Source organism: Microlunatus soli, from assembly GCF_900105385.1.
GTDB classification, from domain to species: domain Bacteria; phylum Actinomycetota; class Actinomycetes; order Propionibacteriales; family Propionibacteriaceae; genus Microlunatus; species Microlunatus soli.
Genome location: NZ_LT629772.1, coordinates 3,150,695 through 3,208,365, shown reverse-complemented (window position 1 = coordinate 3,208,365; position 57,671 = coordinate 3,150,695). Strand labels below are relative to the sequence as shown.

The 57,671-nt window shown below is 68.8% G+C and carries 43 protein-coding genes and 1 pseudogene (1 of these 44 cut by a window edge); 21 read left to right on the top strand and 23 right to left on the bottom strand.

Annotated elements, in window-relative coordinates; genetic code table 11:
- The 11 genes from BLU38_RS14705 to BLU38_RS14655 form a co-directional block, all read right to left on the bottom strand.
- Nucleotides 1-1,137 carry the 5' portion of an MFS transporter gene (locus BLU38_RS14705; RefSeq protein ID WP_091525941.1) on the bottom strand. 219 nt of this gene lie to the left of the window's left edge, so the window shows 1,137 of its 1,356 coding nt (coding positions 1-1,137); it begins with the start codon at nt 1,135-1,137; its stop codon lies beyond the left edge, outside the window.
- A complete protein-coding gene (locus tag BLU38_RS14700; RefSeq protein WP_157683474.1) occupies nt 1,121-2,335 on the bottom strand; it encodes a MerR family transcriptional regulator in 1,215 nt (404 codons plus the stop codon). The genes BLU38_RS14705 and BLU38_RS14700 overlap by 17 nt, the downstream gene beginning before the upstream one ends.
- A gap of 136 nt (nt 2,336-2,471) precedes the next feature.
- A complete protein-coding gene (locus tag BLU38_RS14695) occupies nt 2,472-4,505 on the bottom strand; it encodes a S53 family peptidase (protein ID WP_091525936.1) in 2,034 nt (677 codons plus the stop codon).
- Between the two features lie 394 nt (nt 4,506-4,899).
- On the bottom strand, nt 4,900-6,063 hold the full coding sequence (locus tag BLU38_RS14690) for a hypothetical protein (RefSeq protein WP_091525934.1): 1,164 nt from the start codon (nt 6,061-6,063) through the stop codon (nt 4,900-4,902).
- Nucleotides 6,060-7,103: a hypothetical protein gene (locus BLU38_RS14685; protein WP_157683473.1), complete on the bottom strand. Its 1,044-nt coding sequence runs from the start codon at nt 7,101-7,103 to the stop codon at nt 6,060-6,062. The genes BLU38_RS14690 and BLU38_RS14685 overlap by 4 nt, the downstream gene beginning before the upstream one ends.
- 82 nt (nt 7,104-7,185) lie before the next feature.
- A complete protein-coding gene (locus BLU38_RS14680) occupies nt 7,186-10,128 on the bottom strand; it encodes a GAP1-N2 domain-containing protein (protein WP_091525929.1) in 2,943 nt (980 codons plus the stop codon).
- Nucleotides 10,129-10,134: 6 nt separating this feature from the next.
- Nucleotides 10,135-12,378, bottom strand: coding sequence for a hypothetical protein (locus BLU38_RS14675; RefSeq protein WP_091525927.1), 2,244 nt, complete (start codon nt 12,376-12,378; stop codon nt 10,135-10,137).
- An 18-nt stretch (nt 12,379-12,396) separates the two neighbouring features.
- Nucleotides 12,397-15,084, bottom strand: coding sequence for a hypothetical protein (locus BLU38_RS14670; protein ID WP_091525925.1), 2,688 nt, complete (start codon nt 15,082-15,084; stop codon nt 12,397-12,399).
- 1 nt (nt 15,085) lies between these two features.
- A complete protein-coding gene (locus BLU38_RS14665; RefSeq protein ID WP_157683472.1) occupies nt 15,086-18,709 on the bottom strand; it encodes a tubulin-like doman-containing protein in 3,624 nt (1,207 codons plus the stop codon).
- 55 nt (nt 18,710-18,764) lie between these two features.
- Nucleotides 18,765-21,605 carry a VWA domain-containing protein gene (locus BLU38_RS14660; RefSeq protein ID WP_091525922.1) on the bottom strand — a complete coding sequence of 947 codons (2,841 nt, stop codon included), beginning with the start codon at nt 21,603-21,605 and terminating at the stop codon, nt 18,765-18,767.
- Nucleotides 21,599-22,099 (bottom strand): hypothetical protein, encoded by a 501-nt coding sequence (locus BLU38_RS14655; RefSeq protein ID WP_157683471.1) that lies wholly within the window; start codon nt 22,097-22,099, stop codon nt 21,599-21,601. The genes BLU38_RS14660 and BLU38_RS14655 overlap by 7 nt, the downstream gene beginning before the upstream one ends.
- Nucleotides 22,100-22,273: 174 nt before the next feature.
- On the opposite strand from BLU38_RS14655, the gene BLU38_RS14650 reads away from it, so the two are divergent.
- The 7 genes from BLU38_RS14650 to BLU38_RS14620 all read left to right on the top strand — a co-directional run bounded on the left by BLU38_RS14650 (nt 22,274) and on the right by BLU38_RS14620 (nt 28,095).
- The gene (locus tag BLU38_RS14650; RefSeq protein WP_091525918.1) at nt 22,274-22,891 is read left to right on the top strand and encodes a hypothetical protein; all 618 of its coding nucleotides are present in this window, start codon (nt 22,274-22,276) and stop codon (nt 22,889-22,891) included.
- On the top strand, nt 22,888-23,418 hold the full coding sequence (locus BLU38_RS14645) for a GNAT family N-acetyltransferase (RefSeq protein ID WP_091525916.1): 531 nt from the start codon (nt 22,888-22,890) through the stop codon (nt 23,416-23,418). Before BLU38_RS14650 ends, BLU38_RS14645 begins: the two co-directional genes overlap by 4 nt.
- Nucleotides 23,419-23,486: 68 nt before the next feature.
- Complete coding sequence (locus BLU38_RS14640; protein WP_091525914.1) at nt 23,487-24,233, top strand: SDR family oxidoreductase; 747 nt, start codon at nt 23,487-23,489, stop codon at nt 24,231-24,233.
- A 122-nt stretch (nt 24,234-24,355) separates the two neighbouring features.
- On the top strand, nt 24,356-25,456 hold the full coding sequence (locus tag BLU38_RS14635; RefSeq protein WP_091525912.1) for a DNA glycosylase AlkZ-like family protein: 1,101 nt from the start codon (nt 24,356-24,358) through the stop codon (nt 25,454-25,456).
- A 26-nt stretch (nt 25,457-25,482) separates the two neighbouring features.
- Nucleotides 25,483-26,268: an AraC family transcriptional regulator gene (locus BLU38_RS14630; RefSeq protein WP_091525910.1), complete on the top strand. Its 786-nt coding sequence runs from the start codon at nt 25,483-25,485 to the stop codon at nt 26,266-26,268.
- A 110-nt stretch (nt 26,269-26,378) separates the two neighbouring features.
- Entirely contained in the window at nt 26,379-26,957 is a 579-nt protein-coding gene (locus tag BLU38_RS14625; protein WP_157683470.1) for a peptidase inhibitor family I36 protein, read from the top strand.
- Nucleotides 26,958-27,234: 277 nt separating this feature from the next.
- Nucleotides 27,235-28,095 carry an LLM class flavin-dependent oxidoreductase gene (locus BLU38_RS14620; protein ID WP_091525907.1) on the top strand — a complete coding sequence of 287 codons (861 nt, stop codon included), beginning with the start codon at nt 27,235-27,237 and terminating at the stop codon, nt 28,093-28,095.
- A 56-nt stretch (nt 28,096-28,151) separates the two neighbouring features.
- Here the strand turns inward: BLU38_RS14620 and BLU38_RS14615 are convergent, their stop codons facing one another.
- Nucleotides 28,152-29,348 carry an MFS transporter gene (locus BLU38_RS14615; RefSeq protein ID WP_091525906.1) on the bottom strand — a complete coding sequence of 399 codons (1,197 nt, stop codon included), beginning with the start codon at nt 29,346-29,348 and terminating at the stop codon, nt 28,152-28,154.
- Between the two features lie 80 nt (nt 29,349-29,428).
- Here BLU38_RS14615 and BLU38_RS14610 point away from each other — a divergent pair, with 80 nt between their 5' ends.
- Complete coding sequence (locus BLU38_RS14610) at nt 29,429-29,881, top strand: winged helix-turn-helix transcriptional regulator (RefSeq protein WP_091525904.1); 453 nt, start codon at nt 29,429-29,431, stop codon at nt 29,879-29,881.
- 16 nt (nt 29,882-29,897) lie between these two features.
- Here BLU38_RS14610 and BLU38_RS14605 read toward each other — a convergent pair whose 3' ends face one another.
- On the bottom strand, nt 29,898-30,923 hold the full coding sequence (locus BLU38_RS14605; RefSeq protein WP_231920351.1) for an RNA polymerase subunit sigma-70: 1,026 nt from the start codon (nt 30,921-30,923) through the stop codon (nt 29,898-29,900).
- 91 nt (nt 30,924-31,014) lie between these two features.
- On the opposite strand from BLU38_RS14605, the gene BLU38_RS14600 reads away from it, so the two are divergent.
- A complete protein-coding gene (locus tag BLU38_RS14600; RefSeq protein WP_091525900.1) occupies nt 31,015-31,395 on the top strand; it encodes a nuclear transport factor 2 family protein in 381 nt (126 codons plus the stop codon).
- Here the strand turns inward: BLU38_RS14600 and BLU38_RS14595 are convergent.
- The 3 genes from BLU38_RS14595 to BLU38_RS14585 form a co-directional block, all read right to left on the bottom strand.
- On the bottom strand, nt 31,384-32,232 hold the full coding sequence (locus BLU38_RS14595; protein ID WP_091525898.1) for an SDR family oxidoreductase: 849 nt from the start codon (nt 32,230-32,232) through the stop codon (nt 31,384-31,386). The genes BLU38_RS14600 and BLU38_RS14595 overlap by 12 nt on opposite strands.
- Complete coding sequence (locus tag BLU38_RS14590; protein ID WP_172836149.1) at nt 32,229-33,074, bottom strand: ABC transporter ATP-binding protein; 846 nt, start codon at nt 33,072-33,074, stop codon at nt 32,229-32,231. The genes BLU38_RS14595 and BLU38_RS14590 overlap by 4 nt, the downstream gene beginning before the upstream one ends.
- Before the next feature lie 97 nt (nt 33,075-33,171).
- The gene (locus tag BLU38_RS14585) at nt 33,172-34,041 is read right to left on the bottom strand and encodes an endo alpha-1,4 polygalactosaminidase (protein ID WP_157683469.1); all 870 of its coding nucleotides are present in this window, start codon (nt 34,039-34,041) and stop codon (nt 33,172-33,174) included.
- Between the two features lie 94 nt (nt 34,042-34,135).
- On the opposite strand from BLU38_RS14585, the gene BLU38_RS14580 reads away from it, so the two are divergent.
- On the top strand, nt 34,136-34,828 hold the full coding sequence (locus tag BLU38_RS14580) for a DUF402 domain-containing protein (protein WP_157683468.1): 693 nt from the start codon (nt 34,136-34,138) through the stop codon (nt 34,826-34,828).
- 26 nt (nt 34,829-34,854) lie between these two features.
- Here the strand turns inward: BLU38_RS14580 and BLU38_RS14575 are convergent, their stop codons facing one another.
- On the bottom strand, nt 34,855-36,204 hold the full coding sequence (locus BLU38_RS14575) for an FAD-binding oxidoreductase (RefSeq protein ID WP_157683467.1): 1,350 nt from the start codon (nt 36,202-36,204) through the stop codon (nt 34,855-34,857).
- Nucleotides 36,205-36,287: 83 nt separating this feature from the next.
- Here BLU38_RS14575 and BLU38_RS14570 point away from each other — a divergent pair, with 83 nt between their 5' ends.
- The 3 genes from BLU38_RS14570 to BLU38_RS14560 all read left to right on the top strand — a co-directional run bounded on the left by BLU38_RS14570 (nt 36,288) and on the right by BLU38_RS14560 (nt 39,685).
- Entirely contained in the window at nt 36,288-37,280 is a 993-nt protein-coding gene (locus tag BLU38_RS14570) for a helix-turn-helix transcriptional regulator (protein WP_197680122.1), read from the top strand.
- 65 nt (nt 37,281-37,345) lie between these two features.
- Nucleotides 37,346-38,002, top strand: coding sequence for a hypothetical protein (locus tag BLU38_RS14565; RefSeq protein WP_157683466.1), 657 nt, complete (start codon nt 37,346-37,348; stop codon nt 38,000-38,002).
- A gap of 69 nt (nt 38,003-38,071) precedes the next feature.
- On the top strand, nt 38,072-39,685 hold the full coding sequence (locus tag BLU38_RS14560) for an ATP-binding cassette domain-containing protein (protein ID WP_091525885.1): 1,614 nt from the start codon (nt 38,072-38,074) through the stop codon (nt 39,683-39,685).
- On the opposite strand, the gene BLU38_RS14555 is transcribed toward BLU38_RS14560, so the two are convergent.
- Nucleotides 39,666-42,143, bottom strand: a complete 2,478-nt coding sequence (locus BLU38_RS14555) for a DUF4091 domain-containing protein (RefSeq protein WP_091525883.1) — start codon at nt 42,141-42,143, stop codon at nt 39,666-39,668. The two genes, BLU38_RS14560 and BLU38_RS14555, sit on opposite strands and share 20 nt — an antisense overlap.
- Nucleotides 42,144-42,403: 260 nt before the next feature.
- On the opposite strand from BLU38_RS14555, the gene BLU38_RS14550 reads away from it, so the two are divergent.
- Entirely contained in the window at nt 42,404-43,654 is a 1,251-nt protein-coding gene (locus BLU38_RS14550; RefSeq protein ID WP_091524954.1) for an IS110 family RNA-guided transposase, read from the top strand.
- A gap of 245 nt (nt 43,655-43,899) precedes the next feature.
- Nucleotides 43,900-45,735 carry a hypothetical protein gene (locus BLU38_RS14545; protein ID WP_091525881.1) on the top strand — a complete coding sequence of 612 codons (1,836 nt, stop codon included), beginning with the start codon at nt 43,900-43,902 and terminating at the stop codon, nt 45,733-45,735.
- 533 nt (nt 45,736-46,268) lie between these two features.
- Here BLU38_RS14545 and BLU38_RS14540 read toward each other — a convergent pair.
- Nucleotides 46,269-47,510: a DegT/DnrJ/EryC1/StrS family aminotransferase gene (locus BLU38_RS14540; RefSeq protein ID WP_091525879.1), complete on the bottom strand. Its 1,242-nt coding sequence runs from the start codon at nt 47,508-47,510 to the stop codon at nt 46,269-46,271.
- 150 nt (nt 47,511-47,660) lie between these two features.
- Here BLU38_RS14540 and BLU38_RS14535 point away from each other — a divergent pair, with 150 nt between their 5' ends.
- From BLU38_RS14535 to BLU38_RS14515, 5 genes are all read left to right on the top strand, one after another.
- Nucleotides 47,661-48,998, top strand: coding sequence for a hypothetical protein (locus BLU38_RS14535; protein ID WP_091525877.1), 1,338 nt, complete (start codon nt 47,661-47,663; stop codon nt 48,996-48,998).
- Nucleotides 48,999-49,092: 94 nt separating this feature from the next.
- Nucleotides 49,093-50,322 (top strand): DegT/DnrJ/EryC1/StrS family aminotransferase, encoded by a 1,230-nt coding sequence (locus BLU38_RS14530; protein ID WP_091525875.1) that lies wholly within the window; start codon nt 49,093-49,095, stop codon nt 50,320-50,322.
- A gap of 91 nt (nt 50,323-50,413) precedes the next feature.
- Complete coding sequence (locus BLU38_RS14525; RefSeq protein WP_091525873.1) at nt 50,414-51,430, top strand: NAD-dependent epimerase/dehydratase family protein; 1,017 nt, start codon at nt 50,414-50,416, stop codon at nt 51,428-51,430.
- Complete coding sequence (locus BLU38_RS14520; protein WP_157683465.1) at nt 51,430-52,566, top strand: dihydrodipicolinate synthase family protein; 1,137 nt, start codon at nt 51,430-51,432, stop codon at nt 52,564-52,566. The genes BLU38_RS14525 and BLU38_RS14520 overlap by 1 nt, the downstream gene beginning before the upstream one ends.
- Nucleotides 52,567-52,653: 87 nt before the next feature.
- Nucleotides 52,654-53,103, top strand: a complete 450-nt coding sequence (locus BLU38_RS14515; RefSeq protein WP_197680121.1) for a DinB family protein — start codon at nt 52,654-52,656, stop codon at nt 53,101-53,103.
- Between the two features lie 42 nt (nt 53,104-53,145).
- On the opposite strand, the gene BLU38_RS14510 is transcribed toward BLU38_RS14515, so the two are convergent.
- The 3 genes from BLU38_RS14510 to BLU38_RS14500 all read right to left on the bottom strand — a co-directional run bounded on the left by BLU38_RS14510 (nt 53,146) and on the right by BLU38_RS14500 (nt 55,990).
- Nucleotides 53,146-54,126 (bottom strand): carbohydrate kinase family protein, encoded by a 981-nt coding sequence (locus BLU38_RS14510; RefSeq protein ID WP_091525869.1) that lies wholly within the window; start codon nt 54,124-54,126, stop codon nt 53,146-53,148.
- A 146-nt stretch (nt 54,127-54,272) separates the two neighbouring features.
- The gene (locus tag BLU38_RS14505) at nt 54,273-54,908 is read right to left on the bottom strand and encodes an NAD(P)-dependent oxidoreductase (protein WP_091525867.1); all 636 of its coding nucleotides are present in this window, start codon (nt 54,906-54,908) and stop codon (nt 54,273-54,275) included.
- A gap of 62 nt (nt 54,909-54,970) precedes the next feature.
- The gene (locus BLU38_RS14500) at nt 54,971-55,990 is read right to left on the bottom strand and encodes an LLM class flavin-dependent oxidoreductase (protein WP_091525866.1); all 1,020 of its coding nucleotides are present in this window, start codon (nt 55,988-55,990) and stop codon (nt 54,971-54,973) included.
- Nucleotides 55,991-56,174: 184 nt separating this feature from the next.
- On the opposite strand from BLU38_RS14500, the pseudogene BLU38_RS14495 reads away from it, so the two are divergent.
- Nucleotides 56,175-56,591: pseudogene (locus BLU38_RS14495) on the top strand (GtrA family protein); the annotation flags it as partial.
- Nucleotides 56,592-56,733: 142 nt separating this feature from the next.
- On the opposite strand, the gene BLU38_RS14490 reads toward BLU38_RS14495, so the two are convergent.
- The gene (locus BLU38_RS14490; RefSeq protein ID WP_231920349.1) at nt 56,734-57,519 is read right to left on the bottom strand and encodes a class I SAM-dependent methyltransferase; all 786 of its coding nucleotides are present in this window, start codon (nt 57,517-57,519) and stop codon (nt 56,734-56,736) included.
- Nucleotides 57,520-57,671: the final 152 nt, after the last annotated feature.

The following is a 57,671-nucleotide window of genomic DNA, read 5'->3' as shown; positions in this document are numbered from 1 at the left end:
GACCAGGAACAGCGGCGACAGGTGGCCGGTGTAGACCGCCGTGCCGACGCCCATCAGCACCGCTCCGACGCCGGCGATCGGCACCGTCGGCGCCACCGCGATCAGCGTCACGCCGACAGCGGCGACCAGCGGCCCGAGGACGATCATCAGCCCGGTCCGGTGGTGCACCCCGACCTTGGCTACCACCAAGGTCACGGCGAGGGTGCCGACGATCCAGCAACTCTCGATCGTGCCGGCCGCGGTGACGCCCCATTGTCGCTCGCGGACCGCCAACGGCAGGCACAGATACAGCATCGGCAGCACACCGCCGGCCACCAGAGCCAACGACCCGAGCGCTGCCCGCATCCCGGGGGTTCGTGCGGCCTGACCGACTCCGGTCGCGAGGTCGGCGACCACCGATCGAATGCCCCGCGGCGGCCCGCCGGTGCCGTCGGCACCCTGACCGGCCGCGCCCGGATCTGTTGCTCTGAGGGAGATCGGAGGTCTGACCAGGCTCAGGACCATCATGATCGCGGCGAAGCTCACGAGATTGATCATCGAGACTCCGCGCAGTCCGACCATGATCACCAGCACGGCGCCGAGCGACGGCCCGATCAGCCGCGCGACCTGCTGCAGGCCGCTCACCCTGGCCATCACGCGGGGCAGCTGATCGGTCGGGACGAAGAGCCGGAGGAAGCCACCGGCGGCCGGCAGGTAGAAGGCGGAGATCGCACCGGCCAGCATGCTGATCGCGATGATCACCGCAAGGCTCACCGGTACTGCCGACAGGTAACCGACCGCGCAGCCGAGAACGATGATCATGCAGCCGTCGCAGATGATCATCACTCGACGGATGCCGTACCGGTCCGCAGCCACGCCGCCGAGCAACATCAACAGCACTCGCGGCAGGATCCCCAGTGTCGCGACGGTGGCCGCAGCAGCCGGCCCGAAGCCGGACGCCTCCCAGCTGAGGGCAAAGGCCTGGACGCTGTCGCCGAGCCCGGAGACGGTAGCGGTGCCGGCCCACAACACCAGGCCGGGGCTACCCGATCGCCAGCCGGTCGGGCGGCTGGCGATCGGAGGGCTGGCGGTCGGGGGGCTGGCGGTCGGTTCACGCTGCGCGGAGTCGACCGCCGGCGTGTCAGGCCGGTCCGACATCGTCAGCAGGCCGTTCGTCAGGATCGGGCTGATCGTCCAGCCGACGTGGCATCACCAGGGTGGAGAAGCTCCCGTCGTCGGCCGATCGGACGACCGCGGCACTGCCGGGTGCCAGCTCGATCAGCACATCGGGACCGACGCTGCTCTGCAGCGCCGACGCCAGCAGCGTCGGCGAGAAGCCGACCCGTTCAGCGGGGCCGTTGCAGACTGCCGGCAGGCGGCGGACCTCGGGATCGTTGACCCGGCTGATCAGGACCTGTTCGGCTACCGGCTGCAGCACGACAGTGCTAGTCTGATCGGCCGAGATCAGTTCCAGCAAACGGATCCGATCGATGATCATCCGATGCCGACCCGCTGATTGAGCAGTCGAATCGAGCACCCGCCGATAGTCGGGGAAGTGGTCGTCGGCCACCGGCAACCGCTGCTCGGCCTGATCCGTCGAGCCGTCCGCGGCGTCCGGTTGATCATGGTCCGGGGTGATCAACAGGGCCGCATCGGTGTAGTGCACCCGGATCCGGCGCTGCCGCCGCAACCAGTCGCTGACGGCAACCAGACGCGTGGCCGAGACGGGGAGCCGACGATCCGGGCCGTCGAACTCGGTCACCCGGAGACTCCGGGCGCCCAGCCGGTAGCGATCCGTGCCGACCACGGTCAGCTCGCCGGCCGTGACATCCAGCAGCAAACAGTCCAGCCGATCGCCGGCGCCCGGTTCGCCGGTTGTCGGCGGCGCCGCGGCGAACGGCGCCACCTGACGGATGGCGCCGGCCAGTTCCGGTCCACCGATCGCGAAGGTCGTCGGTCCGATCATCGACGGGCTGAGCCCGTCGTCCGTACCGCGCAACGCGCGCAGCAGGTCGGCCAGCTCGACCCGGGCCCGGTCCGCCCGACCGGTGAGCAGATCGACATGCTCGGTCAGCAGGCGTTCGGCATCCGCCGGTGAGCCGTCCAGGACGGCCCGCATGGTGGTCAGTGGAACGTCCAGTTCACGCATCTGCCGGACCAGGACTGCTCGACGACGTTGATCATCGTCGTAATAGCGGTAGCCGTTGCGTTCGTCGACGGCGGCCGGCGCCAGCAGCCCTGCGTCGTCGTAGAACCGCAACGCGCTCGGGGTCAGTCCGACCGTGCGCGCAAAAGCGCTGATGGTGAGGCGGCTGCTCATCCCGCCCGGTGAAGCCGTGCTGCCTGGTGAGGTCACGCGTTCATCGTGGTCCTTCGACCAGGTCGAAGGTCAAGCCGATCGCCGAGCGGGGCCGGGCACTCCCCCAAGATGTAACTGCCCTTCGACAAGCTCGGACCGCGAACATGTCGAAGGGCAGTTGCCGTCATCCGGCTCAGGCGCCGGCGGCGCTCTTCTTCAGCAGCTTCGCCAGCCCCGGGACCTTCAGGCTGCCGATTCCGGTGAAGTCGTCGTACCCGGTCGCTCCGGTCAGGGTGAAGCCCTGATCGAAGGTGTTCAGGTACTGGGTGCCGGAGCCCGCGCTGGTGTAGCTGATCGCCACCGGGTCGGTCGACGCGGTCACGTCGTGGTAGGCCTTGGCGTTGCCGCTCTGCTGGTAGAGCGCCGGGTTGGCGAAGCCGATCCGGTGCTTGCTCAGCTGCTGGACCAGCGCCATTTTGCCGGCGACCAGTGGGCTGGCCAGGCTGGTGCCGCCGTAGGTCTCGTACTCCAACGGTCCGGTCTCCAACGTCGAGTCGTCCAGGATCGGCCGGATCGCGATCTGGTAGCCGGTGTAGGGGTCGGCGAGGTCGCTGACGTCGGGGATCACCCGGGACGCCTTCGTCCCGCGACCGGAGAGTTCCTTGGGCACGACGCCCTTCTGGTAGGCAGGTTCGGCGATCACCGAGCTGATCCCGCCGCCACCGCCACCGCCGTACAGATCACCGGGCAGCGCAGCGGTGTACTTGCCGCCAGCGACCTGGTCCAGGATGTCGCCCCACCCGACCTCGGACCGGTAGTTGCCCTTGGAGCTGATCGACTCGCTGGTGCCACCGACGGCGGTCACGAACGGCGAGGTGGCCGGCCAGTTGGCAGCAGCCTTGCCGAGGGTGGCGCTGTTGTCGCCGTCGTCACCGGTGGAGTAGTAGAGCCCGATGCCGGTGCCGGCTGCCTGGATGTGCAGGTTCTGCTGGCCGCGGATGACATCGCTGCCGACCGCTTCGGTGGTGTAGCCGTAACTGTTGCTGACCAGATCGGCCTTGCCCTGGTCCAAGATCAACGACAGCGCCACGTCGATGCCGCCGCCGCAGTTCGCGGCCCCGGAGTAGAGGATGCTCGCGCCCGGCGCGACCGCGTGCGCGGACTGGACGTCCAGGTTCTCCTCGCCCTGCCAGCCCGACGGACCGCCACAGAGCGCCTCGTCGGTGAAGTCGCTGGGCTGGGCGCCGATCTGGCTGAACTTGGACAGCAGCGGCTCACCGGCGGCCCGCATGTAGTCGTTGGTGTCCTTGACGATCGTCGGCGAGGCGTAGGCATCGACAATGCCGAGGGTGACGCCGCTGCCGTCGTTACCGGCGTTGATCGACTGGTCCAGGTCGCCGGCCGATCGCAGCTGGCTGGGCAGGTAGCCGCAGATGTAGGTCGGGAACTTCGTCGACCCGTACGCCTCCGGCATCGTGGCCTTGTTCTCACCGTAGTAGGTGGAGCAGGCGTCGCTGGCAGCCTGACTCTTGGGCTGCGGTTTGGCGGCGCCGTCGGCGGTCGCGCCGGAGCCCTTGAGCTTGGCGGTCTTTGCCTTGGCGACCGCACCGGGTACGCCCTGACCCTGCACGACGCTGTCCGGTCGGGTGAGCTTGGTCCGAGCGTTGCCGAGGCTGATGCCGGCGACCCGGCCGGCGACCGAGACCGGCAGCTTCGGCGCGGTGGCCGGGGCCGAGACCGTACTCGAACCGACCCGATAGTTGTGCAGGCTGGTGTCGAAGGCGGCGGAGACCGCGTCGGCCTTGCCGCGGAAGACGACGTACTCCCGGCTCTCCGGTACGGCGGTGATGGTCACCCCGCTGTCCTTCAGATACTTCTTCACCGCGGCCAGATCCGCCTTGGTCGGGGCATACTTCTTGATCCACGCGTGCGGAGTCAGGTATTTGCCGTACCGGGCGTTGCCCGGGGTCGAGACGGCGGTGGCCAGTTGCTGGGCGCCGGCCTCGTCCTGCAGGTCGAGGTAGACCTCACCTTCGACCGTGTCGTCGGCGGCTGTGCCGGCGTCGGCGGCTGTCGTGACGAACGACGGAACCGACCCGGGGAACGCCTGCTGGGCGTTCGGGTCGGCCGATGAGGTGGCAGCGCCGGCCACGACGAGAGCGGCGCTGAGTGCCGCCGCCCCCGTCACGGTCAGTCCGCGTTGCCACCGAATGGATCGGTTGCGCATGAGTTGTCCCCTTCGCGCCGGCGGGTGAATTCCGCGGCGATTCAGACGAGTTGCCTGCAACGTGGTGTTCGGTCGGGTTGGTCCGGTGTGAATAGTCGGTGGTTGATGTGGTGAGCTGCAAGGCGGAGGAGGTGCGCATGTAAGCCGACGACAACGCAGCAAATCGCCGCTTCAAGCGCCGAATATTCGCATCGGACCAACCTGACAGGACACTAGGGACTCAATTCGCGAAAGGGCAGTGTTTCCTGCCGTCAATCGGCGCGGCGCGGATCGCCGCTGAGAATTCGCTCAGACAACGCCCGATTCGGCACCTCGGGGCCAGAATTCACGCACCGGTTCGGCTTGACACACGCGCAGCGAGTCCGATACGGCCCGTTGCCCGAAGCCGAAATGATCACTGCAGGATGCTGCGTTCCGCCGTCGCCCAGCGCAGGGGGTCCAGGCAGCGGAACGACGCGATGCCTCGCTTGTGCAGCCGGTCGCCCTCGGCCGGCTCGCCGAGCGCCGACACCGCAAAGAAGCGATGCCGGTAGGGGCGACCATGCGACGGCGCCGACATCGCGGTCACGAACCGCCGGGCACCGAGCATCTCCAGCAGACTGCGGACCTCCTCGTGCAGCAGCGCGGCGTCGTCGGCCTGGTAGCCCACATGGGTCCCGGGATCGCGCGCGAAGGCGGCGCCCGGATTGGACATCACCCGGCTCCAGTTGGTGCTCTGGACGTGACGCAAGGCCTGCATGGTGTCGAATTTGGACATGATCATCGCGACCCGGGCGTCGCTGTCCCTGGTCAGCTGGATGACCGAGTCCAGTGCTCGGATCGGGTCCCCGACCTGGTGCACCTGGGGCGGCAGCAGGTCCCGCAACAGATCACGGACCTCGGGCACAGCGGTCGGGTCGAAGAGATAGAACACCGCGTCGGCGCGGTTGAAATAACTGAGGTGTTCGGGCAGCCCGGTCAGCCCTTCCAGGTCTTCGCCGGCGGCGTCGCGGAAGACCAGGTAGCGCTGGACGTCGCCGACCACCCCGAGGCTGCAGATCAGCGGATCGCGTTGGTAGGCGTCGGCGACGTTGGTCGGCACCGTGGTGTTCATGATCCCGCGGGCCTCGAACAGCGGTTTCTCGTAGTGGGTCTGGTAGATCTCCCGGCTCGGCCCCGGCGGGAAGCTGAGCGAACCGCCTCGTACGGCGAGGGTTTCGGACAATTGCTTGATCAGCACGCCGAGATAGACGCTCTTGCCGGTCGCGCGGGCACCGGCCAGCGCCACACAGAAGGCGTCGGCCCGGCGCCAGCTCGGCGGCAGGAAGTAGTGGCAGGTCGGGCAGATCTCGAGCCCGCGGCCGCCACACTGATAACAGGTCATCTCCTCCGCCGTCGGAGGGGTCCAGCGCTTGGCGTCCTCGGGGGCCTCGGCTTCCATCAGCGGGGCGTGCTCCATCGGGACGCCGGCGAACGCACTGCCCCGCGGATCGAACTCGCGGCGACACTGACCGGACGCGCACTGCCAGACGACCCGGCGGGTCGGGAGCGCACTGAAGCACCGCGGACATTTCGTCATCGCGTCACCTCCGGATCCGGGTGCAGAGCCGTCAGCAAGGATTTCACGGCCGCGGTGATCAACTCTCGATCCGGTGGGTCGGCGATCAGCGCGCCGCGGTCGATGACGGTGCCGCCGGCCGCTGTCGGCCAGTCGGTCGAGCGGCCCGGTGAGCCGAGGATCAGCAACTGCCCGGCTCTGTTGCCCGTGTTGCCGGCGCCGGCTGCGTCGGGCGCGGACGGCCAGTCTGCCGGTACGCCGCTGGTCACCACCACCGTACGATCCAGGGTTGCTGCCTGATCGGTGGCGCTGCCTGATCGGAATCCGGTGCCGGTCCCGGCCGTCGAGCCGTCCGCAGCCAGCGCCGAGCCGACCTCGGCGGCAAACCGGTCCGGTGCCGCCGTGGCGAGCCGGCGTCCGGTCAGGGTGCCGGCGGCGGCGGTCAACTGCCGACCGGGTGCGATGACCGTACCGATCCCGGCGAGCACATCGCAGGCCGCCGCGACCGATCCGTCGCGCAAGGCCGGCCGCATCGATGCCGACAGGTCGATCATAGCCGCCAACTGCACCGCGCGATCCGGCTCGACCTGGGCGACACCGAGAATCTCGCGGGCGGCATCACGAGCGATCTCGGCCACCGGCGGCAACGGTGTGTCGGCCACGGTCCGCAATCCGATCACCCGGATCTGCCGACCGTCCGGGACGAGCTGGACCAGATCCCGATGGGTCAACCCGGACAGGTCCACCTCGTCCAGGATCACCTGATCGGCATCGGCCGCCGCCCGGTCGTGCCGGATCACCACCGTCACCAGACTCTGCGACGCGAACCGGACCGGTGCGCCGGGCCGGCTCGGATCGTCGACCGGCAGGATCCGCAACGTGACCGGTTCGGTGATCGACGGCAGCACAATCCGATCCGGCCGCTCGATGAACGGCGGCTGCGTCGTCGTTCCGCGCACCGACCACCGATGGCCGAATCCCCGCCCGCCCTGCACCTGAGCGACCAGCGGCGCCGCCGGCACCGCCACCTGACTCCCGGTCCGAAGTATGTAGCTGGTCACGCTCTCCCCCTGCTCGGTCGGCGGCGCTGCGCGCCGGCACGATATATCACGCTTGGGTTGGTGCTGGTGTGGCGGGTGGGGTTCATGGTGTGGTCCGGAGTTTGCGGATCTTGTTCATCACGGCTCGGTCGAGGTCTCGGGTGTTGTCGGCGGCGGACAGGGTTCGGGTCAGCACCTGGACGGTGTCGTCGCGGAGTTGGCGGATCCGGTCCTTGTCGGTGATCTTGGCCAGCCAGTTGCCCAACAGGGCTTCGAGCACGGGTACGCCGCGGACCGTGAAAGCGGACAGCCAGCGGCCGCCGTCGGTCGCCAGGCGTCCGGACAGCGGCGCCGGGTCGGAACGCAGGACGGCCGCCATCGCCTGCGGCATCGCGACCAGTGCCGGCGGGCGTTGGCTGCGCGGGTCGCGGCGCTGCTTCTCCCCGGAGTTGATCACCGCGGCCAGCTGGTCGACCAGTTCCTGGTCCACCGGCACCTGATCGGGACCGAACTGCCCCAGCAGGGTGGCCAGCTTGTCGGCCTCCCGACCGAAGATCAACTCCACCATCAGCACTGCCGCGACGCCGCGGCGGACGTCGGCGGCGTAGTCCGCGACGGCCGGAAAACCGGGCCGGGTCGACCAGGACCGGATCGCGTTCACCACGGTCGCCGTGCTGGTCGACCACCAGGCCGTCGCCCAGGTCCGCTCGGCCAACCATTCCCGGACCTGTGGCAGCAGGTCGGCGTCGGCGGCCGGATGCAGGTCCCGGCGATCCCCCTGCTGGAGCCGACGGCACAGCCGGCGGACGTCGTCGCTCCACCGGTGATCGCTCCACGGGACCGTCAGCAACGTCGCTGCGGTGATCTCGGTCGCGGTGCTCCGGCCGGGTTCGAAGCGATGGACCAATCCGGACAGGTCGTCGGGATCGACCGGTCGACGCAGCAGCGGCAGGCACGGAGTCCAGTCGACCACCGGTTGCCGCCAGGCATTCAACGGAGCCGTCCGCTCGGCGGCCTCCAGCATCGTCCAGACCGCGTACCCGATCTCCTGTTCCCCGAGGGCCTCGACCCCGCCCCGGGCATAGCTGCTCCAGTCCCGCTCGGCACGCAACCAGTAGTCGCCGGGCAGGGCGCCGGTCCGCTCCGCGTCATAGACCGTACGCAGCCTGACCGCGGCCGGGGCCCGCGGATACAGCCAGTCCAGCACGATCGGCGACAGCGTCCGACCGAGCGCTGACGCTGCCGGCGGCTCGATCACCAGACCAGGCCGGATCACCCGCTCCAGCGTCTGTTCGGCCAGCGGACCGATGCGGCCCACCAGCTCGGCGGCGCCGGCACCGGTCAGCCTCGGGGTGAGTGCAACGTCGGCGAGGTGACTGAGCCGTGCGGTGGTCGGGTCGTCGGCCAGGCCGGTGCGGACCAGGAGATCGGCCAGCCGCGCCACCAGCAGCGGGTCCGGAGACGGCAGGTCCAACAGCTCCCGCAGGCGTTGATCAACAAGTCCGGCCAGCCGATCGCGGTCCACCGACGGCGGCGGCTCCGGCAGCGGCACGCCGTCGGCCCTGATCAACCAGTCGTCGTCGACGATCGCCCGCCGCAGATAGCTGTCGAAGATCAACACACTGCCGATCGGGTAGCCGTTGTCCTGATCACGATCAGCTCCCGAACCGTGATCATGAACGGCTCCATGATCATGGACGGGATCATGATCAGCACTGCTCCGGACGGCGGACCCCACGACGGTGGACCGCCACTGCCGCCAGGCGTCGCGGGTCGTCGTACCGCACTGGGTGGCGATCACGGCTGCGGCCGGCCGATACAGATCAGGGAGTTGCTCAAGGTCGGCCGGGCTGTTCCGGCCGATCACCCGAGCCGCCTCGGGCTGCGCCTCGACGAACAGCTCACCGGCCTCGGCCACCGCCATCGCCAGTGGCCAGTCCGCGGAATAGCCCGGCGACCTGCCGGTGCCGGTGACGGCGGCCACCTGCTCGACGATCGGATCGATCCGAGCCAGCACGGTCCGTGCCTGGTCGGGCGATTCGGCCTCCAGCACGACCCGGGCCAGTACCGACCACGCGGTGACAGCGATCCGATCGCCGTGTCCGGTCCGGTGCGGGTGTGCCGATTCGTCCGGGCCGCCGAGATCGCCCAGTTCGGGGAACTCGTCCTCCACCAGCAACACGGTCGGCGTGCCGAGGCTGCGCCGGGCATGATCAACTTCGGCGACGTCGGCGGACGGGATGCAGATCAGCCGCAGCCCGCGCTGCAGTGCCTCGGCGAGACCGGGGGCTCGTTCCAGGGTTGAGAAGTAGATCGTCCGGGAGATCAGCGGAGCAGTCAATCGGGAGACCGCGGCGATCCACTGTGCCGAGCGTTCCGGGTTCAGGACCCCGAGGATCACCGGCGGGCCACCGACGACGGCCGCGGCGCAGGCGTCCAGCAGCGGCCCGAGAACGGCGATCTTGTCGAAGTCGGCGAAGCAGAAGTCGATCAAGGCATCAAGATCGACACCGGTTCCCGGGCCGGGTAGACCGGGCGCCAGCTCCGCCGCCGCGACCTGCTCCGGACCGTACGGGGTCAGCCAGGACGGCGAACGCCACAGATCGATCGGGCGGAACACCGGCGGCGTCGACGGCCTCCGGTCCAACACCACCTGGGAGAACACATTTCCCGGCCGACCGGACGCATCCACCCCAGCCGGCGCGGTGTGCCACCACGCACAGGCCCCGGCAGCAGGTCTGCCGACAGCGGATCCATCAGCGGCAGGTCCTCCCGCCGCGAATCCACTCGCCGGGGCGTACACCAGGCGTCGGGGGAAGCCCGCAATCTGTTCCGGGGTGGGGAATCGCGGCAACTCGACTCCGGTGTCGAGGTAGGTCGACAGCTGAGCGCGCAGCGCGTCGCGTTCGGGATCGGACAGCCGACCGCGGACCTGTTTGACCTGCCAGCCGCCGCCGCTGACGCCATCGTCGAAGGAGGAGTAGGTCAGCTCGGCGTAGCGATCCGACGGCGTCGTCGACCCGACACCCGGCTGCACGGCGGTCATGATCAGCTACCGGACCCGCAGCTCGTCGACCGCCGGGTCCAGCAACGCGACCCGGGTCAGCACCGTCGCCGGCACGTCGACGAACAGCCGGATGAAGCCGCCGCCGAGTCCCTTCACCGACGCCTTCCAGGCGCAGTCGGCGAACTGCGGGGACAACCGCCGCGGTTGGAAACGTCGGGTCGGCGGGGTGACCTCGTCGATGTCCTGGGTGACCTCGAGGACATCACCGTCATCGGGGTGCAACGGCAGCCGATCGGTGCGATGCACCAGCACGAAGGGTGGCACCCGATTGTCCAACAGCTCCTGCTGAGCAGCGATCTGGATCCCGATCTCCTTGCGCAACAATCCACGCTTGGGACGGACCTGATACCGCAGTCGGAGCAGCCCGCGATAGGTCACGCTGATCGGTGTACCGACCACCGGGACCCCGATCTGCTGGCCGTGCTGGTCGGGTTTGCCCGCCGTGTAGGAGCGGCCGGCCAGGTGGACCGTACAACCTGCGGCGGGCAGCGGCTTGGGGAACGGGAAGCCACCGAGCAACTCGTAGCGCTGTCGGGCGATCTCCATCGGCCACTCATCGGGCACCGGTGGCTGGTCGACACCGGTCACCTGCAGCACCACCGAAGCGGCATCGGACGGCCACCCGAACTTGACGATCTGTTCGTCGCAGCGCTCCACCAGCACCGGGTCGGTGACCTGGTGCACCCGGACCGCGGGGACGCTGCGGCCGACCTTGCCGCGCCGGTCCAGCACGGTGACCGGAGTCAGATAGGCCCGGTCCCAGTCCCGCGGCCACGGCACGTCGGTCATCGCGTCCCGGCCGTCGGCGAGTCGGCTCAGCGGATGGGTCAACAGCGCCTCGTCCTTCAACTCCATCGAGGGCAGCGCCGACAGGTCGACCACCATCCCCTCCGCGCCGGCGCGCGGACCGTTCGGCGTTCGGTAGATCACCACCCGACCGGCCGACGGCGGCCGCCAGGCCAGCGCGAAGACCGGCTCGTTGTCGTCGCCGCCCTGCTCGACGGAGAGATCGTCGATCGCGTCCAGCACCGCCGACACCGTCAGCTCACGGCGGACCGGTGCCGACAACATCGACTTGTCGCCGATCGCGGCCTCGGCCTGGAAGAGGTAGACGAACCGTCGACCGCGCTCGGCCTGCCGGTCGACGAAGCCGCCCAGGCAGGGTTGGTCGGAGAGGATCCGGTAGTGCGGATCCGCCCCGCGAGCGGCTCGTTCGGCCGGGATCCGGAAGACGTGTACCCGATCCACGCCGGGCAGCGTGGTCCAGCGGGCGATCACCTGGCCCTGGTCCTCGCTGATGTCGACCTGCTGCACCGGCGCCACCGCCGCGCCCTCGGCATGCAGCTTCGGCTGTCGCAGATACAGCTCGCCGATGCTGTCGCCGGTGTTCCGCCAGACCTGCAGATGCCGGATCGCCGAGCCGAACCCGCGGCCGTCGGTCGCGGTCAGGTCGGTGGTCAGGGCGATCAGATCGGCCTGCTCGGGAGCGTACGGCGGATAGCTGTCGTCGGCGCCGACCAGCCGGTACGCCGTCACCCGGCCACCCGCCGACTCCGGCGGCGGCCAGCGGACCGCCAGCCCCTGCTCGGTCGCGGTCACCGAGAGGTTGACCACCTCACCGGCCGGCTCGCTGTAGTCGTACGGCACGAACCGATTGACATCCAGCCCGTCCCCGGTCATCGGGCGCGTCGAAGAACCCTCACCGGAGAAGGGGCCTGAGCCGGTCGAAGGATGGCTCGGGGTTGTCGTCGGGTGCGGTCGGCGGTCGGCGGCCCGCTCTTCGACAGGCTCAGGGATCGATGACTGCGGCGCCGATCCGGATTCCGTGCGCGGCAGGTCCTCGGCTGTCCAACCGGTGTCGGAGGTTCCTGAGCCTGTCGAAGGATCGGTATCGGTCATCGACGGAGAGCCCTGTTGATCATGAAGTGGCCCTTCGACAGGCTCAGGGCTCTGCGGCTCAGGGCTCTGCGGCTGAGGCTGGGCGAGTTGCGGGGCGACAGGTGTGGACAGCCGGTCCATCTGGTCGGCGACCTCGGCGGCGAACGGACGCAGGCTGGTGGGCAGCATCCGTTCGATCTCCCGGGCAGCCCGTCGACCGCTGCGGGCGATCGAACGCAGGTAGCTGTCCTTGAATGCACCGAGCGGGATCCGGGACTCCCGGACCGCGCGGTCACGCCAGGCCTTCAGGTCCTCGAAGATCGGATCGTCCTGTCTTCCCGGAGCTCTCATCGCCTCCCAGCTTCCTGATCAGAACACACTGTCAGCACTCGGTGGCTGCCATTGTTGCTGTTGCCCGGCGGCATCCTCGACCAGTCCGAGCTCGAAGACCGGCAGACCGTCGGTGAGTTGGATCAGGACGGCGATCCGGCTCAGGCCGCGATTGGTCTCGGTGAACCAGTGCTGGGCGATCCGATGCCGGCCCGCGACCCGGGCCTCGGCGCCGAAGATCTCCGGGCTGAGGGTCTGCTGGCCGTCCCGCAGCGCAGCGACGGTGGCGGCGTCGGTGTTGGCGGCGAAGTCGACCCAGTCCTGGACCGTGCCGTCCACCCGCACCCGGGCGACCAGCTGCCGGCTGAGTTCGGAGTTGTTCAGTCCGTCGGCGATCCGTGACCAGTACCAGTCGCCGCCGGTGGCGCCGATGCCGGAACGTTCCAGATCGTCGGCCCAGGCCAGCAGCAGTGACTCCTGGTCGCTGCCTTCGGCGAACATCCGCTGCGGGTCGTCGCGCAGATCCATCGCCCGCGGACCCAGCCGGCTCGGCGCATCGGCCAGCACCCGCAGCCACGGCGCCTGTCGGCCCGAGGTCAGCCAACCGGCTCCGAACAGCTGCCGTCGGGCCCGTTCGACGGCTTCCGCGACGACCGCCGGGTCGGTTTCGGCGTTGCCGATCCGGACCGACAGCGGCAGTCCGTCGGTCTGCGAGGCGGCGTCGTCGCGGGCATCCGCGTCGTGTCCGAACGGTTCGGCCAGCAGCACCCCGAGCACCCGCGACCAGGCCAGGAACTGGTCGTAGGCCTCGGTCAGCCGACGCAGATCGCGGGTCGCGTAGGCGAGGTTCTGCCGATTGGCCTCGGCCTGGGAGCCGATCTCGCGGCGCCGGTTGAGCTCGGAGAACAACGCCTGCTGGTTGCGGACGAACAGGATGAACGATCCGATCAGCCAGGCGATCAGCACGCCGACGCCGGCGAAGGCGACCACCGACCAGTCGATCACGTCGAGGCCGCGCAGCACGAACAAGATCACTTCCAAGACGACGAAGACGACCAGGAAGATCCGCATCAGCTTGGCCAGTTTGCGTTGCCGGCGGCGGGTCTCGTCCTCGATCTCGGACAGGTCCGCGGCCTGGGCGAGCGCTTCGACCAGGGTCCGTACCTCGGTCTGGGTGTCGAGGACGGCCTTGCCGAGCCGGGCTCCGACCCGTCCGACGAAGCTGTGCTGCCAGCGCGCCTTCCAGTCCCGTAGCCGGGACAGGGTCCGATCACCGCTCAGATCGCGGGCGCCGGACAGCCGTTGCTCGACGGTGTAGCTGCCCAGCACGTCGGCCGGATGCAGCGCCGGCACGAGTCCGTCAGGGTCGAGCCGGGTGTCGGGACCGGGTGCGATGTCGGCGGGGCGACGGATGACGCCGAGATCGGTGCCGACGGTGATCGGCGGCAGCCCGGCCTGGGTGCCGCGGTCGCCGGCGTCGGCCAACGTCAGCGCGGCTCCGACGTAGTCCTGCCAGAGCGGTCCGAGATCGGCCCGCGCCGGTTGGCTGAGCTGGCCGGACTCGACGAAGGCGTCCTCCAGCTGCCCCGACGCGGCGGCCAGCTCCCGCCAGTCGGCCGGGCTGCCGTCCGGGCGCACGCCGCGGACCACCACCTCGTAGGCGGAGGGTTCCCTGCCGAAGACACCGCTCTGCACCGCCGAGGCGGTCTTGGAGGCGACCTTGTTGAGCATCGTCCGATACCAGTTCATCGGCGCGTTGCGGACCGTGGCCCAGATGAAACCGAACAACATCCGGACCGCATGCAGCGGACCGACCTTGGCCGCGCTGCTCGGCGGCGGTTCGACCCGCGGACCGCGCAGCACCGACCGATGCTTGGTCCACAGCTGTTGGGCCATCGCGGTGGTCGCGGCCGGGACGTCCTCGACCGTTGCCGCCTGCCCGGTGCCGGTCCGCGGCCGGGGAAGCCCGGCCCGCATCGAGAAGACATCGCCGCGGACGGCCTGTTGCACCGTGTCGGCGTCCAGTCGGCGGTAGTAGCCGCGGGCCACCCGGACGGTGTTGCCGGGCAGGATCGCCTGGTCGTCCAGGGGTGCGGCCCCGATCCCGGCCCACAGCCCGGTCAGGCCGGCAAGGACGGCCGCCGCGGGCGGACCGATCTCGATCGCGTCGTCGGTCGACGACAGCATCCGCATCCCCAGTCCGGGACCGGCCGCGTCCTCCGGTGAGATGACGACGTTGTGCCAGCCCTCCCGCGCGACCTGGGCCGAACCGGCGGCGGCGTCGGTCCTGGTGACGATGCAGCGCAGCCGGTCGACCGTCGCCGGTCCGCGGGCCAGGGTGACCCGCTCGGCGAACCGGTCCTCGACATCGGGAGCGATGACGTCCGGGGCGATCGGTTGCGTCGACGCCGCCTCGGCCGCCGTCACGACCGGGACCAGGATGCAGAGCCGGATCCGGTCCAGCCGCCGGGTGGCCAGGACGTCCTCGACCGTCGTCGGGCTGACCTCGCCGTCGGTGACCAGCAGGCCGCGATCGGCCGGTCCGGCGCCGGGCTCGACCCACAGGTATTCACCGACCAGGCCGATCGCCGACCAATCCTGGAGTGCTTCCCGGATGCCGGCCAACGGCCCACCCGCCGGTGCCGCGAGCACCACCAGCGACCGTCCGGTCGGCGGTGCGGTCGGCGACGCCGGGGCCGGGGCGCTGTTCTGCGCCGGTTGACTCACCTCAGAACACCTCGCCCTCCGGCATGTCGATCCGTGGTCCGGTCGACGTCGCGGACCGGCCGTCGGAGGACTGCTGGTCCTCATAGGCCTGATCCAGCAGGCTCGCCAGCTGCCGGGTCGCCCACCAGATGTCCGGCGCCAGGTCGCGGAAGATCGGTGCCTGGGCGGACTGCCCGCGGGAGTCGACCTCGGAGAAGGTGCCACCGCCCGGCGCCCCGTCGGTGCCGGCCGACAGGAAGTGCACACCGGCCAGGGCGCCCGGCCCCTTGTCGCCGATCAGCCAGTCCTTGGCCAGCTGATGGCGTTCCTCGGGGGTGGTCGCGGCGGCCAGGCTCGGGATCCGGGACTCGCGACCAGGACTGCTCCCCGAACGCAGCCATTCGGCGAGCAGTTCCCGGCCGGACAGCGGGGTGATGCCGGCGGCCGGGCCGCCGGCGTTGCCGTCGTAGAGCGCCCGCAGGCAGGCGTACGGCCGGAGCGACGACAACTCCGGTGCGTCGGTCACCCGGGCGATCGCGATCAGCACCGATTCCAACACCGCGGGCAGCCAGTCGTATTGGGCCAGGAACTGCTGCGGGGTGGTGAGCAGCGGATTCGGGAAGCCGATCCAGCGGCCGGCTTCGCGGTCGTACACCTCGACCGGCTGTTGGTACGGCGGCGCCGGGATCTTCAGCTCACCGATGATCTGGCCGACGTACCAGCCGGCCACCATGGCGCGGCGTTCGGCGACCGACATCGGTAGCGCAGCGGCCAGCGGACGGGCCCGGCGGTAGGACCAGAACGCCTGCCGGGCCTGGGGTGCGCTGCCGCTCCACTGTTCGGCGACCGGCCGCAGCACGGCGTCGAAAGCCAATGGTGAATACAGCGGGTAGGAGCCGAAGATGTCGATCCGTCGCGGGTCGCCCTGATCGGCCAGCGCATCGGTGAAGTTGTCCCGGGTGGACTGGTCGATCGCGGAGTTGCCGGTGATCTCGACAGCCAGGTCGTCGGCAAGGTTCAACTCGGCGAACGGGATGTCGGAGAACTTGTACCGATACTGGACGCCGTCGCCGCCGTGCAGCAGCCGGACGATCTGTTCGTTGACGCTGATCAACGGCATCGCCAGCCGCAGTGCCTCACCGAACTTGTCGACCATCTCGGCGCTGCGCTTGCGTTGCTCGCGTTCGCGTTCGTTGTCGTTCACGTCGGTGCCGGTGATGTGGTCCCGCAGTGACACCGAGGCGAAGCGGTTGAACGATTCCTCCGGTCGGGCGACGAAGCTGCGGGCCCGGTCCAGTAGTTCGGCCGGGCGGACATGCAGGTCGTAGCGGGCCTGGCTCGGCACGATCGCCTCGCCGGTGCCCGGGTCGGTGGCGAACGCCCGGGACCGCCATTCACTCGTCCGCACCAACAATCCGGACGGCGGGCGATGGCCGCCGGTGGTCTGCCAGACGCCGGCGATCACCTGCGCGGCGATGGTCCGGGCCGGGTCGCCGGCGATCACGATGCCGGTCTCGTGCTGGCGTCCGCCCCGGTCCTCCGACGGCACCGCCGCCCGACGATCGGAGACGAACTGGGCGGGGAAATGGGAGGACGGGGTGAGCAGCACCTCGTTGTTGGCCTCGTCGAAGCGGCGCGGCACCTGGCCCGCCTGATCACCGGAGCCGGACGGCGCATCGGACGGCCAGGCGGCGTACTGGTTGGTCTTCAGCAGGGCGAGGCCGTCCAGTTTGACCGGTGCCTGGCGGGCCGCCTCGAGCTCGGCCTGCCGGGCCCGGATCGCCTCGCTCAGGCCGGGCAGCACGTCGGCGCGGAAGGACCGCAGGGTGGCCGCGACCAGCTCGGACACCTTTCGGTAGTAGGTGTTGATCACCTTGCGGCGCAGTCCGTCGGTGCCGTCGTTGACGATGCTGTCGATCACCGACGCGCCGCCGGAGATGGCGCCCTTGACCTGGGCCAATCTGGTGCGGACCGCCGGCGGCAGCTCGGACAGGTCGCCGCCGGAGGTACGGGCCAGTCCGTCGGCGCCCTCGATCACGACGTTGCCGAGGTAGCTGCCGAGCCGGTCGACCAGCCCGCCGGCATAGGCCAAGCCGAGACGGGCGACAGCACCGGAGACGGTCTGTTCGACGGCGTTGATCAAGGTCCGCTGCCAGCCGAACACCCAGCGGGCGGCTTCGGCGTTGATCGATTCGGTGATCACCGGTGCCTGGGCGGCCAGCCGTCTCGTCGCCAACTCCAACCACTGCCGGGCCTGTTGACCCTCCGGCGAGCTGAGCCGGCTGACGAAATCGGAGTCGATGATCCGGCGGGCGACCGGTTCGGCGTCCGCGCGGGGCAGCACGGTGGAGGTCATCCAGGATCCGACCGCCTGCTGCAGGTCGGCGCCGCCCGCGTCGGGCAGCCCGGTGGCCGCGCAGATCGACGTCCATTGGCTGTCCAGCAGGGCGTTCACCTGTTCGGTGCCCGAGGCCTGGTTGCCGGGTTGCAGGTGTCCGTCGAGAAGTTGATCAACGCTGCGCCGGGCGATCCGCTGGGCGGCGTATTCCTGGTAGCGGTCCCGGCCCATCGACAGACTGGCGAAGCCGAACGAACCCCACGGCACCGAGTCCGCAGGATCGGCGCCCCAGCCGAGCGGGTCGAGACTCGGCGGGATCGAGCCGGTGTTGCCCAGGTCGTAGGAGACGAACTGGTTGGTGGCGGTGTCGCTGACCATCACACCGGCCAGCCCGCGGGCCAGCCCGCGATAGACGCTGAGCTGGGTGCCGTCGCCGAAGACGGTACGTTGCGCGCCGACATGGCGGCCGACCGGGAACACCCGGGCGAACGGGATCTCCGCGCCCTGACCGGTCTGGATGCCGACGCCGCGGAGCACGGCGTCGTCGTGTTCGCGGGCCGCACCGGTCTGGCTGGCGACGATCTCGCCGAGCATCCCGAGCCCGTTGGCCCGGACGCCGCTGCGCGCCGACGGCGGCAGCACGTCGAAGATGTCCGGGCTGGCCATGAACATCGCCGTCAGTCGCGGATCATGATCGGAGAGCTGGGCCAGGATCCGGCAGACGTCCAGCGCCATCGACGCGCCCGAGCCGCCGGCCATCGAGGTGACCACCAGCACGATCGGTTTGTCGGCCGGGTCGAAACGGGCGCCGGTTGCCGCGGCCGTCCGACGCATCTGATTGGTGGCCTCGTTGCTGACCATCGCAGTCCAGGCCGCGGTCAGACCGGAACGGACCTGGTCGGCCCGGGCCAGGGTGATCATCCGGCCGATGGTCCGATACTGGCCGGCGCCGACGCTGATCGGGGTGGACACCTTCCGAGGGTCCCGCGGCGCCCAGGTGCCGATCTCGGCCAGCGCGCGATTGTTCTGCAGCCGTCCACTGACCGCATGATCAAGTTCGGCGTAGGCACCCGAGGTCGGGCCGAGCCCGAGGTAGCGGCCGCCCTGCTCGACCACACTGCCCAACCCGTCGGGTCCGGGCTCTTCTGCCGCCGGCACGTCAAGATGGACGAACTGCCAGCCGGCCGGAAGTGCGGTGACCGCATCGGCACCGGCCTGTTCGGAAAGGTCGGAAGCGAGCTGGTCCATCATGTAGGCCAGCGTCGACCCGCCAGAACCTCCGCAGCCGACCACCAGGAAGCGTCTCACCGTCGTACCCCTTCGCGTCGTGCTCTGCTTGTCTGAAGTTGCGCGCTGTCTGTCGTCACGATCTCGGTCCCCGTTCGTCCTCCGGTGGATCGAAGGAGAAGTCGAAGGTCAAGTCTTCCTGATCCGAGGGTCCTGAGCTTGTCGACGGACCGTGACCCTGCTCAGCACCCGAGTCCTGTGGTGGCGATTCCTGCCCTTCGACAGGCTCAGGGCTCCTCCTGGGCTGCTCGGGCGCCTGATCTTGACCTGCCCCACCGAAGTCGAAGCCGCCGGTGTTCGCGGCCGGAAGATCAAGACCGAACGGATCCGCCGGCTGCTGACCCGAGGCCGCACCGGCACCGGCGAACGGATCCGGCTGCGACGGGGCCTGGCCGGCGTTGCCGCGCAGTCGGTGCAGCAGTTCCGGTGCCCGGGCGTTGATGTCGTCCAGGTACTCCTGGCGACGTTGTTGATCTTCGCTGGCGTCGGTGCCGAGCAAGATCAACAGGGTGGCCTGATCGGCGGCACCGGCCGGATTGTGCAGCAGCGCCCAGGTGTTGTGCACCGCCAGCGGCAGCCGGGCGGCGCGCTGATCGCCGTACGGTTCGGGGTTGGTCGAGCTCGCGCCGATCATGCCGGGCGCGTCGACCACGACAAAGCCCGGCCCGAACGGCGATCTGCCGATTTTGGTCGCCAGCCCGAAGCCGCCGGCGTCGGCCTGTCGCGCGCCGCCGACCGGCAACCGGACCATGTCGGTCAGGTCACCGCTGCGGAACGCGACCGGTTGCCCGTCGCGCAGCACCTGAGCTCCGGAGACGGTGACGTCGATGCGTTGCCCGAGCAGCGCCCGTGGCGGGATCTTGGCCGTCAGGTACTTGGCCAGATAGAGCAGGCCGAGCGGGATGCCGGGTCCGAGGATCAGCGCGACCAGCAGTGCGAGCAGGAAGTTGAAGGTGTCCAGCGGCTTGTTCAGATCGGCGGTGAACGGCAGCTGCACGGTGCGGGCCTTGGCCGGTTCGTTCTCCGGGGCGACCTTGACCGCGACCGTGCCGTCCAGGGTGCCGTTGCCGCCTTGGGCGGTGGTCAGCTGCAGCTCGAGCTGATCGGTCTTGCCGTCGGCGACCTTCACGCAATTGCCGGCCTGATCGGCGTCGGCGGTGATGCCGGTGGCACCGAGGCCTTCGGGGCCCGCCTCGATCTTCGGATCGGCAGCCGGCAGCCAGACACAGCCGGGGCCGGTGACCTGCACCGTCGCCGTCGCATCGGCCGGTCCCTCGATCGATCCGAAGTCGGCGACCTGGCCGAGCTGCGGGTATCCCAACGGCGGGCTGATCGTCACCGGGATGTTCGCCTGCTGCGGGGCGAGCTCGGTGCCGGCGATCTTCTTGCCACGCGAGTCCGTGGTACCGGCGGTGGTCACCGCAAGCCGGAGCTGCAAGGTCGCCCGTCCCGGGTCGAGCTTGCGCAGATCGACGGTGAACGGTTTGCTCAGCCGGTCGGCCGACAGATTCTGACCGAGATCGACGGTCTTGTCACCCGATCGCAACGATGCGTCCATCGAGACGGCGCCGAGCAGCTTGCCGGGGTCGATCGGCTGCTGCTCGCCGTCGACCAGTCCGAGCCGTACGTTCTTGATCGTCTCACCACTGCGGAAGGTTGTCTTGTCCTTGTTGATCAAGGCGGGATAGATGTCACCGGAGATGTGGATGCTGGTCCGGGACTTCGCGTCGGGAGTCTTGGACTTGGGGTCGACGAAGACGACCGCCCACTGCCCGGCCCAGCTCTTGCTCCGCTTCAGGTCGATCGACATCGTCTTGTCCGACAGCCATTCGATGCTGCCGGTGGCGGCCTTGGTGATCTTGCGTTCCTTGCCGACGGTGGACGGTCGGAAGCGTTGCGGGTCACCCTTCGGTGGCACCAGATAGACGTCCAGGCCGGCCGGCGCGGAACCGAGGATGTGCACCGTGCTGATCGAGTCGTCGAGCACGAAGTTATGGCGGAACTCGGTGCACACCTTGCCCTGGCAGATGCCGGTCTGCTGTTCGGTCGGCTCCCGTCCGGGGTCCATGATCTTGTCGAAGGCGAACAGCAGATCGTCGATGTTCGAGGCCAGGGTGAAGAGCCCGGGCGTCGGCTTGCTGATCTTGCCGCAGTCGTCGGAGCCGGTGGCGATCGATTTCATGGTGGAGAAGTCCGGGGCCTTGGCGTCTGCGGATTCCAGACCGATGGCGAACAGTGCGATCTCGGAGCGACGGAGCTGGTCGGCGATGCCGCCGGTCCGGCAGAGATCACGGGTAGCGGCCCGCTCGGCCTGCTGCACACCGCCGGCCGTGGTCAGATCCGCATCCGGTGCGTACGGCTTCGTGGTCGCCTCGTCGCTGGGATCGGACTCACCGCGAAGATCAAGATCGAGGTTGCCGTCGCTGAACCAGACGACGGCCTGGCAGCGGTCGGTGCCCTTCGACTTGGCTGCCAGGGCGGAACGGGCGCCGTCCAGGCCGCTCCAGTAGTCGGTCTGGTAGCCGTTCTCGCGCTCGGCGAAGCCGTCGATGGTGGAGTTGATCTTGCTACCGCCGGAGCCGTCCAGCCGATCCCAGCCGCCGGCCGGGTGATAGCCGGTGGAGAAGCCGGCGACCTGCACGTCGAGGTCGACCTTGGCCCGGCTGCTGAACTGTCCGAGTTGATTGATCAGGTATTTGGCGGCGCTGATCCTGGCGTCGTCGGGATCGGAGGTCTGCAGGCTCTTGGAGTCGTCGATCAGCAACATCAGGTCGCCCTTGTGCTGGGCCACCAGGCAGCCGCCGTAGTTGTCGATCGCAGAGTTGTCGTCGGCGGCCGCTCGGGGTGCGGTGATCACCAGAGTCGCTGCCGTCACCGCGAAGAGCAGCACGGCCAGGATCGAGCGACGGGCTACCACCGGCCCACCCAGAGCGCGATCCGGATCGCGCTGACGATGACGCCGACCAGGCAGACGGCGAGGCAGGCGTAGTAGCCGGCGATCAGCCAATTCGGTGCGACGTAGATCGGTTGAGCGCGGCGCCGGGTGTCGGCGGTCGTATAGAGCGCGAGGACACCGATCGCGAACGGACCTGCCAGCACCCAGCCGATCACCGCGAGCGCCGGCAGGGCACCGAGCAGTGCGGCCAGCAGTAGACCGATGACCGCGGCTGCGGCACTGATCCCCAGCAGGGTCAGCGGCGGCCCGGCCACCGCTAGCGCACCGGTGGCCGGTCCGTGTGCCGTCCCCAGGTCGGAGAGGGCATCGAAGCCGGAATCGGCTGCCCGTACGGATCGGCCCGCTCCGGTGCCGCCGTCACGCCCAGAGTCGGACGTGGTCAGATCCGACTCGGCGGACTGACCGGCCCGTGGAGCGCCGAACTCCGAGAAATCCCAGGGGTCCTTCTCGGCCAAGGTTCCTCCAGATGTCGGTGACACATCATGATTACCAGATCGACGAACCAGCATTGCTTCGAATCCGGCGGCGAGTGGTACCGAACCGGTCAGGATCAGGGACTTCACGGTGTTCGTTCAGGGTCGGTGTCTCGGCGGCGCCGGACCTGCCGGCCGCTCGGTACCATCGAAGCCATGGTGCCCGACGAACGCGCGGACCGGCCAGCATCGGCCGCCGGCTCGACGAACCCGTTCGATTTCGACGACCAGCCGGCCCCCGGCGACGGCGTCGACCGTCGGCACTCCGCTCCGCCGTCGGGCGACAGATTCGACCCGTTCGGTCTCGACACCCGGACCGAACCGACCCGGACCCGGACCGGGCAGCGCGTCTCCTGGGCAGCTGTGATCTTGGTCCTGGTCGGCGCGCTCGCGATCGGCGTCGGGATCGCCGGTGCGCTGGCCTCGATCGAGATCGAGGGACGTTCTCCGCTCGGGGCGATGCTGTGGTGGGGCACCTGCGCACTGCTCGGCTTCCTGATCATCGTGATCGGCCTGGTCAGCGCCATCGTCGGCGTGGTCCAGGCCGAACCGCGGGTGGTGGCGGTGATCGCCTTGATCGGTGCCGTCGTCGCGGGCTGGATCGCCGCCTACATCGGTTTCAAGATCGGGGCTCACGAACTACGTCTCGAAGCGCTGCGGGAGGTCGGCACCAGCGGCCCGGACGCGATACCGGCGATCGCCACCTCGTTGCGGGAACGCGGGGTCGACGTCGGGCCGCTGCTGCCGATCCTGCGTCAGGTCTTCGGCCGATGACGCTGCCCGACCGGGCGGAACGGCGGGCCCTGGCGGCCCGCATCAGGTTCAGTGCCGTCGCTCCCGACGCGGCACCGGCCCGGATCGCCGTCGAACGCTACTTCGCCGAGATCGACCGCCGGTTCGCCACCGGATTCGCTGCCGCCGAGCAGTCGGCCCACGACCTCGAGTCGTTCAGCCCGCCGTACGGGATCTTCGTGATCGGCACCGACGACACCGAGCCGATCGCCTGCGGCGGCGTCCAGACCATCGACGTCGATGATCACCGCCGCTGTGCCGAGATCAAGCGGATGTGGGTCGCCGACAATTGGCGCGGCACCGGTCTGGGATCGCGGCTGCTGCGGGACCTGGAGTCGCGGGCCGCCGCCCTCGGCCATCACCGGGTACGGCTGGACACCAACGACACCTTGACCGAGGCAATCGGTCTGTATCGCCGTGCCGGCTATCACGAGATCGACCGGTACAACGACAATCCGTACGCCCGGCTCTGGTTCGAGAAGGAGCTCGCCTGGATCTCCGGGTCCTGATCGGATGGTCCCGGTCGCCGCTTCCCTTGGCTGGGACTGTTCGGCCGGAGGCTGGTTGACTTGGGCGCATGGCACGTCCTCTGACCATGATCACCGGCGGCACCCGAGGCATCGGGGCAGCCACCGCAGAACTGCTGGCCCGGGCCGGCCATGATCTTGTCCTCGGCTATCACCGTGACGGTGACGCCGCCGAACGGACGGCTGACCAGGTCCGCCGGCACGGCGGCAGCTGTGTGACTGTGCCTGGCGACCTGACCCGAGAAGCCGACATCGATGCGCTGTTCACGGCAGCCGCCCGGCTGGGCCGGCTGAGTGCGGTGATCAACAACGCCGGCGTCACCCTCACGTTCGCTCCGTTGGCCGAGACGTCGACCGAGATCATCCGCCGCACCATCGACATCAACCTCACCGCTGCTGTGCTGGTCGCCCGGAAGGCGGTCCGGGTCCTCGGCCGATCCTTCGGCGGCACCGGCGGCGTGATCGTCAACGTGTCCTCCGGCGCGGCCAGCATCGGTTCACCCGGCGAGTACGTGTACTACGCCGCCGCCAAGGCCGGACTGGACACCCTGACCATGGGGCTGGGCAAGGAGGTCGCCGCCGACGGCGTCCGGGTGGTCGGCGTGGCTCCGGGACTGGTCGACACCGACATCCATGCCTCGGCTGGTGACGCCGGCCGGGTGGACCGGATGGCGCCCCAGATCCCGATCGGTCGAGCCGGTCAACCATCCGAGATCGCCGAGGCGATCGCCTGGTTGATCAGCGATCGGGCCAGCTACGTGACCGGCGACACCCTCCGCGTGGCCGGCGGGCGATAGCGGGACGGCCCTGGGCGCTGCCCACCGGCGATAGCCTGGTTCAGCCACAGCGGCCGTGTGCTGACCGGACGACCGGGCCTCGTCGATGTCGCGGCTCGCTTGATCGATTCGAAGGAGCGCTGATGGCAGTCCACCGGTTGTCGCGGGAACAGGCACGACGGATCGCGATCCGGGCACAGCTGCTGGATGCCGATCGACCGACCGACCTGATCGAGATGATCAAGCAGCTGACCTTCCTGCAGCTGGATCCGACCGCTGCGATCGCTCCCAATGCCGATCTTGTCGCGTGGTCGCGGCTGGGAGCCGGTTATCGCCCCGCAGATCTGACCAGCGCCCTGCAGGACCGGCGGTTGGTGGAGATCGAGGCTCGGATCCGAGCCATGGACGACATCGGCGTCCACCTTGCCGAGTCCGCGGAGTGGGCCCAGTCGGGCCGCTATCGCCGATGGGTCGAGGACAACACGACATTTCGTCGCGACATCCTTCGCCGGCTGAAGTCCTCCGGCCCGTTGGTGTCCCGGGACATCCCGGACACCAGTACGGTCGCCTGGGGTTCGACCGGCTGGACGAACAACCGCAACGTCACCCAGATGCTCCAGTGGTTGACCGCCACCGGGGAGATCGCGATCGCCGGCCGGCGAGGCAAGCAGCGACTGTTCGACCTGGCCGAGCGGGTCTATCCGAGCGACCTGACGCTGCCGCCGGGTGCGGTGGCGTACAAGATCAACAACGATCGGCGTCTGCGATCCCTCGGGATCGCTCGGGCCACCGGGACGGCGTTGCCGTTCGAGCCGGTCACCGTCGGCGACTCCGGCGAACCGGCGGTCGTCGACGGCATCAATGGCGACTGGCGGGTTGACCCCGAACAGCTCACGGCGCTCCGCGACACCGAGTTCGGCGGCCGGACCGCGCTGCTGTCCCCGTTCGACCGGTTGATCTACGACCGGGTCCGCGCCCAGCAGTTGTGGGACTTCGAATTCACTCTGGAGATGTACAAGCCCAAGAGCAAGCGGCGGTGGGGCTACTACGCGTTGCCGATCGTGCATGGTGATCAACTCGTCGGCAAGCTCGACGCGACCGCCGATCGCAAGGCCGGAGCGTTCCGGATCCATGCGATCCACCCCGACGTCCGCTTCACTCGAGCGATCGACCGCGCGGTGCAGGCCGAGATCGCCGACCTGGCCGGCTGGCTGGACCTGTCCGACCTCATCGACGAACGATGATCGTCCGCTGACGGCATACTGACGACATGGCCTCGATCAGCTGTGCCGGATCGGACGTCGGCACGGTCTTCGGCGCTCCGCATCCAGGTTTGGATGCGATCGTCGCGCGGCAGTATGCGGGCTGGACGATGCGACCGGACCGGACCGATCGCTTCGTGGTGCCGGCGCACACCTCGGTGCAGCTGGTCATAAAGATCGAAGACTCGGCGGTACGGCCGTCCGAGTTCGTCTGCGGAGCGGCGGACCGGTACGCAGACTTCGACGGCGGCTGCGCGCCGCGCTACCTACAGGTGGAGCTGACACCGCTGGGTGCCTACCGGATCCTGGGACTTCCGATGCGGGAGATCGGCGGCCGGTTGATCGATCTGGCCGACCTCCTCGGCGCGCAGAGCGGGCGTCTCGGCGACGCCGTCCGGGACGCGCCGAACTGGGACTCACGATTCGAGGCGGTGGACCGTTTCCTGCTCGGTCTGGCGAATGCCGGTCCGGTCGTTTCCGAGCACATCGACTTCGCGTGGCGGGAACTCTCCCGCAGCGGCGGTGCGGCGGGGATCGGCGCGATCTGTCGTGAGATCGGTTGGAGCCACAAACACCTGATCGAGCGATTCCGTGAGCAGATCGGACTCACCCCGAAGCGGGCGGCTCGGGTGATCCGCTTTGAGGGGTTGCTGCGCCGGCTCGACGGCGTCCCGCCGGACAGCTGGTCGCTGGTAGCGGCGGACTGTGGCTATTCCGACCAAGCCCACCTGATCCGTGATTTCGCCGCGTTCGCGGGTTCAACACCGTCGGCAGCAGCGAGCCTGACGGCGTAGGTAAATTTCGTTCAATTCCGGCCGAGAAGTGAACCCTACGGTCAACCTGCCGAAACGCCACGCCTCCCCGGAGGTACGCGTCCGAAACGATGTTTCACGGAAGGAAGATCATGAAATTCAGGTTCTCCGCGATCACTGTCCTCGCAGCTGCAGTGCTCGCTCTCGTCGGGATGGGCAGCACGGCCAGCGCCGTGCCACGCGACCACGCCGACCCGACCTCGTACGCGGCACAAGCCCGATCGCTCGGGCTGACGACCGGCCAGGCCGACCAGCTCCAAGCCCGTGTCGACCGGGAGGCCCGGCAGACCGGCGGACGGCAGGTCGCCGTCAACGAAGTCCAGTACGACGGCGGCGCAACGGTGCTCACGCTGCCCGGTCAGAAGTACGCTCGCTCGCTGGGCTCGGTCACTCCGGCGAGTGGGACGCTGCACCGCTGTCCTCCCGGCTACTTCTGCATCTACACCGCGGTGAACTATCAGGGCAACATGCACATGCTGTACCACTGCAACACCTACTATCTGACGCCGTACGTCTGGGCGTCCTACCTGAACAACCAGACCGCAGGCGTCAAGGCCCGGTATTACGCCGGGCACACCTTCTACGGGTTCAGCAGGGCGGCCGTTTCCTCCGAACCCGCGGCGCCCGAGGGAGACACCGTCACCTCGATCATGCCGTGTTACCGCCGATAGCGGTTCGGCCTTCCCAACCTTGACCAAGGGTGCTGGCCGCCTGTCGTCAGCCGCCCATCACCCGGTCGCCGCGCACTCGTCAGGTTGCCGCACACGCCGCACGGTGCGCGGGCACACCGCGAGTGCGCGGTACCGGCGGTCAGGGCTGCCCTGAGGCGGGCGGCGCCCCGCGAAGGGTTCATGGCACGCCGTTGACCATGATCACCGGCGGCACCCGGGCATCGGTGCCGGCACCGCGGATCAGTTGGCGCGAGCCGGGCACGACCTACCATGAGGAATGCGCTTCTCGATCAACATCCCCAACTTCGGCGACTTCGCTGACGCACGCGCCGTGGCGGCGGTGGCCCGAGCGGCCGAAGAGGCCGGTTGGGACGGTCTCTTCCTCTGGGATCACGTCGTGCACACCAAGGACCTGCGCCGCGGTCAACCGTTCGGCGATCCGTGGATGCTGCTGACCGCCGCCGCGCTGGCCACCAGCAAGATCAAACTCGGTCCACTGCTGACCCCTGTCGCTCGGCGCCGACCGGAACAACTCGCCCGTCAGGTCGCAACTCTGGACGCGATCAGCACGGGCCGGGTGATCTTCGGCGCCGGCCTCGGCGCTCCGATCGAGGACGAGTTCGGTAGCTTCGGAGACAGCACCGACGCCCGGGTGCTGGCCGGCCGGCTCGACGAGGGACTCGAGCTGCTCGCGAGGTATTGGACCGGTGATCGAGTTGATCATGACGGTGAGCACTACACGGTTCGCGACGTCGAGCTACTGCCGGCGACGGTGCAGCACCCGCACCCGCCGGTCTGGATCGGCGGCTACTGGCCCAACAAGGCGCCGATGCGGCGAGCAGCACGATGGGACGGCGTCGTCCCCCTCTTCACCAGTGCCCGGCACGGTGTGCCGCCGGCGCCGACCGAAGTCGCGGCGATGATCAACTACGTCTCCGACCACCGTTCGGATCCGGCGGCGCCGTTCGATGTCGTCATCGGCGGCAGCACCGGACCGGACTCCGCCGCCGAGATCATCGGCCCGATCGCCGACGCCGGTGCCACCTGGTGGGACGAGCGGATGGTCCAGGCCGAGGAGGGCTTCGACCGGCTGCAGCCGGTGCTGCGTCGGGTCGAACAAGGGCCGCCGCGGATCTGAGATCTGCGCCGCATGCACCGATCGGCCAGCACCGACAACGCCCATGTTCCATCGGGTCACGCGGAGGTGCGGGCAGGATCGGCCTGGCCGTCGCGCTGCCGCGTCGTCCGACGATCGACCATCCAGACCGCGATCGCCAGCGTGGCGAACACGGCGCCGAGCGCACTGGAACCGTCCCACCCGACGACGGCGTACAGCGCCGTTGTCGCTGCTGCGCCGATCGCCGAACCGGCGGAATAGAAGAGCATGTAACTGCCGATGGCGCTGCTGGTTCGCTCGGGATGCACGGTGGTGATCAGGTGTTGGTTGCTCACGTGCACTACCTGGACGGCGAAGTCGAGGACCACGATTCCCGCGACCAGGAGCCACAGCGACCAGGTCGCCTGCGCGATCCCAGCCCAGGAGAGCAACAGCAACAGCAGCGCGACGCCGGTGACGCGGTCACCCCAGCCGCGGTCGGCCCATCGCCCGGCCCGCCCGGCGCCGAGAGCACCGGCCAGACCGGCGATGCCGAACAGCCCGATCTGGGCGGCGCTGAGCCCCCACGGGGCGGCGCCGAGCGGTAGCGCAAGACCGCTCCAGAGCGTTCCGAACGATGCAAACAGGAACAGTGCGATCAGGCCGCGGGAGAGCAACCGTCGCTCCCCGATCAGTCGGCGAGCGGACCCGATCACCGCGCCGTACGGCATCCGCCGGCCCCGCTGATCAGCCGGCAGCACGATCATCGCCACCACTACCGCTGTCAGCAACGCCGCGGCGAGCGCGAAGTAGACGCTCCGCCATCCCCACCAGGTCGCCAGCAGGCCGGCGATCAGCCGGGCGCCGAGGATGCCGATCACGACGCCTGACGTGACGAAGCCCAGATTGCGGCCGCGTTCCTGCCGATCCGACACCGCGGCCGTGTAGGCAACTGTCGTCTGCACCACGACCGCGAACAGGCCCGCGCAACCGACACCGATCAGCAGCATCGCTGGGCGAGTCGCGCATGCGGCAATGATCACACTCCCTGCGGTCAGTGTCAGATGGGCGCCGATGAGCTTGCGCCGATCGACGAGGTCGCCCAGCGGAACCAGGAACAGCAGGCCCAGCAGGTAGCCGATCTGACCCACCGTGACGACCCACCCCAAGGCGCCGCCGGGCAGGTCCAAGTCGGCGCCGATCGGAGCGAGCATCGGCTGCGCCGCATACACGGTCGCGACGGAGATCGCACAGATCGCTGCCAGCAGCAGGCGGCTACCCAGCGAGAGAGTCATCAGAATCCATTCAGTAGCAAAATGCAACTATTTGACCGTACGGCATAATGGTTTTGATTTGCAACCGATGGGAGCGACGGATGACCGAGCAGCCGACGGCCGACTCCGGATGGACCGATCCGACCTGCCCGGTCGCACGGACCCTCGATCTGGTCGGCGACCGCTGGAGCCTGTTGATCGTGCGCGACGCGATGGACGGGGCCCGGACCTTCGGCGAGTACCAGCAGGCGACCGGGATTGCCCGCAACATCCTCACCGACCGGCTTCGGCGACTCGAGGAGCGCGGCATCGTGTCCCGGACGATCCCGGAGACGGGCAAGCGACCGGTCTATCAGCTGACCGACGCCGGCGAGGATCTGTTCACCGTTGTGGTGGCACTGCGCCAGTGGGGCGAGCGGAACGCCTTCGCTGCCGGCGAGCAGCACTCGCTACTGGTCGACGACCGCGGCAACGAGCTGGCCCCGCTGCGGCCGACGACCACCACCCGACGTCGAGTGGACGCGCGGACGACATCCGTTCGCGGAAGGGCTTGACGACACGCCTAGCCAGCTAGTGTCCTGTGATCGGCAGCCCGGCCGGGAGGCCGAACTGTTCGTGCATCCGTGGGTCCAGGAAATGCGTGATGCCGGCGACGCGGCCGCACGCGAGGTCGGGAACGATGACACCGGTTGCGCGCTGCAGCGTCGATGGCGTCGCCGGCAGTTCGGCGAAGGTCTCCCCGGACAGATAGCTGGCAAAGGCCGGGTGACCGTTGGCGATCACCGGCAGCAGCCGGAAGTGTCGACCGGCACGGTGCCGGGCACTGGCACGCAGGAACCCGACCACCGCGTCACGACCGCGGTAGCGATGCGGTGCCGGCGGCATCGACAGCCAGCTCTGCTCGGTGAGCAACTCGACCAGCGTGCCGATGTCGTCCCGGGCGAAGGCGGTGGCGAACCGTTCGGCAAGTAGCTGATCATCGGCGCCGGCCCGAGCGTTCCGCTCCGCGGTCAGCGGCATCCTCGCCCTCGCCCGTTGCAACAGCCCCTTGACCGTCGTCGAGGTCTCCTCGAGCATCGCAGCGATCTCGGCCGGGCTGAATCCGAGGACATCGGCCAACAGCAGGGCAGCGGTCTGCCGGGGTGGTAGGTGCTGCAGTGCGGCGACGAGGGCGACCGTGATCGTTTCAGCGGACTCGACCGATGCCGCCGGCTCGGCAGCGCCGCCCGGATAGGGCTGCAGCCAGCGGACGCTGTCCATCGCGCTCGGCTCGGGCGGGTCGAAGGGTGGCTGTGGGGCCGGCGGTGGCCGCCGGCCCTGGTCACGGATCGCGTTCAGGCATCGTCGGGTGGCGATCGTGTAAAGCCAGGTCCGCACCGACGCGCGCTCGGCGTATCCGGCGATCCCGTGCCAGGCAGCGATCATGGTCTCCTGCAGCGCATCGTCGGCATCGTCCACCGATCCGAGCATCCGGTAGCAGTGCACGTGCAGCTCCCGACGGTACGGCTCGGTCAGCTCGGCGAACGCCGACGCCTCACCACCTCGAGCGCGTTGCAGCAACCGGGACACCATCCCATCGTGGCAGACCGAAGACATCGCCGAGGACCGTTCCGATCGTTGCCGACGTGGTGTCTACCTCTGTACAACCGCTGAGTTTCCTGCTGAATCACCAGGGAAGGAACATTCGATGACCCCGTCGACAACCACCGCACTGGATGTATCGCTGGCCTACTTCCGCTCCTGGACCGGCGGTGACTTCGACGCCGCGCTGGCCTTCATCGCTCCCGACATCGTCTGCCACACACCGTCCGGTGTGCTGACCGGCGCGGAGGCCTTCGCCGGCTTCATGGGGCCGTTCGCCGGCATGCTGACCAGCGCTGACCTCCTGGCCGCCTACGGAGACGATCGAACCACCATGATCATGTACGACACCGTGACGCCGGCGGTCGCCGCAGCACCCGGCGCGGAGCTGCACACCGTCGCCGATGAGCGCATCACCGAGATCAAGATCATCTTCGACCGGCTGCCGTTCGCCAAGGCGCGAGCGTCAGTTACGTCAGCCGATTGAGTCGAGCAGCTCCGCCAATCCGATCGGTGCCCGACCGGTCAGCCGTTCGACATCATCGGTGACCTCGGCCAGTTCACCGGCGGCGATCGCCGTGTAGGTGGAGACCCAGGCGTCGTACTGCCATTCCGGTGCCGGCCACCGGCGACGTGACGCGTACGCCTCGTCGATCGTCTCGTGGTGGAAGCTGACCGTGCGGCCGCTGTGTCGAGTGATCAACTCGGCGGCCTCGCCGAGCGTGATCGCCTCCGGGCCGGTCAGATCGTAGGTCGCGCCGCGGTGGGCGTCGGGTTCGGCCAGGACCGCGGCGGCGACCCGACCGATGTCGTCGCGGGACACGGCCGAGACCCGACCGTCGCCCGCCGGCCCGCGGATCACCCCGTCCGCACCGACCAGGTCGGGTATGAAGTCGAGATAGAAGTTGTCCCGCAGGAACGTGAAGTCGATCCCGGTGTCACGGATGTGCTGCTCAGTGGCGAAGTGATCACGGCCGAGAGTGAACGTGCAGTCCGGTGCGGCACCGAGGAACGAGGTGTACACCAGCTGCCGGACGCCCGCTTCAACGGCGGCATCGACGAACGCGCGATGTTGATCAAGCCGGTCCGCAGCTTCCGCGGCGGACACCATGAAGAGGGTCTGCACTCCTACCAGGGCAGCGGTCGCAGCCGCCCGATCGGCATAGGAGAACGGTACGGCGATCGCACCGGGCAGCTCGGGTGCTCGGCCCGGGGTCCGGGCCAGCAGCCGTTGACCGATGCCGCTCGCAGCCAGATTGCGGGCGACTCTGCCGCCCAGGGCTCCGGTCGAGCCGGTGACGGCCAAGGTCGGCACCTGGATCATCGGTCCTCCTCCGCCACCAGCGTATCGGCGAATGCGGTCCGTCGGGCGCGCGCCGACCACCGGCCGTCGTCACGCGTGACGGTGATGTCATGGTCGAAGGCCGCACTGACATGGGCGGTGGTGATCACCTCGTCCACCGGACCGGAGGCGACCACCGCACCGGCCGACACCAGGATCGCGTGAGTCGTGGTCATCGGTAGCTCTTCCAGATGATGGGTGACCAGCACCCAGGCCATCGTCGGTGTCAGCACATCGAGCGTGTCGATGGTTTCCAGCAGCTGCTCGCGGGCGGCAACGTCCAGGCCGGTCGACGGCTCGTCCAGCAGCAACAGCCGCGGACTGTTGATCAAGGACCGAGCGATCAGGGTCCGACCTCGCTCACCCTGGGACAGGGTCGGCCACACCTCATCGGCCATGGTGCCCAGCCCGAGCGTGAACAGCAGCTTGTCGACGGTCTCCAGCTGTTCGATCGACGGCTCCCAACGCAACGGCCGTTCGATGCTGCCGGTGAAGCCGGTGAGCACGACGTCGCGGATCGTCAGCGGGCTGCGCAGCGGGTGCCGCGGGTTGACGTGGCCGATCTGCCGGCGCAGCGCCTGCAGCTCGACCCGTCCGAGCCGGTGGCCGAGGACGTCGACGGTCCCGGTCGTCGGGTGGGTGACCGCACCACAGAAGCCGAGGATGGTGCTCTTGCCCGCGCCGTTCGGGCCGAGCAGTGCCCAGTGCTCACCGGCCCGAGCGGTGAACGAGATGCCGTGCAGGATCTCCTTGTCCGCTCGCCGGAACGTGACCCGATCAAGATCGAGAACGGTGTCGGTACGTTCGGTCGGTTCGGCGGGCACAGCGGCTCCTTCGGTGATCACGTGATGCTGTAGCGGGTGCTGACGATCACAACACGGCCCGTCGAGCGTGCTGCACGCGGGGGCCGCAACGCCGCAGTCAGCAGGAACGGTAGCGATAGTCCGGATCGGTGGCGGGAACCACGTCGCGGTCCCGGAGGATGATCGAGATCGTGTCGCCGCGTTGCCGACAGGCGGCCTCGAAGACCGCCGTTGCCTTCGGGAGATCGGTGTACTCGATCTCGATCACGTTGGCGCCGTAGGTGTCGGTGAAATCGCCGCATTCCTTGTAGTACTGGCATTCCTCGGCGATGGCGAAGTCGAAACCGATCTGCTCCCGACCGCGGGAGCCGAGATCACCGGTGTTCTTCTGCGCGATCGCCAGGCCCTGCCGGTGGGCACGCCTGACGAGCAGGGTGGCGAGGGCTTCGTTGTCGTCGGCGGTCAGCAGATCGTCGAATCGGGTGTAGCTGTCCAGGTTGTCCGGCTCGACCGCCCGGAACCCCCTGGTTGCACAGTCGTCGATCCATCGCCCGACGATGGTGGTGATCCGGCGGCGTTTGTCGCTCGTCGTGGTGTCCAGGATGAACTCCCCCGGCCAGTCCGGATCGGTGACCGGTTTGCCTGCTCGGTGCAGCAGCAGGTCGGGGTGCTCGCGCTTCCAGAACGACGCCTGTTCCGGCTGGGTCTGGAATGCGTTGACGTAGCAGATGGTGTAGCGGCCGGCGACCGGCTGCTCGGAACGGTCCCGGCCGACGATCCGGACCTCTGACCGGGGAGCGTACGGTCCACTGATCTGGTAGTCGAAGGTGCCGTTCGGCGGCGGTCCGGTCACCGCGGCTTCCGCCGGATCAGCGTCCGATGTCGTGACCGCTGTCGGTGGAGTCGTGGCGACCGGTAGCGCTGCCGGCTGGCAACCGAGGAGCAGGGCGAACAGCAGGCAGGGGAGGAAGCGCACGGTTCGAGGCATCGCCCCCATCCTGCCCGAGGTACGGGTGGTCCGCTGTGCGATACACCGTTCGCTGCGGTCCGAGGAGCCGGTCGAGTTGTGGGATCGTGACGCGATGGAACTGCCCGTTGTCGCTGTCGGCAGCACGGTGATCGCCGAGGACCGGTGGCATGATCAATTGTGGGCCGCGGTCCCACAACGTGTTGTCAGCAGTTCCAGCGACGAGTTGATCAGCTACGTCCCCACCGGAGCGGTGGCGACCCGCGCCAGCTCTCGTGGGCTGCCGGGAACGGCAGAGCTGAGCCGCGACGAACGCAAGCTGCTGGCGTTGCGAAGTCGACAGGCCCGTGTCGTCGAGACCCGGGAGGGTCCGGACAAGCTTTTCTTCTACCGGGCGGATCGGTGGTCCCGGATCAACCTCGGCTGGGACCACACGACCGGAGCCTTCCTCGGCTGGTACGTCAATTTCGAGTATCCGGCACGGCCGACCGCAACCGGCGTGCACACCATGGACCTGGTCCTCGACATCTGGGTGAACCCTGATCGCACCTGGGAGTGGAAGGACCGCAGCGACTACCTGGAGGTCCTGCGCGACGGGACTCTCGATCCCGGCATCGACGGCGAATTGCGGACCGAGACCGCGCGCGTGCTGCAGGAGATCTCCGACCGCAGCGGACCGTTCGCCGAGCAGTGGCTGACCTTCCGACCGGACGAGCACTGGGCGTGCCCGACGCTTCCGCCGTCGTTCGCGTGGGGCGGTGCCGGCTGGTCGCTGCCGGCAGGGCCACGTCTCGATCCTTCGACGTGACACCGCCCGACTGCGAACGAGGCTGATCACAACGGCTGGTTCGGCACCAGGATTCCGTCGGGATCGATGGTCTCCCGGAGCCGGCGCAGCCGTGGCATGTCCGCGGGATCGTAGGCTTCGGCAACCTGATCCGGGGTCAGCGGCTGGAAGGTGAAGTTCAGGTTCCTGCCGATGATGTTCTGCTGCCACGGCTCCAGGATCGACCGATGCGAGGCGCCGACCCTTCCGTCGTCCCCGACCTGATCGGGATCCTGCGGCGACAGCACGTTCAACGACCAGCCGGCATCGCGATGGCCGATCGCGTTCGGCTGGTCCGGCTGCGCTGCCATCCCACCGCCGAGTCGCCGGAGGCCGACGATGCACATCGCGTCGGCGTCCGGACCGCAGCGTTCGGGCAGGCTGCCGAAGACTCGGGTCGGCGGTTCGTCCAGCAGCCATCCGGACCCGCGGTAGGCGTGCGGTGCGTCCGGTTCGGCGAAGATCGAACCGGACTCGGCGTACGGCAGTTCGCGGATCGTGTCGGTGAGCGGTGTCCCGAGCGCGCGGAGCTCGGCGAGCGCTGCGTCGACGCCGGCGTCGGACGGACCCGGCCAGCAGACCTGGAGTTGGGCGACGTGGCGACCGCGCACGTGCGGCGGCAGTCCGGGCGCATCCGGCATCGGGATCAGGGTGGCGGCCAGCAGGACGTCCTCGGGCTGCTGTTCCGCCCACTGTTTCCAGGCCTGCAGGATCTGCGGCTCGGCGCCGAGGTCGAAGGCGACCGCGCCACCCACGACGGTGGGCTCGGTGAACAGGTCGAACTCGATCGCGGTGACCACACCGAAGTTGGTTCCGGCACCGCGCAGGCCCCAGAAGAGTTCTCGGTCAACGTCGGGTTCGTCGGGGTCGCCGGTCACGCGGTGCTGGTGCCCGTCCGGGGTGATCAGTTCGATCGCGCAGACGTGATCGGCGGCGTACCCGTAGCGGCGGGAGAGCAGCCCCAGGCCGCCGCCCAGCGTGTAGCCGACCACGCCGACGCCGGGGAAGCTGCCGGACAGTGGGGCCAGTCCGTGCCGAGCGGTCGCGGCCAGCACGTCGGCCCAGATCGCACCGGCCCCGACCCGGGCGCTCCGTTGCCGTGCATCGATCGTGACGTCGGTCAGCCGATCGGTCGAGATCAGCACGACGTCGTCGGCTCCCTCGCTGCGGCCGTGCCCGGTCGCCTGGACGACCACCCGCCGTCCGTGCTGCCGGGCGACCGTGACGGCGGCGGCGGTCTCGTCGGCCGACCTCGGCCGGACGACCTGTCGTGGCCGGTGCGGCGAACGCAGTTGAAATCCGGCGGCCAGCTCCCGATCGGCGCGGTGCTGGGTTTCGGTCTTGTTGGTGTGGTTCATGTCGTTGAACCTAGAATCCTTTGTGGACGTAATGAGTCCTCGTTTTGGCCCGAGCGTGAAGCGATCGACAGGCGGTGATCCGGATGCCCGCATCGGCCGGCGGACGCGCCGGCATCGCCAGGACGCCACGCAGCGCGATGCCGACCCGGCTGCTGACGCTGCTCACGCTGCTGCAGACCAGGCCGCGCTGGTCGGCGACGGACCTGTGCTCCCGGCTGGAGATCACCGGCAGGACGCTGCGCCGTGACATCGAGCGGCTGCGCGGCCTGGACTATCCGATCGAGAGTGTCACCGGCCGCGCGGGCGGCTATCGGTTGACCGCCGGCCGAAACCTTCCCCCGCTGGTGCTGGACAACGAGGAAGCCGTCGCGATCTCGGTGGCGCTCGGCGGCCTCGGAGCACAGCTGCCGGCGCTCTCCGACGGGGTCGAACGCGTGCAGCTGAAGCTTGATCAACTGCTGCCCGCCGGCCTCCGCGACCGGGTCAGCGCGCTGCGGGACAGCGTCGCAGCACCGGCGATTGCGCCCCGTCCGGAAGTCGATCCGGAGTTGCTGATCATGATCGGGCGTTGCTGTCGTGATCACCAGGTGCTGGCCTTCGACTACGCCGGCCGCTCTCGGGCCGGCGCTCAGCGGCGACGTACCGAGCCGCACCAGTTGATCATGCTGCGGGGCTACTGGTATCTGGTCGCCCATGATCAGGATCGGCGCGACTGGCGCACCTTCCGACTGGACCGGATCAGTCTCGCTCGTGCCGCCCACGATCACTTCGCGGCTCGGCAACTGGACGTTGCCAACTTCATCCGCGAGCGGTTCTCGCAGGCCGAGTACGCCCACACCGCCCAGCTTCGGGTCGGGGCCTCGGCCGACAGGGTCCGGTCCAGGATCTGGGGCACTCTCCCGGGCGCGGTGACCGCGACCGATGATGATCACTGCGAGGTCCGGTTGAGCGCCGACTCCGTCGATCTCGTCGTCCAGTACGCCGCCGTCGTGCTGGCCCTCGACGTCCCGGTCGAGCTGATCGCCTCCGGCCCGGTCGCCGATCGCCTCCGCGGCCTATCCGCGAAGGTGCTGTGAGCAGTGACGGCGGGCCGCACCGTTGAGGAGGGGTAACGCACCCCGATGCGCCGTAGTCTGCTGCCGTGAGCATTTCCTGGCAGGCTGCGATGCTGCAGCAGCTGCGCGCGGCGCTGGCCGCGGCCGGCACCGTCGAACCGTACGGCTCTGCAGTCGACGATGATCTTCTCGACTCCTGGAGTGATCTGGATGCCGCCGTCGAGCTGACCGAACCGGTCGCGTTCGATCACCTCGGACTCGGCGCCGCCTGGGCCTGGCAGGACAGCCGCACCTCGGACCACCAGACGCTGCGGACGGTGCTACCCGATGGCCGCCGTCTCGACCTGTCCGTGCGTGGCGATGCGATCGCGATGCCGCAGCCCGGTCCGGACAATCCGGTCCGCTTCGAAGCCGCCTTGGCCGCTGCCCGCATCGGTCGCGGTGACCGGCTGATCGGGCTGCACCTGACGATGGGCATCCTGCGCGAATGCCTGGTGATCGCGATGCTGCTCCGTGACCGGGCCGAGGGAACCGACCGGCATCGATTCGGCAGCGATCTTGATCATCGCGCCGATGACGTCGCCCGGATCGCCGCGCTGCCCACCGATCCGCGGCAGCGACCGACGATCGTCGAGCAGGCCTGCCGGCTGTACGGCGACTGGCGCGCTGAACTGCACCCCGGCTACCGGCCCGACTGGTCCGGACTGACCGCGGTGATCGACCGTGGCACGGCGATCCGATAGCGGGATCGGGCAGCGAGGATCCGGCAAAACCGTTCGACGAGTCCCCGACCGGCTGGGGATACTCGCGCCATGGGCCACATCGAGGTTGCCGACGTCGGCTATCAGCTGCCGGACGGCCGACCGTTGCTGGACGAGGTCGGTTTCCGCGTCGGTGACGGTGCCCATGTCGCCCTGGTCGGCGCCAACGGCTGCGGCAAGACCACGCTGTTGCGGATCATCGCCGGCGACATCGCAGCGCACACCGGCACCGTGACCGGCAGCGGCGGCATCGGGATCATGCGGCAGTTCATCGGCACCGGCCGCGGAGTCGAGACCGTCCGCGACCTCTTGTTGTCTGTCGCCTCGGCGCGTGTCCGCGCAGCTGCGTCCGCGGTCGACCGCGCCGAGTTGGCGGTGATGGACAGCGACGACGAACGGACCCACCTGGGCTATGCCGAAGCGCTGGCCGAGTGGGCCGACGCCGGTGGCTACGACGCAGAGGTGCTCTGGGACATCTGTTGCACCGAGGCCTTCGGGGTGTCCTACGACCTGGCGAAGTACCGGGACGTGATGACGCTGTCCGGTGGCGAGCAGAAGCGGCTGGTGCTCCGGCTTCTCCTCCGCAGCCCCGAACAGGTGTTGATCTTGGACGAGCCCGACAACTACCTCGACGTGCCCAGCAAGCAGTGGCTGGAGGATCGACTGAACGAGACCTCGAAAACCGTTCTGTATGTCTCGCATGATCGCGAACTGCTCGCCAACACTGCGCACCAGATCGTCACCCTCGAAGGCTCGGCGGACGGCAACTCGGCGTGGGTGCACGGCGCCGGCTTCGCCAGTTATCACCAGGCCCGGTTGGATCGACACGAACGTTCTGCCGAACTCGGGCGGCGTTGGCAGGAGCAACGCGACCGGCTCGAGGAGTTGGTCCGTACGCTGCGGCAGGCCAAGTCGCCGAAGACCCAGGCCGCGGTGACCCGGCTGCAGCGCCATGAGCTCACCCGACCACCGGACCCTCCGCGCCAACAACGACTCCGGATGCGACTGCAGGGCGGCCGGACCGGGGTGCGAGCCCTGACCTGCACCGACCTCGCCCTGACCGGACTGACCTCGCCGTTCGACCTTGAGGTCTGCTATGGCGAACGGGTGGCCGTGCTCGGCGCCAACGGCACCGGCAAGAGTCACTTCATGCGTCTGCTCGGCGGCTGGCCGGAGCTCGACGCCGTTGCCCACACAGGCGGTTGGAAGCTTGGGGCACGCGTCGTCCCCGGACACTTCTCCCAATCCCACGAGCATCCGGAGCTGGCCGGTCGGACCTTGCTGGAGATCCTCTGGACGGACTGGTCGCTCGGCCCGGACCAGGCAGCCCGGGCGCTGAACCGCTATGAGCTCGTTGCCGCCCGCGAACAGCCGTTCGACACCCTCTCCGGCGGTCAGCAGGCACGGCTGCAGATCCTGCTGCTCGAACTCTCCGGTGCCACCCTGCTGCTGCTCGACGAGCCGACCGACAACCTCGATGTGGCGTCGGCGGAGGCGCTGGAGTCCGCGCTCGACGAGTTCGACGGTACCGTGTTGGCCGTCACCCACGACCGCTGGTTTGCTCACTCCTTCGACCGATACGTCACCTTCGCCGAGGACGGTCGGGTGATCGAGACCGACGATCCGGATTGGACCGGATCAGCCGTCATGTCCCGAGCCGAGTGATCACCGAGGCGATGTCGTGCCGCCAGGCCCGGTAGTGATCACTGGTCCGGTCGTAGCGGAACGCGTTCTGCACGATCTGCTCGGCCTTGATCAACTCCCGTGCGCGGGCGACCAGTTGCGGGTCGGCACCGGGTCGGTCGGCGCGTTGCTTGAGCAGGTCGATCAGCGCGTAGTCCTCCAGGCCGTCCTTCATGTTCTCCAGCCGGACCGACGGGATCGGTCCCGTGATGCCGGGATAGAAGAGGGATCCGTCGCCGGCACGATCGTTCCAGGTCAATGGTCCCCAGGAACTGAGCGGGCCGTCGTCCAGCTTGCCGTTGCCGTACCACCGATCCACCCGGTAGTAGAGGAAACCGTCGACATCGGCCTTGTTGATCATCGGTCCGAGCAGCGTACGAAGGTCGCCGGGTCGATAGTTGAGATCAACGTTGGGCGCGGGGTTGTAGACGCCTGCATGCAGATACCACCAGGACTCCAACCCTCGTGATCGGCGCTCAGCGATCACCGCCGGGTCATACCACGGGACGTCGCGGACCCATTCGTCGATCAGATCGGCCAAGCCGGAGTCCAGGCCCATCCGGTCGTCGATCGCTGTCGTCAGGACCTTGACATCGCCGAAGCGTTCCTTGAACCGACCGAGCACGTGCTTGATCATCGGCACGTACTCGGCGCGGGTCTCGTCACAGCAGTACAGGTACGCCTTGTCGATCAGCCCCGCCTTCCGGTAGGCCTCGATCGACGGTGCGATCTTGTCGAACAGGGCGTCCGCGTCGGCGTCCCAGGTGTCGGGCTGGTCGATGGTGAAGGTCCGCGGATCGAAGTACCAGACGTTGAACTGCTTGAGCCCACCGGGGAGCTTCTCCCAGCGGCGAATCTCCTGCACCGTCGGCGGCCGCGATTGGTACACCTTGCGGTAGATGTTGTCCGGCTGGATCCGATAGCCGGCCAGGAAGGCGTACTCCTGGTCGACCAACCTGGCAACCTGGTCGGGATCGGTGACACCCCACGGCTCGGCGTACGCGGCCGGGTCGTGTCCGATCGCGGTCTTCAGCCGGGTGTCGGGCACGGTGAAGTCCCAGACCGTCACCGGAAGATCGATCCGGTGCGCCGGACGTCCGGCGGCGCTGAGCTCCAGCTCGACCCGTTGCCGTCCGATGGTGGCCCGGTCGGTGGCACGCACCTCGATCCAGAATGCTTCAAGATCATCACCGGCGACGTCGACGGTGGTCCGGTCGGTCAGGATCGGGTCCGGTGTCCAGCCGCGGTAGGTCGAGGGGCGCTCCGCGGTCGGTGTCGCCGGGATCTGCCGGATCTTGGGGTCCGACAGGTCCAGCGATGCGACCGGCGCGCTGGTCACCGTGAGCCCGGACGGCGCCGAGACCACCGACACCGAAGCGTCAGTCAGCCCACCCCCGTACGGCATGGTGACCAGCTGGGTGCTTTCCGACTCGCCGCGGCCGAGCTCGACCGGGTGCGGTTCAGTGCTGCACAAGCACCGAAGATCGCGGGGATAGACGGAGTCGGTGGAGGCCGACCAGCCGATCCCGGCGAAGGATCCGCGATCGGCCCGACGGGCATCGACCTGGCCGGCGAACCGCTGCACTCTCCGATCGAGCGCTGTCAGATCGGTGAGCACGGCACGGGCCTGCGTGACATCGTCTGCGATCCCGTCGATCCGGGTTGCGATGGCGTCGAGTTGATCGTCGAACCTGCTGCCCTGGCCGAGCAGCCATCGATCGGGCCCGGCATGACCGGTGATGGTGGACCGGGTGGTGGCCAACCGCTCCCGGGCGTCCTCCAGACGCTCGGCAAGTCCCATCGCGGCGATCAGTCGCGGCGCCACCGCGTCCTGCAGTTCGCTCTCCGGTGTATCGGTGTCGGTCAGCCGGATGTCGTCGATCCACAGGTCCTCGGCCGCTGCCGACCGTTCGCTGCTGAACTGCAGATGGGCGATCTGCGCCGGATCGGTGCCCGACGCCGCGAGCTGGCTGGTCGGGACGGTGAAGTAGCGGACGCTCCAGGGCTCGGCCGGCAACGACTTCTGCAGATAGTGACCACTGGTGTCGCGGATCACCAGGTAGAGCGTGTTCGGTTCCGGGGTGGCGTTCACCACGGCGGCCCGCAGATAGCTGCGGCTGGCGTAGTCGGCCTGCTGCAGGGCGCTGCCGCTGGGTAGTTGCATGATGCCGAAGGAGGATTCACCCAGGGTCCTGGTCCCGATCCGGAAGTGCACCGCTGTGCTGCCCTCGGTGGCGAAGTCGCCGGCCAGCTCGGCTCGGTCGATCGACGGTGACCGCAGGATTGCGTGGGTCTCGGTCGCCGACTCGAAGTCGCCGAGCACGATGTCGTCGGCGCCGTACGCTCTGGGCGTCGCGCCGGCCGAGCTGATCACCAACACCGCGGCGAAGGCGGCCAACACCCAGCCGGCCGGCCTGAAAAGCTGGACCTGCTCACTCACTGGTCTACCTTCCTCGTGTTGGCGCTCTTGGATGGAGTGTCAATGCACCCGAGGTGCCACCAGGTCATCGCCCTGCTCGCTCGACGTTTCGGATGTCCACGATGAGATCTGCGAGGTCTGGTGGTTGCCCGGGGCGTGCGGACCGTCGACAGGGCTGAGCGCCTGTGAGCGCCGATCAGTGAGCGAACTGGCAGGCACGTTCCGGCACCATCGGCACACAAGGGTGCCTCCCCACTGGGACTAGCAGCGAGGAGGCTGACATGAAGTCTGCCAGTAATACTCTGCCCGACCAACCCATCAACGACCTCACCGCTGGGATCGACTGGGCGGTTGCCGATCACGCCGTCTGTGTCGTCGACGGCCGCGGCCATCGAGTCGATCAGACCCTGGTCGAACACACCGCGGACGGGCTGCGGAAGTTGATCAAGTTCCTCATCGATCACGGAGTCGGCGAGGTCGCGATCGAGCGCCCGGACGGTCCGATTGTCGACGCCCTGCTCCAAGCCGACCTGACCGTAGTCGTGATCAGTCCGAACCAGGTCAAGAACCTCCGCGGCCGCTACGGCTCGGCCGGCAACAAGGACGACCGATTCGACGCGTTCGTGCTGGCCGACACCCTGCGCACCGACCGGCCCCGGCTGCGGCCACTCATCCCCGACACCGCCGCGACGGTTGCGCTGCGTCGGGCCTGCCGCACCCGCAAGGACCTGGTCGCTCACCGAGTCGCGGTGGCCAACCAGCTCCGATCCCATCTCGGCAACGTGTTCCCCGGCGCGGTCGGCCTGTTCAAAGATCTCGATTCCAAGATCAGCATCGCGTTCCTGACCCGATTCCCCACCCAAGACCAAGCCGACTGGCTGACCCCCAAACGCCTCGGCGACTGGCTGACCAAACAGGGCTACTCCGGCAAAGTCCCGCCGACCAAACTGCATGGCCGGCTGGCCGCCGCGGCCCGCGGCATCACCGGATCCGACGCCGAAACCCAGGCCCACATCACCCACGCCCTGCTCGCAATCTTGACCACCCTGGTCGAACAGATCGCGGCACTCACCGCCCAGATCGACCGGCAACTCCACACCCACGCCGACCAACACATCTTCACCAGCCTGCCCCGAGCAGGACGAGTCCGCGCAGCCCGGCTGCTGGCCGAGATCGGCGACTGCCGCGCCAGATTCCCCACCCCCGAATCGCTGGCCTGTCTGGCCGGTGCCGCACCCTCCACCCGGCAATCGGGCAAACTCCGCGCCGTCACCTTCCGCTGGTCCTGCGACAAACAACTCCGCGACGCTGTCACCGACTTCGCCGGCGACAGCCGACACGCCAACCCCTGGGCCGCCGACCTCTACCAACGAGCCCGCACCCGAGGACACGACCACGCCCACGCCGTCCGCATCCTCGCCCGAGCCTGGCTGCACGTGATCTGGCACTGCTGGCAAAACGGCGTCTCCTACGACCCCGCCCAACACCACGCCCTCCAACGCATCCTCCAAGCCCAAAACCAGCCGGCTTGACACAGGGCATCTCATCGGGTTCCCCCTCGTCGTGCGGCCCTGGGAACCACTGATCAGTGCTTCCGATGCACGGGTTCTTTTCGGTGAGGGCGCCGCCGGAGAAGTCGACTCGCGCTGCGGCTGGTGCCCAGCGGCAGGCTAATGAGTGATTGGATTTATCGTCAAGCCATAATGTGAATTTAGCTCTGGCCGAATTTACTTGACTTGGGTATCGTCATCGGCACACCCGACCAGAAGGAGTCCCGGTGACCAGTGGTTCCACGAGTCCGATGTCAACTGCTCCCCCAGCAGCCGGCGGACTGCCCGCACGGGTCGGCCTGTTCATCGACGAGGCTGCCACCGGGGCCGCGCACCAAGAAGGCCGTGACGCCTGGTGGCTGGCAGCCCAGGAATTCCTTGATCATCTGCGTCTTGATCATCGTCGCTTCACCACGGTGACCGCGGCCGATCTCCAGGACTGCGACGTCGCCGTGCTCGCCGGCCCGGCCCGGCTGGACGCGGCCGCGGTCGCGGCCGCCTCCGGCTGGGTCGCTGCCGGCGGTTGCCTGATCAGCGACCCGCACCCGGAGCTGGCCGAACTGGCCGGCGTCCGGGCCGGTGAGCCGTTCGCCGACAGCCAGGTCGAGATCGGTTCCCAGCAACGGATGTCGGCCGCTCCGCCGCGTCCGCTGCACGCTGTCACCGGACAGACGCTGACGGTTCCTGACGGCCAGCCGGAGATCGAGACGATCGCCCGACTGGTCGACGGTGCGGCGGTGATCACCCGTCGAGCCACCGGCGCCGGCGCAGTGATCATCTTCGGCGTCGACCTCTGGCAGACCGTGGTGTCGATCCAGCAGGGTAGGTTCGTCGCCGCCGACGGCAAACCGGCGGCCGACGGCACCGCGCCGATCGACGACGACATCCTCAAATGCGAGGACGGGCTGGTGCTGGACTTCGAAGCCGACCGGGCCCTGCCGCCCGGCTACCCGCCGCTGCCGTCGGACTACACGCACAGCTATCCGCCACCGGCAGCGGTGCCGATCTTCGACCAGCCGCAGGCCGACCAGTGGTGGATCACCCTGGCCCAGCTGATCTGGACCGAGCGCGACCGGCGACGTACGGCATCGGCGTGGTTGAACTACTGGCCTGCCGGCGTCGCGGCGATCGCCCACATGTCGCACGACTCCGACCTCAACAATCCCGACGAGGGCCAGGGAGCGTTGGACGCCTTCGCCGAGGCCGGCGTCACCGTCACCTGGTGTCAATGCTTCCCCGGCGGCTACGGCCCGGAGATCTACACCAAGATCACCGAGGCCGGTCACGAGCACGCCCTGCATTACAACGCGATGGGCGATGCCGACCTGGCCAGCTGGGGCTGGCCGCAGTTCCGCGCACAGTATGCCTGGGCGCAGGCGGTCACCGGCTCGGAGAAGATCATCGCCAACAAGAACCACTACACCCGCTGGGAAGGCCGGACCGAGTTCTACCACTGGTGCGAGCGGGTCGGGATCGAGATCGACGAGTCCCGCGGACCGAGCAAACAAGGCAGCGTCGGCTTCACCTTCGGGACCGCCCACGTCTCCTTCCCGATGGGCGATGTCGACGTCGCGAATCGGCCGATGAATGTGCTCAACCTGCCGCTGCACACCCAGGACCTCGCCTGGGCCGGGCATCTGTCGGTCCGCGACCCGATCCTGGACGGCGCTGCCGCGGTGCACGGCATCGCCCACTTCCTGTTCCACGGTCCGCACCTGCACGGCAAGCCCGCCACCAGGGCCGCGTGCCTGGAGCTGGCCGAGCTGGCCCGTCAGCGTGAGATGCCGTGGTGGACAGCAGGCAAGATCAACAACTGGGAACGGGGCCGCCGCGGAGTTGATCTTGAACTGGTCGAGATCGCCGATGGCTGGCAGCTGACGGTCACCGCGCGGCAGCCGATCGAGCAGGCCGGAGTGTTGCTGCAGCTTCCGACCGGAACCGAGGTCACCGTCGAGGACTCCGGCGCCACCCTCACCCCGGTCGTCCGGCACGGTCACGACTTCGTCGAGCTGGCCGCCGACCTGCCGGCCGGGACCAGCACCTGGAGGTTGGTCCGCAGCTGACGGACGCTGAGCCTTTCGAAAGGGTCGATATGCAGCTGTGTGGGTTGGTCGACGCTACCTCGAATGGTCATGATCCAGGAGACAAGGTGGTCATGATCCACGAGACAAGGGTGAGCTCGAATCCGTGTTGCGCATGATGCCCGTTGACCGGGCAGGTGAGCCGGGCAGCGGGCGATACGGGCGTGCCGCTACGCCGCTATGCCGCAGCCCAGAGCGGCGGCTCCTGTCCGGAGGTGGAACGGGTTACGGGCGGGTTGATCAGGGCTTTCGTGTCCGGCGTTCGCATCATCCCTGGAGCCTGGGCGGACGGTCTCCGGCTGGCTCGTCGTGAACGCGTGGCGCTGATTTCGCAGCACGACTGACGTCGAGCCTCGCGAAATCGTGCAGGTTCGTGGCCAGTGCTGGTGCGTTCTTCGCGCTTGCTGCGGGCGGCGGTCTGACGGCCCAGTTGGAGGAGGTTGCGATTGCGCCGCGGGTCGTTTCTACGGTCTCGCCAGCGGTCCTGCCACAGGCTCACGACCTGGGCGGCGTTGTCATCGGGCGAGCAGATCCGAAGCGGTTCGCAGGGCCAGAGCAAGATCATCGACATCGGCGTCGGTGTAGTTCTCGTTCCACATCACCACCAGCAGTCGGTGATTGATCAACTCCTCGGTCTGCGGGCAGCTGCCGACGCTGTAGTCCGGCCGATGATCAACAGCGGTCAGCGGGTAGCCGGAGCTGCCGTAGGTGATGGCGTCGGCGAGCGCGGGCGTCCGATACAGCGGCCGGTCCAGGTAGCCCGGGTTGGTACCGATGCCCAGCTGCCGGAGCACCGCGGCGTATTCGGCGGCATCGCCGCCGGCCTGCTCCGGGTCGAGGTAGATCGGGAACTGCCAGTAGCTGTTGCCGTCGACCGGCGCGGCCGAGAGTCCGGGCAGTGCGTCGACGGTCTCGGTCAGTCGAATCGCCTGCCGTCGCCGGTCCGCCACCACCCCGGCCAGCTTGCCGAGCTGGGCGCCGGCGACCGCGGCCTGCAGTTCGGTCATCCGGTAGTTCAGGCCGAGGAAGAGGTGGGTCCGTTCGCCGGTGTCTCGCGGCCAGCCCTTGTCGGCGAAGAGCCGGGCCCGGCGGGCCAACGCTTCGTCGGCACTGATCACGATGCCGCCGTCACCGGCCGTGATGTGCTTGGACTGTTGCAGGCTGAAGCAGCCGAGCTGTCCGACGGTGCCGGCCAGTGCGCCCTCGGCCGTTCTGGTCAGGTAGGCCTGCGCACAGTCCTCGATCAGCACGATGCCGTGCCGGTCGGCGATCGCCCGCAGCTCGGCGACCGGCGCCGGGATGCCGAACAGATGGACCGCGATGATCGCCCGGGTCCGGTCGGTGATCTTGGCCTGCACCGCGTCCGGATCGAGATTGCCGGTCCGCGGATCGACATCGGCGAAGACCGGGATCGCGTTCTGAGCCAGGATCGGCAGCACGGTGCCGGCATCGGACAACCCGGTGGTGATGATCTCGTCACCGGGTTCCGGGTCGACGGCGGCGACGGCCAGATGGATCGCTGCCGTCCCGGACGTGGCGGTGACGGCGTACGGGATGTCGTAGTAATCGGCGAAGGCGGCTTCGAAGGTCCTGGTCTCGTTGCCGACGGTGCTGTTCAGCTGCCCGCTGCTGATCACCCGGGTGAGGGCAGCGATCTCCTCCGCCCCCAGCCGCCGTCCGGCCGCGTCGCCGACACCGGGCAGCGGCTTGGTACGGATCGGGTGCAGGTCGGTCGCCGAGCCGGCGGGGTTCGTCATCGTGCTCCTGACGCGCGGTCGAGTACGGCTTCGATCACCTATTAAGGACGTACGCTAATACAGAAACCATCTCACCGAAACTGTTTCTCCGCGGTCGCCGATTAGGGTCTGACCGAAAGCAACCAGCAACGGGGGTCGGACGGGAGCACTGTGGAACACGAACAGCAGCCGGGGTCGGAGGACGTCACCATCGGCGTCGTCGGCGCCGCCCAGGTGGTCACCCGGATCGCCGAGATCGCCCGGGAGGACACCAGCATCCCGCATCGCCTGGTCACCGCCGTCTACGAACGGGAGACCGATGCCGGCGAACGGGCCCGTCGGATCGTCGGCGAGGTGGACGTACTGCTGTTCGCAGGCCCGCTGCCCTACGACGTCGCCGTCGCCGAGGGGTCGTTGCCGGTGCCGGCCACCTATCTGCCGACCGGCGGCAGCGCGCTGCCGACCGCATTGCTGAAGGGGTCGCTGGCCGGCACCTTCGACGTCGGCCGGGTGAGCATCGACTCGGCCAGCGAACGCGATGTCGCCGAAACCTACGCCGACCTCGGGATCGATCGCTCCGAGGTGCACGTGATGCCGTACCAGGAGTCGGTCAGGTCGGGTGCGTTCCTGGACTTCCACACCGAGCTGTACGCCACCGGCCGCAGCACCGGCGCGATCACCACCGTGCCCTCGGTCGCCGACGCGCTGACCGCCGCCGGGGTGCCCCACCAACGGATGACGCACGCCCCGATCACGCTGCGCAACGCGCTGCGGACCGCCCGGCTGCTGGGCAGCGGCGCCCGCCTGGAGGACTCCCGGATCGCGGTGGTGATCGTCCGGCTGCCGGCCTCGGCATTGCCGATGCAGACCAGCCCGAGCAACTACTGGTACCAGGAACTGAAGCTCACGCTGCACCGCTCACTGCTGGCCGACGCGCGACGGATGAACGCCGCGGTGTTGGAGCGGGACGCGCACAGCTATCTGGTGATCACCACGATGGGTTCGCTGCGGGCCGGGACCGACGACCTGACCCGGGCACCGTTCCTGGCCGCGACCCAATCCGGGCTCGGGATCACCCCCGAGATCGGCATCGGCTACGGCCGCAGCACGCTGGAGGCCGACGAGAACGCCCAGCGCGCGGTCGGGCTGGCCGCCGATTCCGACGACGATCTTGCCTATCTGGTCGGACCGGCGGGCTCACCGATCGCCCTGCCTGCCGCTACCGGCGGCGCGACACCCCGGGTCGAACCGGTCGCCGACCGACAGAGCGAGTTGCTGGCCGACATCGTCGGGTTGTTGGCGGCCGAGGACGACGACAGCCGGATCGTCGACGCCGACCGGATCGCCCAACTGCAGGGCGTCACCTTGCGCACCGCGCGCCGTACGCTGCGAGCCCTGGTCGACGCCGGCCTGGCCTGGCCGATGCCGCCGGCCAAGCTGCAGAAGGTCGGCCGACCGCCGGTTCGCTACCAACTCCTCGACGAACGCCTCTCCACCCCCTCCTCCTGACCCGCTGCTCTGGGGTGGTGGGTTTCGCTGCGGCCGTATCTGGATTATTGTCTGACTCCTAATTGGTAATCCGGCCAGCCGAAATGGAGTCAGGATGTCGATCGGCGTCGCAAGCCTTGCCGTCAACGGAGGACGACCCGAGTTGGACGGGCTGGGACCGTTCCCGTCCTGGCCGCAGTTCGGCCCCGAGGAGGAGACCGGACTGATCGACGTGCTGCGCTCCGGAGCCTGGGGCAGCACCAGCGGTCAGCTGGTGGCCACCTTCGAGACCGAGTTCGCCGCCTTCCACCGGACCCGGCACGCGACAGCGTTGAACAACTGCACCGCCGGCATCGCCGCCTGCCTGCGGGCGGCCGACATCGGCGTCGGCGACGAGGTGATCGTGCCGCCGTACACCTTCATCGCCACGGCTTCGGCGGCGCTGATGGTGGGAGCCACCCCGATATTCGCCGACATCGACCCGACCAACCACCTGCTCGACCCGGCCCCCGTCGAGGCCGCGATCACCGACCGCACCCGGGCGATCATCCCGGTCCATCTGGCCGGCAACGTCGCCGACCTGGACGCCTTCGTCGAGCTCGGCCGCCGGCACGATCTGTTGATCATCGAAGACGCCGCGCAGGCGATCGGGGCGAGCTGGCGGGACCGTCCGGTCGGCGGCTTCGGTGCCTTCGGCGTCTTCAGCTTCCAGTCCTCCAAGAACATGACCGCCGGCGAGGGCGGCATCGTCACCACCGACGACGACGCCCGGGCGGCCGCGATCTACTCCCAGGTCAATCTCGGCCGGGTCCGCGGCGGCGGCTGGTACCAGCACGAGACGATCGGCTACAACCTGCGGCTGACCGAGTTCCAGGCCGCGGTGTTGCGGGCCCAGCTCGATCGCTTCGAGGACCAGCAGGCCGTACGGGACGAGCGCGCCGCCCAGCTGCGCGCCGACCTCGCCGACGTCGACGGCGTGCTCGTCGACGCGATCGACGACCGGGTCAGCAGCCACGGCCACCACCTCTTCATCTTCCGGTTGCCCGAGCTCGGCGCCCGCGGGTTGCGGGAAGCCGCCGCCGCGGCGCTGCGCGCCGAAGGGCTGCCCGGCGTGTCCACCGGCTACCTGCCGCTGCACCGCAATCCGGCGTTGCAGCGGGCCACGGCCGACCTGGCCCGACGACTGGGCCGACCGGAGGTCACCGCGAACTGCCCGGCCACCGATCTGATCAGTACCGACACGCTGTGGCTACCGCACGAGACGCTGCTCGGCAGTCCGGAACAGATCGCCGCCGTCGGTCGGGCGATCGCCAAGATCGCGCACGCCGCCGACCAACTCGGCTGAGCATGCCGACACCGGCCAACCCGACACCGGCCAACCCGATACCGACGCACCCGGCCCGACACCCCCAGCCCGACAAACCCAGGAGACACCGATGCAGACCGTCGAGGACCTCGAGCGCAGGCTCGCCGAGCCGAGCCCCGGCCTGATCACCGATCTGGCCGCGCTGGACGGCGACCTGCTGGTGCTGGGTGCGGCCGGCAAGCTCGGCCCGAGCCTGGTCCGGCTGGCGCTGGCCGGGATCGCCAAGGCCGGCACCGGAGCCACCGTGTACGCCGCCTCCCGGTTCGGCAGCCCCGGCAGTGAGCAGGCCCTCCGCGACGCGGGTGCGGAGACGGTCGTCGCCGACCTGACCGACGAGCGGGCGCTGGCCGGTCTGCCGGACGCGGCGAACGTGATCTTCCTGGTCGGCGCGAAGTTCGGTTCGTACGGCAACGAGGCCGACACCTGGCACACCAACTGCTATCTGCCGGGCCGGGTCGCCGAACGGTTCGCCGGCTCCCGGATCACCGCCCTGTCCACCGGAAACGTCTACCCGCTGGTCGATGTCGCCTCCGGCGGTGCCGACGAATCGACACCGCCGGACCCGGTCGGCGAGTACGCGATGTCCTGTCTGGGCAGGGAACGGGTGATGACCGCGGTCGCGGCCCGGCACCAGACCCCGCTGGCCCTGATCCGACTGAACTACGCCGTCGAACTGCGCTACGGGGTGCTGGTCGACCTCGGCCAGCAGATCATGGCCGGCGAACCGGTCGACCTGAGCACCGGCGCGGTGAACGTCATCTGGCAGGGCTTCGCCAACGAGGTCACCCTGCGGTCGCTGCTGCGAGCCGACGTACCGCCGCTGACCCTCAACCTGACCGGGGTCGAAACCCTGCAGGTCCGTGATCTTGCTCAGACGATGGCCGACCGGCTGGGTCGGCCGGTGACCTTCACCGGCACCGAGCAGCCGACCGCACTGCTGTCCGATGCCCGACGCTGCCGGCAACTGTTCGGCGGTCCGGCGATCGAGGTCGACGAACTGATCGGGCTGACCGCGGGCTGGCTGCAGGCCGGCGGCCCGGTGCACGGCAAGCCCACCAAATTCCAACGACGGGACGGCAAGTTCTGATGACCGCGGAGACCGCGCTCAGCCGATCGCGACCGGAGCCGATCGATCCGGCCGACACGGCGCGCTCGGCTGCCACGGAGCCGACGGCACCGCTCGAACGGTTCCGGGCCGGCGGCGTCATCCCTGCCCATCCGCTGGCCCTGACCGACGACGGCCGGCTCGACGAACGACGGCAGCGGGCGCTCACCCGCTACTACCTGGAGGCCGGTTCGATCGGCGTCGCGGTCGCCGTCCACACCACCCAGTTCGCGGTGCACGAGCCGGGTCGCGGGCTGTTGGACCCACTGCTCACCCTGGCCGCCGAGACTGCACGGGAATACCACAGCGACGGTGAACTTCCGGTGTTGGTGGCCGGGCTCAGTGGACCGACCGAGCAGGCCGTCGCCGAGGCCCGGCTGGCCGCCGACCTGGGCTATCACCTGTGTCTGTTGGCACCGCACGGTGTCGGCGATGTCGACGAGAGCTATCTGCTGGACCGGGCCCGCGCGGTCGGCGAGGTGCTGCCGGTGATCGGCTTCTACCTGCAACCCGCGGTCGGCGGCCGGCGACTGTCCCGGACCTTCTGGCGCAGCCTGGCCGAGTTGCCGACCACGGTCGGGATCAAGGTCGCACCGTTCGACCGGTACGCGACCCTGGAGGTCGTGCACGGGGTCGCCGAGTCCGCCCGCCGGTCCGAGATCGCGCTCTACACCGGCAACGACGACCACATCGTGATGGACCTGCTGACCTCGTTCACCGGCACCACGTCGACCGGTCGGCTGGAACGGCTGGAGATGGTCGGCGGGCTGCTCGGCCAGTGGGCGGTCTGGACCCAGGAGGCGGTCCGGACGCTCGGACTGGCCCGACGCGCCAAGGCCGGCGAGGTGCAGCCGTTGCACGAGTTGCTGCAGCTCAATCCGGCGTTGACCGATGCCAACGGCGTGTTGTTCGATGCGCCGAACTCCTTCGCCGGCAGCATCGCCGGCGTGCACGAGGTGCTCCGTCGGCAGGGTCTGTTGAGCAACATGGTCTTTCTCACCGACGCCGAACGACTCTCACCCGGACAGGCCGAGGAGATCGACCGGATCTGGCGGGCCTACCCCGAGCTCCGCGACGACGCCTTCATCGCCGAGCACCTCGACCGCTGGCTGGGCTGAACCCACCCGGACCGAGGTGCGGATGCCGCAGCGAACCGGCCATCGGGGGCACGTGGACGGTCACCCAGCTATGTGAGGATGCCGATCGTGGGATATCCGAACGAAGACGTTGCGGAGTTGTTCGAGCAGACGAGTCGGCGCTTGGTCGACCGGATGACCGGCCTCACTGACGACGAGTGGAGATGGCAGCCGATCTCCGACGATGAGAAGCTGACCATCCGGTGGCGTCTGGACCACATTGCCGAGGCAGTCGGTGGGCGACGCAACTGGGAGTGGCTCGGCGCGGAGCCGTCCGACGCGCTCGAGCTGTCGCCGGCCGACTCGGCTGCGGCTGCCGTGGCGACCGCAGAGCGGGTCGTGGACGAGTTTGTGCGGCTGATCCGTCGGCCGGACATCGATCTCGATCAACCGATCGGGCCGATCGCCGGCCAGTACGGTGATGCCGCACGCAGAGGTCTCGTTCTGCATACCCTCGACGAACTCATCCACCATGCAGCGGAAACTGCCCTGATCCGGGATCTGTACGCCGCCCGATGATCGATCAGCTGCCGGGTCCCGGCAGCGGTCAGCGTTCGGGAATCAGAGGTGAGCGGCGACGTCGGCCGCGGCCTCGTCACCGTAGGAGCCACCGACCCGCTTGACGAACTCGGCGGCGGTGAAGGCGTATTCCTGGGTGCCGACGGTCTCCACCACGTACGCGGCCAGGGTGCAGCCGACCTGGGCGGCCCGTTCCAAAGACAGCTCCCAACCCAGCGCGGCCAGGAAGCCGGCCCGGAACGCGTCGCCGACGCCGGTCGGGTCGGCACGCCGCAACTCCTGCGCCGCCTGCACCTCGAACTTGGTGCCGTCGGACTTCTCCACCCGGACGCCGTCCTTGCCCAGGGTCGTCACCCGCATCCCGACCCGGTCCAGCACCTCATCGGCGCTCCAGCCGGTCTTCTTCTCGATGATGTGTGACTCGTATTCGTTGGAGACCAGGATCGCCGCGCCGTCGACCAGATCGCGGATCAGGTCGCCGTCGCCGAAGGCCAACTGCTGGGAGCAGTCGGCGATGAACGGGTAGCCGCGCTGCCTGCATTCCTCGGTGTGCCGCCGCATCCCGTCCGGGTCGTCGGCGCCGATCAACACGTACGCCGGCTGCCCGACCCGCTGCACGATCGGGGCCAGCTCGATCAGCCGGGCCTCCGACATCGCACCGGGGTAGAAGGACGCGAACTGCGCCATGTTCTCGTCGGTGGTGCAGACGAAGCGGGCGGTGTGGTGGTCCTCGGAGACGTGCACCGAACCGCAGTCGACATTGTGCCGTTCCAGCCAGGACCGGTAGTCGTCGAAGTCCTCACCGACCGCGCCGACCAGCACCGGCCGCAGCCCGAGTTTGCCGAGCCCGAAGCAGACGTTGGCGGCCACGCCACCGCGACGGATCTCCAGGTCGTCGACCAGGAAGGAGACCGAGAGTTTGTCGAGTTGGTCCACCACCAGTGAGTCGGCAAACTTCCCGTTGAAGGTCATCAGATGGTCGGTCGCGATCGAGCCGGCGATCAACAGCGTGCCAGGAGCCATGACACGGCACCCTACTGAAACTCCCGCCGCTCACCGCATCCGACAACCCGTTCCCGCGCGGTTTTGCGGTTTCAGCGCGCGCTACAGGCTTCGCCGGAACCGCGAACTGCGCGGGAACGGGGTGGGGTGGGGGTGGGGCGGTGGGGTCAGTAGGCGACGCTGATGTGCTCGCGTTCGTGGGCCGGCTGTTCGATCTCGTCGATGAGCGCGACCGCGAAGTCGGGGCCGGAGATCTCGGACTTGCCGTCGGCGTCGTAGAGCGCCACCTCGCCGCCGAGTCGATAGCTGCCGGTCCGCTCACCGGCTGCCCAGGCACCGTACGCGCCGGCCGGGCTGACGAAGGTCCAGTTCAGCCCCTCGGGTGCGTTGTCCACCAGCCAGCCGCGGATCGCGTCCATCTCCTGCGCCTCTGCTGCGAACCGCTCGTCCAACTCTCCCTCGACGAAACGGGGCTGACCTTCGGCCGGCCGCAGCGAGCTGTAGCCACCGACGACCAGCAGCCGCGAGCCGGCATCGATCGCCGCCGCGGCCAGTGCCCGGTAGGTGTCCTGCAGGGTGCCCAGACTGTCTCCCCGAGGTGACAGCGTGGCGATCACCGCATCTGTTCCGCCGACCACTCGGACCGCTTCGCTCGAGGTGCCGTGCTGATAGTCGACGCCGCCGACCGCCTCCGCCGGTGGGTTCCGGCTGAACGAGGTCACCCGATGTCCCCGGGCGACGGCCTCGGTGGCCAGGTTGGTGCCGGTGTAGCCGGTACCGCCGATGATCGCAATCGTGCTCATGGATGCAGATTCCCTTCAGGAGTTGATGTTCGGGCGAGGTCGCCAGGGATCGGGTACGGGGTTCAGCGCCAGCCGAGGGCGGGCGCCACGTGCTCCAGGATGGCTTCCAGCACGTGCGCGTTGTAGTCCACGCCGAGCTGGTTGGGGACGGTGAGCAGCAGCGTGTCCGCCGCCGCGATCGCCTCGTCCTGGCGGAGTTGTTCGATCAGCTTGTCCGGCTCGTCGGCGTAGCTGCGGCCGAAGACCGCGCGCATGTTGTCGATGTTGCCGATCTGGTCGCGTTCCTCACCGCCGCCACCGAAGTACGCCCGATCGAGATCATCGGTGATCGCAAAGATCGACCGGCTGATCGAGACCCGCGGTTCGCGGTCGTGACCGGCCTGCCGCCAGGCCTGCCGGAACGCCTCGATCTGCTCGGCCTGTTGCACGTGGAACGGTTTGCCGCTCTCGTCCTGCTTGAGCGTCGAACTCATCAGGTTCATGCCCTGCTCGGCGGTCCAGACGGCGGTGGCGTCGGACGCCGCACCCCACCAGATCCGGTCCCGCAGGCCCGGCGAGTACGGCTCCAGCCGCAGCAGCCCGGGCGGGTTGGGGAACATCGGCCGAGGGTTGGGCTCGGCGAAGCCCTCACCCTTCAGCAGTTCGAGCAGGATCGCGGTGTGTCGGCGGGCCAGCTCCGCATCGGTCTCACCCTCGGCGGGTGCGTACCCGAAATGCCGCCAGCCGTCGATCACCTGCTCCGGCGACCCTCGGGAGATGCCGAGCTGCAGTCGGGAACCGGCGATCAGGTCGGCGGCACCCGCGTTCTCCACCATCGCCAGCGGATTCTCGTACCGCATGTCGATCACGCCGGTACCGATCTCGATCCTGCTGGTGCGGGCGCCGACCGCGGCCAACAACGGGAACGGGCTGCCGAGCTGGCGGGCGAAGTGGTGCACCCGGAAGTAGGCGCCATCGGCACCCAACTCCTCGGCCGCCACCGCCAGCTCGATCGACTGCTGCAGCACGTCGGCGCCGGTGGTCGCCTGTGAGCCGGGCGCGTCGGACCAGTGGCCGAAGGACAGGAATCCGATCTTCTTCACGGATGCTTCAACAATCAAGGACCGCTGGCATTCCCGCCAACGAGCTGATCAGGGCGTTCCCGGATTCTGCGCCGGTTGCGTTGCGTGGAATCATGGCAGAGTGCTGCCGCAATCCGACGAGTCGTCACAGCAGACGTCCGCCCGACGGAGTCCTGCCGAGACGTTCCGCCGGGTGACGACCCAGCTGCATGCACTGCTGCCGTCCTTCCTGTCCTGGATCCCGGTCACCTGGATCGGCTTCGCGATCCTCGGACTGACCGGCTTCCTGATCGATCTGCTGGTGCTCGCCGTGCTGCATGGCGGGCTCGGTGTGCCCTACCCGATCTCGGTCACGCTGGGCTACGCGGTCGCCAGCGTCGTCAACTTCTTCCTCAACCGGTGGCTGAACTTCCAGGCGCACGGCAACATCGCCAAGCAGTCCGGCAAGCAGCTGGTCGTCATCGTCAGCAACTACCTGATCTGGATCCTCGGTTTCTCCACCGTGCTGGAGGTGCTGGGCGTGCAATATCTGGTCGCCCGGGTGCTGTCCGCCTGCGTCGAGGGCCTGTACCAGTACCTGATGATGCGGCTCTGGGTCTTCCCGCGCCACGAGGTCCGCGAACCCCCGCAGCTCACCGCCGCGCCTCGCGCCCTGCGCTCCTCCCAGCACGAGGATTCCTCCTCCAGCCAAGGCTCCTGAGCCTGTCGAAGACGCCGCAAAGAACGGGCCGATGCACGGCCCGATCCGGCTGCCCTTCGACAAGTCAGGATCCGGGTGACACCCCGACGCGGCGAGCGGTGTGCATCGTCAGGTCGGCAGCAAGATCGATCTCGGCGGGCAGTCGGCTGTCCAGCTCGGCGAAGACCGCCGCGCGGGTCGGGTCGTCCAGGGTCCGGTAGGCCGAGATCGTGTTCAGCAGACCGAGGAAGTCGTCCCGGGTATACCTCAACCGCCGCGGCAGGACCGTTTCCCGTACGTCGGTGAACCGGTCGTCCGCGAGCAGTTCGTTGCCGGGCCACTCCATCGTCGTACCGTCGGCGATCGGACCGGGTGCCGTCACCTGCACCCCGTGCTCGGCCAGCACCTGCTGCTCGATCGCCGCCACCTCCGCGTCACCGTCGGTCGGCCCGCCGAAGGAGGCGACCAGCCCGCCGGGCCGGACCAGGCGAGCGATCCGGTCCCAGCGGCCCTGCGGGTCGGTCCAGTGCAGAGCCGCAGCGGCGTAGAGCAGATCGACCGGACCAAGATCATCGACCGCGGGGTCTTCGAAGGCGGCACAAACCGTACCGACTCCGAGCCCGTCGCATGCGCGTTCCAGGACGGCGAGCATCGCCGGATCGGGTTCGGTGGCGGTCACCGCGATCCCCGCCGCCGCGATCACCCGGGTGGCCTTACCGGTCCCGGCACCGATCTCGATCGCGGTCGCGATCTCCGCCGCCCCGGACGACGCGGCCTGCTCGATGATCAACTCCGCCAGCCGGTCGGGGTAGCCGGGCCGATACCGTTCATAGGCCTCGGCGACGCTGCCGAAGCTCAGCGATCGTTTCATGATCATCTCCGTCCGGTGCTTCCGGCGGAGATCCTACGGTCGACCGCGGCCGTGGTCGCAGCCGATTTCTCGTTCCCTGAGCAGGAACGGTGCCGGGGGTGGCGCCGGGAGCCTGGGGCGTGTCCCGCAACCTCGCGGCTACTGCGCGGCGC

Excerpts from the sequence above, each read along its gene's own strand:
- BLU38_RS14560 (WP_091525885.1), top strand. The coding sequence starts at position 38,072 with ATGGGCCACATCGAGGTTGCCGACGTCGGCTATCAGCTGCCGGACGGC.
- BLU38_RS14650 (WP_091525918.1), top strand. The coding sequence starts at position 22,274 with ATGGTGCCCGACGAACGCGCGGACCGGCCAGCATCGGCCGCCGGCTCG.
- BLU38_RS14600 (WP_091525900.1), top strand. The coding sequence starts at position 31,015 with ATGACCCCGTCGACAACCACCGCACTGGATGTATCGCTGGCCTACTTC.
- BLU38_RS14540 (WP_091525879.1), bottom strand. The coding sequence starts at position 47,510 with ATGACGAACCCCGCCGGCTCGGCGACCGACCTGCACCCGATCCGTACC.
- BLU38_RS14635 (WP_091525912.1), top strand. The coding sequence starts at position 24,356 with ATGGCAGTCCACCGGTTGTCGCGGGAACAGGCACGACGGATCGCGATC.
- BLU38_RS14585 (WP_157683469.1), bottom strand. The coding sequence starts at position 34,041 with ATGCCTCGAACCGTGCGCTTCCTCCCCTGCCTGCTGTTCGCCCTGCTC.
- BLU38_RS14605 (WP_231920351.1), bottom strand. The coding sequence starts at position 30,923 with ATGTCTTCGGTCTGCCACGATGGGATGGTGTCCCGGTTGCTGCAACGC.
- BLU38_RS14580 (WP_157683468.1), top strand. The coding sequence starts at position 34,136 with ATGGAACTGCCCGTTGTCGCTGTCGGCAGCACGGTGATCGCCGAGGAC.
- BLU38_RS14595 (WP_091525898.1), bottom strand. The coding sequence starts at position 32,232 with ATGATCCAGGTGCCGACCTTGGCCGTCACCGGCTCGACCGGAGCCCTG.
- BLU38_RS14645 (WP_091525916.1), top strand. The coding sequence starts at position 22,888 with ATGACGCTGCCCGACCGGGCGGAACGGCGGGCCCTGGCGGCCCGCATC.
- BLU38_RS14575 (WP_157683467.1), bottom strand. The coding sequence starts at position 36,204 with ATGAACCACACCAACAAGACCGAAACCCAGCACCGCGCCGATCGGGAG.
- BLU38_RS14520 (WP_157683465.1), top strand. The coding sequence starts at position 51,430 with ATGACCGCGGAGACCGCGCTCAGCCGATCGCGACCGGAGCCGATCGAT.
- BLU38_RS14550 (WP_091524954.1), top strand. The coding sequence starts at position 42,404 with ATGAAGTCTGCCAGTAATACTCTGCCCGACCAACCCATCAACGACCTC.
- BLU38_RS14490 (WP_231920349.1), bottom strand. The coding sequence starts at position 57,519 with ATGAAACGATCGCTGAGCTTCGGCAGCGTCGCCGAGGCCTATGAACGG.
- BLU38_RS14615 (WP_091525906.1), bottom strand. The coding sequence starts at position 29,348 with ATGACTCTCTCGCTGGGTAGCCGCCTGCTGCTGGCAGCGATCTGTGCG.
- BLU38_RS14640 (WP_091525914.1), top strand. The coding sequence starts at position 23,487 with ATGGCACGTCCTCTGACCATGATCACCGGCGGCACCCGAGGCATCGGG.
- BLU38_RS14570 (WP_197680122.1), top strand. The coding sequence starts at position 36,288 with ATGCCCGCATCGGCCGGCGGACGCGCCGGCATCGCCAGGACGCCACGC.
- BLU38_RS14510 (WP_091525869.1), bottom strand. The coding sequence starts at position 54,126 with ATGGCTCCTGGCACGCTGTTGATCGCCGGCTCGATCGCGACCGACCAT.
- BLU38_RS14505 (WP_091525867.1), bottom strand. The coding sequence starts at position 54,908 with ATGAGCACGATTGCGATCATCGGCGGTACCGGCTACACCGGCACCAAC.
- BLU38_RS14625 (WP_157683470.1), top strand. The coding sequence starts at position 26,379 with ATGAAATTCAGGTTCTCCGCGATCACTGTCCTCGCAGCTGCAGTGCTC.
- BLU38_RS14530 (WP_091525875.1), top strand. The coding sequence starts at position 49,093 with ATGTCGATCGGCGTCGCAAGCCTTGCCGTCAACGGAGGACGACCCGAG.
- BLU38_RS14680 (WP_091525929.1), bottom strand. The coding sequence starts at position 10,128 with ATGACCGCCGTGCAGCCGGGTGTCGGGTCGACGACGCCGTCGGATCGC.
- BLU38_RS14690 (WP_091525934.1), bottom strand. The coding sequence starts at position 6,063 with ATGACGAAATGTCCGCGGTGCTTCAGTGCGCTCCCGACCCGCCGGGTC.
- BLU38_RS14630 (WP_091525910.1), top strand. The coding sequence starts at position 25,483 with ATGGCCTCGATCAGCTGTGCCGGATCGGACGTCGGCACGGTCTTCGGC.
- BLU38_RS14695 (WP_091525936.1), bottom strand. The coding sequence starts at position 4,505 with ATGCGCAACCGATCCATTCGGTGGCAACGCGGACTGACCGTGACGGGG.
- BLU38_RS14610 (WP_091525904.1), top strand. The coding sequence starts at position 29,429 with ATGACCGAGCAGCCGACGGCCGACTCCGGATGGACCGATCCGACCTGC.
- BLU38_RS14620 (WP_091525907.1), top strand. The coding sequence starts at position 27,235 with ATGCGCTTCTCGATCAACATCCCCAACTTCGGCGACTTCGCTGACGCA.
- BLU38_RS14525 (WP_091525873.1), top strand. The coding sequence starts at position 50,414 with ATGCAGACCGTCGAGGACCTCGAGCGCAGGCTCGCCGAGCCGAGCCCC.
- BLU38_RS14675 (WP_091525927.1), bottom strand. The coding sequence starts at position 12,378 with ATGAGAGCTCCGGGAAGACAGGACGATCCGATCTTCGAGGACCTGAAG.